At 64.9% G+C, this 40,971-nt stretch carries 39 protein-coding genes and 1 riboswitch (1 of these 40 only partly in view); of the genes, 17 read left to right on the forward strand and 22 right to left on the reverse strand.

Annotation, left to right across the window (positions count from 1 at the left end; all coding sequences use genetic code 11):
- Positions 1–1,469, forward strand: the 3' portion of a protein-coding gene (gene pknB, locus BH95_RS01770; RefSeq protein ID WP_019665947.1) for a Stk1 family PASTA domain-containing Ser/Thr kinase. 556 nt of this gene lie to the left of the window's left edge; only the last 1,469 of its 2,025 coding nucleotides appear in the window; its start codon lies beyond the left edge, outside the window; its stop codon occupies positions 1,467–1,469.
- Between the two features lie 12 nt (positions 1,470–1,481).
- Here pknB and BH95_RS01775 read toward each other — a convergent pair whose 3' ends face one another.
- On the reverse strand, positions 1,482–2,870 hold the full coding sequence (locus BH95_RS01775) for a class II 3-deoxy-7-phosphoheptulonate synthase (protein WP_019665948.1): 1,389 nt from the start codon (positions 2,868–2,870) through the stop codon (positions 1,482–1,484).
- Between the two features lie 61 nt (positions 2,871–2,931).
- Positions 2,932–3,417 (reverse strand): polyadenylate-specific 3'-exoribonuclease AS, encoded by a 486-nt coding sequence (locus tag BH95_RS01780; protein ID WP_019665949.1) that lies wholly within the window; start codon positions 3,415–3,417, stop codon positions 2,932–2,934.
- Positions 3,418–3,671: 254 nt separating this feature from the next.
- On the opposite strand from BH95_RS01780, the gene BH95_RS01785 reads away from it, so the two are divergent.
- A complete protein-coding gene (locus BH95_RS01785) occupies positions 3,672–4,991 on the forward strand; it encodes a glycosyltransferase 87 family protein (protein WP_037180782.1) in 1,320 nt (439 codons plus the stop codon).
- A gap of 16 nt (positions 4,992–5,007) precedes the next feature.
- Here BH95_RS01785 and BH95_RS01790 read toward each other — a convergent pair whose 3' ends face one another.
- From BH95_RS01790 to BH95_RS01815, 6 genes are all read right to left on the reverse strand, one after another.
- Complete coding sequence (locus BH95_RS01790; RefSeq protein WP_019665951.1) at positions 5,008–5,733, reverse strand: lysophospholipid acyltransferase family protein; 726 nt, start codon at positions 5,731–5,733, stop codon at positions 5,008–5,010.
- Positions 5,734–5,895: 162 nt separating this feature from the next.
- On the reverse strand, positions 5,896–6,870 hold the full coding sequence (locus tag BH95_RS01795) for an ROK family protein (protein WP_019665952.1): 975 nt from the start codon (positions 6,868–6,870) through the stop codon (positions 5,896–5,898).
- Positions 6,871–6,946: 76 nt separating this feature from the next.
- Positions 6,947–7,402, reverse strand: a complete 456-nt coding sequence (locus BH95_RS01800) for a hypothetical protein (protein ID WP_019665953.1) — start codon at positions 7,400–7,402, stop codon at positions 6,947–6,949.
- A gap of 40 nt (positions 7,403–7,442) precedes the next feature.
- On the reverse strand, positions 7,443–8,696 hold the full coding sequence (locus BH95_RS01805) for an ArsA family ATPase (protein WP_179275392.1): 1,254 nt from the start codon (positions 8,694–8,696) through the stop codon (positions 7,443–7,445).
- Complete coding sequence (locus BH95_RS01810) at positions 8,693–9,130, reverse strand: SRPBCC family protein (protein WP_019665955.1); 438 nt, start codon at positions 9,128–9,130, stop codon at positions 8,693–8,695. Before BH95_RS01810 ends, BH95_RS01805 begins: the two co-directional genes overlap by 4 nt.
- Before the next feature lie 99 nt (positions 9,131–9,229).
- The gene (locus tag BH95_RS01815) at positions 9,230–9,628 is read right to left on the reverse strand and encodes a hypothetical protein (protein WP_026347917.1); all 399 of its coding nucleotides are present in this window, start codon (positions 9,626–9,628) and stop codon (positions 9,230–9,232) included.
- Positions 9,629–9,754: 126 nt separating this feature from the next.
- Between BH95_RS01815 and BH95_RS01820 the strand changes: the two genes are divergently transcribed.
- Complete coding sequence (locus BH95_RS01820) at positions 9,755–11,560, forward strand: AMP-dependent synthetase/ligase (RefSeq protein WP_026347918.1); 1,806 nt, start codon at positions 9,755–9,757, stop codon at positions 11,558–11,560.
- Positions 11,561–11,600: 40 nt separating this feature from the next.
- Here the strand turns inward: BH95_RS01820 and BH95_RS01825 are convergent, their stop codons facing one another.
- The 5 genes from BH95_RS01825 to BH95_RS01845 form a co-directional block, all read right to left on the reverse strand.
- The gene (locus BH95_RS01825) at positions 11,601–12,725 is read right to left on the reverse strand and encodes a glycosyltransferase family 4 protein (protein WP_037160388.1); all 1,125 of its coding nucleotides are present in this window, start codon (positions 12,723–12,725) and stop codon (positions 11,601–11,603) included.
- A 14-nt stretch (positions 12,726–12,739) separates the two neighbouring features.
- Positions 12,740–14,056 (reverse strand): hypothetical protein, encoded by a 1,317-nt coding sequence (locus BH95_RS01830; RefSeq protein ID WP_019665959.1) that lies wholly within the window; start codon positions 14,054–14,056, stop codon positions 12,740–12,742.
- Positions 14,057–14,064: 8 nt separating this feature from the next.
- Positions 14,065–15,126: a C40 family peptidase gene (locus tag BH95_RS01835; RefSeq protein WP_019665960.1), complete on the reverse strand. Its 1,062-nt coding sequence runs from the start codon at positions 15,124–15,126 to the stop codon at positions 14,065–14,067.
- 309 nt (positions 15,127–15,435) lie between these two features.
- A complete protein-coding gene (locus BH95_RS01840) occupies positions 15,436–15,996 on the reverse strand; it encodes a C40 family peptidase (protein ID WP_027498846.1) in 561 nt (186 codons plus the stop codon).
- Between the two features lie 17 nt (positions 15,997–16,013).
- A riboswitch (cyclic di-AMP (ydaO/yuaA leader) is annotated at positions 16,014–16,179 on the reverse strand.
- A gap of 115 nt (positions 16,180–16,294) precedes the next feature.
- The gene (locus BH95_RS01845; protein WP_019665962.1) at positions 16,295–16,576 is read right to left on the reverse strand and encodes a hypothetical protein; all 282 of its coding nucleotides are present in this window, start codon (positions 16,574–16,576) and stop codon (positions 16,295–16,297) included.
- A gap of 126 nt (positions 16,577–16,702) precedes the next feature.
- Between BH95_RS01845 and BH95_RS01850 the strand changes: the two genes are divergently transcribed.
- A complete protein-coding gene (locus BH95_RS01850; protein ID WP_019665963.1) occupies positions 16,703–18,454 on the forward strand; it encodes a DEDD exonuclease domain-containing protein in 1,752 nt (583 codons plus the stop codon).
- Between the two features lie 10 nt (positions 18,455–18,464).
- The gene (locus tag BH95_RS01855; protein ID WP_019665964.1) at positions 18,465–18,740 is read left to right on the forward strand and encodes an Lrp/AsnC family transcriptional regulator; all 276 of its coding nucleotides are present in this window, start codon (positions 18,465–18,467) and stop codon (positions 18,738–18,740) included.
- Between the two features lie 22 nt (positions 18,741–18,762).
- Here BH95_RS01855 and trpD read toward each other — a convergent pair whose 3' ends face one another.
- On the reverse strand, positions 18,763–19,836 hold the full coding sequence (gene trpD, locus BH95_RS01860) for an anthranilate phosphoribosyltransferase (RefSeq protein WP_026347921.1): 1,074 nt from the start codon (positions 19,834–19,836) through the stop codon (positions 18,763–18,765).
- Between the two features lie 79 nt (positions 19,837–19,915).
- Positions 19,916–20,398 (reverse strand): hypothetical protein, encoded by a 483-nt coding sequence (locus BH95_RS01865; protein WP_176458821.1) that lies wholly within the window; start codon positions 20,396–20,398, stop codon positions 19,916–19,918.
- A 151-nt stretch (positions 20,399–20,549) separates the two neighbouring features.
- Between BH95_RS01865 and ctaE the strand changes: the two genes are divergently transcribed.
- The 5 genes from ctaE to BH95_RS28140 all read left to right on the forward strand — a co-directional run bounded on the left by ctaE (position 20,550) and on the right by BH95_RS28140 (position 25,725).
- On the forward strand, positions 20,550–21,161 hold the full coding sequence (ctaE, locus tag BH95_RS01870; protein WP_026347923.1) for an aa3-type cytochrome oxidase subunit III: 612 nt from the start codon (positions 20,550–20,552) through the stop codon (positions 21,159–21,161).
- Positions 21,162–21,264: 103 nt separating this feature from the next.
- Positions 21,265–22,107, forward strand: coding sequence for a cytochrome bc1 complex diheme cytochrome c subunit (gene qcrC / locus BH95_RS01875; RefSeq protein ID WP_019665968.1), 843 nt, complete (start codon positions 21,265–21,267; stop codon positions 22,105–22,107).
- Positions 22,104–23,306, forward strand: a complete 1,203-nt coding sequence (gene qcrA / locus BH95_RS01880) for a cytochrome bc1 complex Rieske iron-sulfur subunit (RefSeq protein WP_371828056.1) — start codon at positions 22,104–22,106, stop codon at positions 23,304–23,306. The genes qcrC and qcrA overlap by 4 nt, the downstream gene beginning before the upstream one ends.
- Positions 23,303–25,063, forward strand: coding sequence for a cytochrome bc1 complex cytochrome b subunit (qcrB, locus tag BH95_RS01885; protein WP_037180787.1), 1,761 nt, complete (start codon positions 23,303–23,305; stop codon positions 25,061–25,063). The genes qcrA and qcrB overlap by 4 nt, the downstream gene beginning before the upstream one ends.
- Positions 25,064–25,458: 395 nt before the next feature.
- Complete coding sequence (locus BH95_RS28140; protein ID WP_080733917.1) at positions 25,459–25,725, forward strand: helix-turn-helix domain-containing protein; 267 nt, start codon at positions 25,459–25,461, stop codon at positions 25,723–25,725.
- A gap of 133 nt (positions 25,726–25,858) precedes the next feature.
- On the opposite strand, the gene BH95_RS01890 is transcribed toward BH95_RS28140, so the two are convergent.
- Complete coding sequence (locus BH95_RS01890) at positions 25,859–26,275, reverse strand: cytochrome c oxidase subunit 4 (RefSeq protein WP_019665972.1); 417 nt, start codon at positions 26,273–26,275, stop codon at positions 25,859–25,861.
- An 18-nt stretch (positions 26,276–26,293) separates the two neighbouring features.
- Positions 26,294–27,370, reverse strand: a complete 1,077-nt coding sequence (gene ctaC, locus BH95_RS01895; RefSeq protein WP_026347926.1) for an aa3-type cytochrome oxidase subunit II — start codon at positions 27,368–27,370, stop codon at positions 26,294–26,296.
- A gap of 223 nt (positions 27,371–27,593) precedes the next feature.
- Here ctaC and asnB point away from each other — a divergent pair, with 223 nt between their 5' ends.
- Positions 27,594–29,519, forward strand: a complete 1,926-nt coding sequence (asnB, locus tag BH95_RS01900) for an asparagine synthase (glutamine-hydrolyzing) (protein ID WP_037181052.1) — start codon at positions 27,594–27,596, stop codon at positions 29,517–29,519.
- A 108-nt stretch (positions 29,520–29,627) separates the two neighbouring features.
- Here the strand turns inward: asnB and BH95_RS01905 are convergent, their stop codons facing one another.
- Entirely contained in the window at positions 29,628–30,602 is a 975-nt protein-coding gene (locus BH95_RS01905; protein WP_019665975.1) for a carbohydrate kinase family protein, read from the reverse strand.
- 147 nt (positions 30,603–30,749) lie between these two features.
- Entirely contained in the window at positions 30,750–31,100 is a 351-nt protein-coding gene (locus BH95_RS01910; protein WP_019665976.1) for a HesB/IscA family protein, read from the reverse strand.
- Between the two features lie 177 nt (positions 31,101–31,277).
- Here BH95_RS01910 and BH95_RS01915 point away from each other — a divergent pair, with 177 nt between their 5' ends.
- The 4 genes from BH95_RS01915 to BH95_RS01930 are packed head-to-tail and all read left to right on the forward strand — an operon-like array spanning position 31,278 to position 34,375.
- A complete protein-coding gene (locus BH95_RS01915; RefSeq protein ID WP_019665977.1) occupies positions 31,278–31,928 on the forward strand; it encodes a DUF3043 domain-containing protein in 651 nt (216 codons plus the stop codon).
- 14 nt (positions 31,929–31,942) lie between these two features.
- A complete protein-coding gene (gene cobU, locus BH95_RS01920) occupies positions 31,943–32,521 on the forward strand; it encodes a bifunctional adenosylcobinamide kinase/adenosylcobinamide-phosphate guanylyltransferase (protein ID WP_037180790.1) in 579 nt (192 codons plus the stop codon).
- A complete protein-coding gene (gene cobT, locus BH95_RS01925) occupies positions 32,496–33,611 on the forward strand; it encodes a nicotinate-nucleotide--dimethylbenzimidazole phosphoribosyltransferase (RefSeq protein WP_371828300.1) in 1,116 nt (371 codons plus the stop codon). Before cobU ends, cobT begins: the two co-directional genes overlap by 26 nt.
- The gene (locus BH95_RS01930) at positions 33,611–34,375 is read left to right on the forward strand and encodes an adenosylcobinamide-GDP ribazoletransferase (protein ID WP_037180793.1); all 765 of its coding nucleotides are present in this window, start codon (positions 33,611–33,613) and stop codon (positions 34,373–34,375) included. Before cobT ends, BH95_RS01930 begins: the two co-directional genes overlap by 1 nt.
- Positions 34,376–34,402: 27 nt before the next feature.
- On the opposite strand, the gene BH95_RS01935 is transcribed toward BH95_RS01930, so the two are convergent.
- Together BH95_RS01935 and gcvT are read right to left on the reverse strand one after the other, a co-directional pair.
- Complete coding sequence (locus BH95_RS01935) at positions 34,403–35,506, reverse strand: branched-chain amino acid aminotransferase (protein WP_037180795.1); 1,104 nt, start codon at positions 35,504–35,506, stop codon at positions 34,403–34,405.
- A gap of 34 nt (positions 35,507–35,540) precedes the next feature.
- Entirely contained in the window at positions 35,541–36,641 is a 1,101-nt protein-coding gene (gene gcvT, locus BH95_RS01940) for a glycine cleavage system aminomethyltransferase GcvT (RefSeq protein ID WP_037181054.1), read from the reverse strand.
- Between the two features lie 108 nt (positions 36,642–36,749).
- On the opposite strand from gcvT, the gene BH95_RS01945 reads away from it, so the two are divergent.
- The gene (locus BH95_RS01945; protein ID WP_019665983.1) at positions 36,750–38,267 is read left to right on the forward strand and encodes a leucyl aminopeptidase; all 1,518 of its coding nucleotides are present in this window, start codon (positions 36,750–36,752) and stop codon (positions 38,265–38,267) included.
- A gap of 47 nt (positions 38,268–38,314) precedes the next feature.
- On the opposite strand, the gene BH95_RS01950 is transcribed toward BH95_RS01945, so the two are convergent.
- Positions 38,315–38,647 carry a hypothetical protein gene (locus BH95_RS01950; RefSeq protein WP_019665984.1) on the reverse strand — a complete coding sequence of 111 codons (333 nt, stop codon included), beginning with the start codon at positions 38,645–38,647 and terminating at the stop codon, positions 38,315–38,317.
- A 421-nt stretch (positions 38,648–39,068) separates the two neighbouring features.
- Here BH95_RS01950 and sucB point away from each other — a divergent pair, with 421 nt between their 5' ends.
- Positions 39,069–40,844, forward strand: a complete 1,776-nt coding sequence (sucB, locus tag BH95_RS01955) for a 2-oxoglutarate dehydrogenase, E2 component, dihydrolipoamide succinyltransferase (protein WP_037180798.1) — start codon at positions 39,069–39,071, stop codon at positions 40,842–40,844.
- Positions 40,845–40,971 lie beyond the last annotated feature (127 nt).

The following is a 40,971-nucleotide window of genomic DNA, read 5'->3' on the forward strand; positions in this document are numbered from 1 at the left end:
CGCCCGAACAGGTGACGACCGGGTCCGCCAATGCGGGCAGCGACGTGTACGGCGTGGGTGTCGTCCTGTTCGAGTTGCTGACCGGGCGTACCCCCTTCAACGGTGACACGTCCCTCTCGATCGCGTACCAGCGGATCGACAACGATGTTCCCCATCCCAGCGCGTACATCGCTGGTGTACCGCCGGAATTCGACGAGCTGGTGGCCCGCGCCACCGATCGAGACCCGGCCTCCAGGTTCCAGAACGCCGACGAGATGGCACGTGCGCTCCGCGTGGTGTGTGGACGGTTGGAACTGCCCCCGTACCGCGTGCCTGCGCCGCGGCGTTCGGCCGAACATCGCAGTGCTGCAGCGTTGGGTGCGCCCACCACGTTCGCCGGCGAGCGCCCCGCCGCCGAACCACCCACCCAGGTGGTGTCGTCCACGCCCCCACCGGATGCTGTGGTGCATCACACCCGCGTTCAGACTGCACCGACGTATCGCGGCGACGCTTCGGGACCGACCGTCGACGACGACTCGGCCGATGCCGCACCGTCGCGCGCACCGGGTCGCCGCGAGTACCAGTTCCCCGACTTCGATGCCGACCGGCAGCGTTCGCGCCGAGCCATCGTCATCTGGCTGACCATCGTCGCGCTACTGGCGGTCGCCGTGGGAATCGGAGGTTGGTGGATGGGATCGGGCAGATACACCTCCGTCCCCGAAATCGGCGGATTGGATCTGCAGAGCGCACAGAGCACGCTCGCGGCCGCGGACCTGGAGAACACCGTCCAGGGCACCTACTCGGACACCATGCCGGTCGATGCTCTGATCGGCACCGACCCGGCCTCCGGTTCACGGGTGGCGAAGGGCGACACCGTCGACGTGCTCGTGTCGCTGGGCAAGCCGACCGTTCCGGACATCACGTCGAACATCTCGATCGGTGACATGCAGGATCTGTTGCGTGAGCGAACTTTCGAACCGGTCGACGGCGGTGAGGCTTTCAGCACCACCGCACCCGTCGGCGGGGTCGCGGCGTTGGATCCGGCGCCGGGAACCACACTCGCCGTCGGCGACACCGTCAAGATCCTGCGTTCCAAAGGCGCACCGCCGGTGGATGTTCCGGACGTGAACGGCTTGACGGCCGAGGAGGCGACGGCAGCGCTCGCCGCCGTCGACATCTCGGTGTCAGGCACCCAGGAGCAGTTCGACAAGGACGTCGACGGCGGCCGCGTCGCGGGTACGTCACCGGAGATCGGCACGTCCGTCACCGCGGGAAGCAGTGTGGAACTGCAGATCTCGAACGCGGTGTCGGTGCCGTCACTGCTCGGCCGGTCCGTCGGCTCGGCACGAGAGACGGTTCAGCGGTTGGGCTTGGACGTACAGGTCCGTCAGGTCTTCGACACCGACGGCTCACTCGTGGTGTCGCAGACCCCGGGACCTGGATCCAGAGTGGCCCCGGGGTCGACGGTCACCGTCGTGTCGTTGCCCTGATGCGGCAGTACTTCAGCCGCGCAGCATCTCCGCGACCAGGAAGGCGAGTTCGAGCGACTGCTGAGTGTTGAGCCTGGGGTCGCACGCTGTCTCGTAGCGCCCGGCCAGATCCAGATCCGAGATCTCCTGAGCGCCACCGAGGCACTCGGTGACGTTGTCCCCGGTCAACTCGACGTGCAGTCCACCCGGATGCGTTCCGAGCGCGCGGTGGATCTCGAAGAAGCCCTGAACCTCGTCGACGATTCGGTCGAAGTGTCGCGTCTTGTATCCCGTCGACGCCTCGTGCGTGTTCCCGTGCATGGGGTCGCACTGCCAGATGACCTGGTGTCCGGTGGCCTGCACCTTCTCGATGATGGGCGGCAGTAGCTCACGGACCTTGCCGTTGCCCATCCGCGAGATGAGGGTGAGCCGGCCGGGCTTGTTCGTCGGGTCGAGGCGTTCGACGTATTCCACGGCCATGTCCGGCGTGGTGGACGGCCCGATCTTCAGCCCGATGGGATTGTTGATCAACTCTGCGAGCGCGATGTGCGCCCCGTCGAGCTGACGGGTCCGGTCGCCGATCCACAGGAAGTGCGCGGACAGGTCGTACAGCTTGGGATGCTCGGCGTCAGCGTTGTCCAGCCGCAGCATCGCGCGCTCGTAATCCAGTACCAGTGCCTCGTGACTGGCGAAGATCTGCGCGGTTTCAAGGTTGGGATCCTTGACACCACAGGCGTCCATGAACCGCAGACCACGATCGATCTCCCCCGCCAACGCCTCGTACCGGGCACCGGCAGGCGAGTTCTGGACGAACTCACGGTTCCAATCGTGCACCTTGTGCAGATCTGCCATACCTGCGCCGGTCAGGGCGCGCACGAGGTTCATCGCAGCGCTCGCGTTGGCGTACGCGCGCACCAGGCGAGACGGATCGTGCTGGCGGACAGCCTCGTCCGCGACGAGGGAGTTGACCATGTCACCGCGGTAGGACTTGAGGCCCAGCGCGTCGACATCGGCCGACCTGGGCTTGGCGTACTGGCCGGCGATCCTGCCTACCTTGACCACCGGCAGGCTCGCGCCGTACGTCAGAACGACCGCCATCTGCAGCAAGGTGCGGATGTTGCCCTTGATGTGCGGCTCCGTGTTGTCGACGAACGTCTCCGCACAATCACCACCCTGGAGCAGGAAGGCCTCACCCCGCGCGACCGCGGCCAGCTGGTCCGACAAGGACTCGACCTCGCCTGCGACGGTGATCGGGGGAACGCTCTCGAGCACTTTCCGCATGTCGGCTGCCTGGGCCGAATCCCACGACGGCTGCTGCGCCGCCGGCCGTGCGAGCGCGTCGTCGAGTTGCTGGCGCAATGTCGACGGCAAGGGCGGCAGGTCGGGCAAGCGGTCGATGGGTACGTCGACAGTCCAGTTCACCGCTACAGGATATTCGCACCGATACCGGTGCCGGCGTCGGGCTCCCCTGTCTGTCGCCGTGTCAGCTCGAGGCGTCCTCGACGGCCCTGTATTTGGCGAGATTGTGCCGGGCGTCGGCCAATGCGTCGTGTGCATCGTCGGGAGCGGGAGGCAGATATGGACTACCTCGGTCCTCCCAGTGTTGACGAAGCTCGCGAGTGAACCGCGGCAGCGATCGAGGCAGCTCGGTCATCGACCCCCAGAGCTGGCAGAGCGCGACATGGTCGTATGCGGCGACCCAGGCCCACAGCTCCACTTCGGCACCCGGGTACGGCACCAGGAACTCCAGCAGCTCGTCGCGGATTCTCGCGCGGCTCTTCCACAGCGGCGACGAGTACGGTGGCAGCTTGGGAAGGACGTTCCGGCGGACCCACTTGCCCGCCCGCTCGGGATCGAACTCGGAGGACACGGCGTAGAACTCACGTCCGTCCTCGGAGACCACAGCGATCGAGACCAGCTCGATTGTGCGACCATCCTCGATGAACTCGGTGTCGTAGAAGTAGCGCACGCTTCGAAGACTATCGGGCAGCCACAGGGTCGGCGTGAGTGGAGCCTGCGGAATGAATCAGGCTCAGCAGTGAGTGGAGCCTGCGGAATGAATCAGGCTCAGCAGTGAGTGGAGCCTGCGGAACGAATCAGGCTCAGCAGTGAGTGGAGCCTGCGGAACGAATCAGGCTCAGCAGTGAGTGGAGCCTGCGGAAGAATCGGGGTGGGTGGTGCCACACCGTCGTCAATCGCTATCGAGCACGCAGAAGGAACACGATGCTGGAAACACCCGAGATCGCCGCGGATCCGTCGGCGGGATCGACGCGACGTCGCACGTCGCCGTCGCTCGTCGCCGTGTGCGTGATCATCGCGGCCGCAGCGTTGGCGGGCATCGCGTACAACATTCTCGGCTTGCCCGGTTTACGTGGGCTGACACCTCTCGGGAACTACTACCGGATCGACCTGGACGTCTACCGAATCGGCGGTGGCGTGTTCGCGTCCGGTTCGCCGTTGTACGGGCAGATGCCTCCGACTGCGCTGGGCAACACTCTTCCCTTCACGTACCCGCCCATTGCCGCTGTTCTGTTCAGTCCGTTGTCCGCGGTGAGCCTGTACTGGGCGAACATCATCGTGACGAGTGTGTCGCTGGTGTTGCTGTTCGCCACCATCGTGCTGACGTTGAGGTCGCTCGGCGTGGCGTCTTCCCTCGGCGCCTCGGTGTCCGCATGGAGGGAACAGCACCTACCCGGTCCTGTTCTGTTGTGGTCCGCGGCCGGGATCTTCGCCGCTGCGCTTCTGCTCGAGCCCGTGTTCTCGACTCTCGACTACGGGCAGATCAACATCGTGCTGATGGCGTTCGTCGCCGCCGACTGCCTGCTTCGTAAGACTCCGTGGCCGCGCGGACTCCTCATCGGTTTCGTTGCCGCGGTGAAGCTGACACCTGCCGTTTTCGTCCTGTACTTCCTGCTTCGCAAGGACTTTCGTGCTGCCGTCGTAGCCGGTATCAGCTTTGCTGCGTTCACCGCACTCGGATTCCTGATCACGTTCTCGGACTCGGTGACCTACTGGACCGACACATTGATCGATTCCGACCGAATCGGTAGGCCCGCGTACCCCGCGAATCAGAGCATCACCGGTGTGCTCGCGCGATTCGGACTCGAAGATTCGCTTCGCTCGGTTCTCTGGATCGCCCTGTCGTGCTGCGTCCTCGCGGTGGCGGCGCTTGCGATGCGCCGAGCTCTCTCGGCCGGGCAAGGCGCCCTGGCCCTGGGAGTGAACGCGATCTTCGGTTTGCTGGTGTCTCCGGTGTCCTGGTCTCACCACTGGGTATGGGTGGTTCCGTTCATGGTGGCACTTACTGCACTCGCCTACCGCAGGCGTAGCTACCTGACGCTGGCGTTCGTCGGCGTCGGCGTCGTCCTGATGCACTTCGCGCCGCACTGGCGGCTGGCACCCGGCCGCTACTCGGGACTCGGGTGGCCGCTGTGGGACCAGGTAGCGGCGTCGTCGTACGTTCTCTGGGGCGCCGCTGCTCTCGTCGTCGTCATCGCGCTGCTTCGCTCGCCCGGAGTCGGTCGAACCCCGTCTTCGTCCTGACGACCCCGCAGAACACTCAGCTCGCGCGGGTGTCCGGGATTCGCTCGGAACCTGCGACGGCGGAGTCCTCGGGCTTCTTCTTCATCGACGCCGCGTACACGTCCACGTACTCCTGACCGGACAGCAACATCAGGTCGTACATGACTTCGTCGGTGACTGCGCGCTCGACGAAGCGGTTGCCCGCCATGCCGTCGAAGCGCGAGAAGTCGATGGGCTTACCGATCTTGATGGTGATCTTCGCCGGACGCCACATCTTGGAACCGATGGGGTTCATCTTGTCGGTGCCGATCATCGCGACGGGAACCACCTGAACACCGGTCTGCAGAGCAAGCCGCGCCATGCCCGTCTTGCCCTTGTACAACCGACCGTCGGGCGAACGGGTGCCCTCGGGATAGATACCGAGGAGCTTGCCCTTGCCGATGACTCGCGCGCCTGCATTCAACGCGTCCTGCGCCGCATCCGCTCCGGTCCGGTCGATGGGGACCTGACCGACCGCGGTGAAGAACCACTTCTGGAATGCGCCCTTGAGCCCGGGGCCGGTGAAGTACTCGCTCTTCGCGAGGAACGTGATGCGCCGCTGCACTTTCAGCGGCAGGTAGAACGAGTCGAGAACCGCCTGATGGTTGCTGGCGAGGATCATCGGTCCTCGCGCAGGAATGTTCTCGAGGCCCTCTATCGTCGGCCTACCCAGTGCAACCAGGAGCGGACCGATGAGGACGTACTTGAACAGCCAGTACCACATGGCGTCCTTTCTGGTGAGACCAACGATGTCGAGTATCGGGTGCAGAGGAAACTGTACCTACCGTTTATGACGCCAGCCACAGATAGTGCGCACACGGGAGAAGCATCACAGAACCGGACCGTGAGGTCGCGTCCGGACCGTCGGCGCGAGGCCTCGCCTGCGTCAGTGCGACGCCGTCGAGAACGCGCTTCGTGCAAGGTCGGCCGCACCGATCATTCCGGCGGCCTCGCCTAGCTGGGTGGCGCGGATGGTCGCGAGTGGGCGGTGCCCCGCACCCGTCACCAGGCGTGCACAGTGCTCGGTCGCTTCGTTGAGAAATTGACTGGACGACGTCGCCACTCCGCCGGCGATCACGATCAGATCGGGATCGTAGACATCGCTCACCATGGACAGCCCGACACCGAGCCACCGAGAGAACTCGTGCATGGTGCGGATACCGATCTCGTCGCCGTCCTGAGCCGCCGAGGCGATCCTCCGTCCCGTCAGCGAACCGGGATCGAGAAAGACCTCACGGGCCAGAATCGTCGACGAACCCTGATCTGCGGCAAGAAATTCGACCGCAGTGTCCACCAATGCCGTTCCGCTGCAGTACCGTTCCCAGCAACCTCGCTTGCCACAGGGGCAGGCACGACCGTCGGGGACAACTTGGATATGCCCGAGTTCCGGTGCAACACCGTAACTTCCGCGGTAGATCTTGCCGTCGATCAGAAGCGCGGCACCGATACCCGTTCCGATGGCGACCATCACGACGTTGCGCCCGTCGGCTGCAGCACCGAATCGGTACTCGGCCCACGCCGCCGAGTTCGCGTCGTGCTCCAGCACGACGGGCAACCCGATACGATCGCTCATCCGTTTGGCTACCGGGCTACCCACCCATGGGAGATGCGGGGCGAATCGGACCGACGTTCGATCGGAATCGAGGAAACCTGCGACCGCCAGACCGACTGCCTCCACGGGGTGCCGAGTCGCGAGTTCGCGGACGACACGCTCCAACCCGCGCTCGAGGGCCGCAGCGGTGTGCGGCGTCGGCGACTGGGTGGAATCGATGACCTGACCGGACGCGTCGACAACGGACGCACGCAAACTGGTGCCTCCGACATCGATACCGATCGTGAGTGATTGACGCTGCCGTTTCATTGTCCGACCTTTCTCGGCCGCCCCCAACGGCTATCTCGAGCTTTCGTGCTTCGGCCACCCCAGGAACGGCTGTCCGTCAGTTCCCGGGCTTCTCGGTGGCCGCATCTTTCACGGTAACCGTAATCGGAACGAACTTCGCTCGTCGAACTATCGGGTCTTCCGTGTCGTGCCCGACAGTGCTGTCCCCGCCGTGAGGCATGTCACCGGAGGTGTCTTCCACCGACGACGACGCTGCGGTGTCGCGTGCACCGGCGTAGCCCTCACCAGGAGCAGGGCGGCCCGCGTGCTCGGCCATGATCTGCCTCAGCAACGCCAGAACCGTCGCACCCTCGGAGGCGAGCAGTGTCAACAGGTCGTGCTGCTCCCCGCGCAGCAAGGCAGCCAGCGCGCAGACCGGGCACCAACTGCACCCCTGCTTCGGTCGTTCGCTCTGCTCCTCGACAGCTTGACGGAGAACAGGTTCCAACCTCGTCAGCACCGTCTCCGCGAGCGACCACAATTCAGCCGCGACATCCGAATGGCGCTCGTTCACGTCGAACTCACGCCCCGACAAGCGTCCCGCGCACTGACCTTCATGCCGGCCACACCGCCGGGTCGGGACGGAAACGGATGACGAGGCGCCCGGCGTCGAACTCCGCACCGAGCACGATGCATCGCCTCAGGACGGAAGCGAGCCGAACGCGCCTGCGAACGCCGTCGGCCCCGATGATCACGTCGTCGTCCACGCGTCCGAGAGTGAGGGTCGACGGATCGACGAGCGGCAGAACCATCGTCATCGCGTAGATCGACTCCAACCCTGTTCCTGACTCGTGCGCGACGGTCGGCGTGTCCGTTCCCGGTCGCTCGTCCGTCGTGTCGGTGGTCCGTTGCGTGTTCAGTGCAGCAAGAGAGACCAACCCTACCGGCTCCTGGGACGCCTGTTCCACGACGACGACGGCCGTACCTGCCGCCAGGTCGGACACCTCTCCGAGCACCTCCTGTTGAGCGGACCGCCACCCTTCGAACCAGAAGACGGCGGGGTGCGCTCCGACCAAGCCGATCGACGACGAATTGAGCAGCGGCAGAACTTTGTTGACGACGATCGTGTCCACGGCCAGACCCGTCAGCGCAGCCGCGGACAACGTCCGCCTGGCTTCGGCGACGCCGACTCGGTCCGGGGTGAGCACCACCGTCATCGATGTTCGAGAGTGGTCGAGGAACAGTTCCCTGATACGTTCCGCCGCGGTGACGATGTTCTCCAGCATCGCGACGACGAGGGTCAGTCTCGGGTCCGTGCCGGTTCCGGCGACGATCCGGTCGTGGCGCGGCCAGAGCCGTTCGAGATACCCGGCAACGAGGTCCGGCAGTTGAAGAATGCGCAGTGCGTCCGCGGTGGCCGGAAGGTCGACGAACACAGTGTCCCAACGGGATTGGTCTATGAGATCGACCAACCGATCGAGACCGACGAGTTCCTGCACCCCTGGAGCGCCGATGATCTCCTCGGGATCGACCGCACCGAACCGGACTCCGTGTTCGTGGCCGGCGCCGGCCATGGACAGGATGGAGGTCAACGCGGCGTATTTCGTCGCCACCAGGGCCAGAGTGTCCAGTTCGAGAACGTCCAATCCGGGCTCGACCGCCGCGGGCTCGGCGCCGCCCGCTCGGCCGTTGTTCACGCCGAGCACGTCGGTCACCGAGTGCGCTTGATCGAACGAGACGACGAGAGCTCGCGATCCCGCCCGGACGTCGTCGACAGCCGACTTCAGCGCAAACGTCGTTTTGCCCGCACCGCCTTTGCCGACGAACAGCCGGACTGCAGTGCGGGCATCGGAACGGGCCTCGGTCAGCCTTCGACTCGCTTCTTCAGTTCTTTGAGTGCAGTGTCGGTGATGACCTTCTCTGCCTTCCGCTTGAACAGACCGATCATCGGAATGTTCAGGTCCACGGCGAGTTCGTACGTGACCTCGGTACCGCCGGCTGCGTTGTCCTTCAACGTGTACGAGCCGTTCTGCGATTTCTGCATCTCACCCGACACCAGTTCCCAGGACACGGACTTTCCATCCGCCGCCCACTGGTAACTCAGCTCGTAGGTGTCCTTGACCATGCCCGCGTCCAGTACGAACTTCACCCGCTCCGCGCGACCGTCGGATCCGGCCGCGACGACCTCGACGGACTTCGCCGCCGACACCCAGGACGGGTAGGCATCGAAGTCCGCGATCACGTCCATCACCTGCGCGGACGGAGCATCGACTGTGATCGACCTCTGAGTTCTCTCGGCCATCGTGGTTACTCGGTGTCCCTTCTGTTCTCACGCCGCACTTGTTCATGTCATCGGCAGGTACGTACGTCACCCGTGCCGGGAGCACTGCCGTCCTTCATCTCACACGATGGCAGGCGGGTCGCACAACGGCCGCTCACCTGCCGCGCGTCCCGCCTCGAGCTCCCGTTTCACTTCGAACGCCATTGCCTTGCCTGCTACCCTTCGTCGTCGATTCTCCGCGGCGAGGTCGATGGACGTCCGGACGGCCGGCTCCGCGTGCAGAAAGTAATGGAGTACGACGCCGTCGAGCTTCGGAACGGGCTCGAGCCAGACCTCCATCGTTCCCGTGAGGGCGCCTTCGACAGACCACCTGAAGCCTTTGTCGGCGCGATCGTCGGTGACGTCGACGCGGAGGTCCGGCCACCATCGGCGCCAACGCCTCGGATGCCCCAGCGACTCCGCCACGGCGGAACCCGGCGCAGCGACGAACGTCTGATCGGCTACTTGGACACTGCTCATGAGATGAGCTTCACACATCGGGACTTCAGCGCGCGCACGAGGCGGTCGAACCGGCCTCGCAACCGGGTCTACAGTGAGACGAATCCGACTACTCGTGAGTAGAGCTAACGTTCATTGGAGGTCACCGTGCGCGAGTTCACATCTCCCGCCGCTTTTGTCGTCGAAGAATCTGCGTCGGTCGTGGACACCGTGTTCGCTCGGGCAGCCTCCGAACCTCGGTCGGTCGCATTTCGCCGGTCCGTCGACGGTTCCTGGTCCGATGTCACCGCCGAGCAGTTCGCCACGGAAGTGAACGCCGTCGCGAAGGGCTTGATCGCCGCGGGAGTCGAACAGGGCGATCGCGTCGGGCTCATGTCGTCGACTCGGTACGAATGGACGGTCGTGGACTACGCGATCTGGGCCTCGGGCGGCGTCACGGTCCCGATCTACGAAACCTCGTCGGCGGGTCAGGTGGAATGGATCCTGTCCGACGCCCGACCTGTTCTGCTGATCCTCGAGACCGAGAAGCACGTCACCGACACAGCGGACGTGGTCGCCGCCGCAGAATCGGTTCGGACGACGTTCCGGATCGACGCAGGCAACGACGAGGACGGAGCCGTTGCTCGGTTGACCGAGCTCGGAGCAACCGTCGAGGACAACGCCGTACGCACGCGTGTCGACGCTCTGCGCTCCTCTGATCCAGCGACGCTCATCTACACCTCCGGCACCACCGGGCGACCCAAAGGTGTGCAGTTGACGCACGCGAACCTCGTCGCCGAGTCGCGTGGAATTCGCGAGACGTCGCTGAAGGAGTTGCTGCGTCCCGGCAGCCGGACGTTGATGTTCCTGCCGTTGGCGCACGTTCTCGCTCGCGCGGTCACGATCGCCGCGTTCGACGCCGGCACAGCCGTCGGACACACGAGCGACATCCCCAATCTCGTCGCGACGTTCGGTTCCTTCCGCCCGGACTTCATACTCTCGGTGCCCCGCGTGTTCGAGAAGGTCTACAACACTGCCAAGCAGAAAGCACACGCGGACGGCAAGGGCAAGGTCTTCGATGCAGCCGCGGACACTGCCGTGGCGTGGAGCGAAGCACAGGACACAGGCGCCGGTCTGGTTCTGAGGGTCAAGCACGCTGTGTTCGACAAACTCGTCTACTCGAAGTTGCGGGCCGCGCTGGGCGGACAGTGCCAACTCGCGATCTCCGGTGGCGCGCCGCTCGGTGCACGCCTCGGCCACTTCTACCGAGGTATCGGCATACCGATCTTCGAAGGCTACGGACTCACCGAGACCAGCGCAGCATTCGCGGTCAACACGATCGGCCACCAACGCGTCGGCAGCGTCGGACGACCGCTCCCCGGCAACACGGTCCGTATCGCCGAGGACGGTGAGATCCAACTCCGCGGCCCGGTGGTGTTCGACGGCTATTGGCGCAACGACGAGGCATCGGCCGAGTCCTTGGACGAAGGGTGGTTCCGCACAGGAGATCTGGGTTCGGTGGACGGCGACGGATACATCACGATCACCGGCCGCAAGAAGGAACTCATCGTCACAGCAGGCGGAAAGAACGTGTCGCCGGCAGGGCTCGAGGACCGGTTGCGCGCGCACCCACTCGTCAGTCAGGCCATCGTCGTCGGCGATCAGAAGCCGTTCATCGGCGCCCTCATCACGCTCGACGAGGACGCACTGTCGGGATGGAAGGACGCACACGGCAAGTCCGCCGACGCGAAGGCTGCGGATCTCGCGACCGACCCCGATCTCATCGCCGACCTCGATTCGGCTGTGGCGGACGCGAACACCACCGTCTCGCACGCCGAAGCGATCAAGAAGTACCGAGTACTCCCAGGCGATTTCACCGAGGACGCCGGTGAGATGACACCGACCATGAAGCTCAAGCGCAACGTCATCACGGCGTCGTACGCCAAGGACATCGAGGCCATCTACTCCAAGTGAACGTCGCCTGTGATGGAAGCCTGGACTTTCCCGGCTTCCATCACAGCAAGCGTCGAAGCTTCGCTGCCAATGCGTCCCACTGCCACTCGGCTCGGACCCAGGAGCGACCTGCGTTTCCCATCGACGTCGCGAGCGCTCGATCGGAGAGTATCCGTACGACGGCGTCGGTGATCGCATCGACCGACGTGCCGTCGACCACCAAGCCGGTCTTGCCTTCGAGGACGGTTTCCGGTGCGCCACCGGACATTCCGGCGACGACGGGGACTCCGGTCGCGGACGCTTCGAGGTAGACGATGCCGAGACCTTCGACGTCGAGACCGGCGCCTCGCGTCCGGCTGGGCATCGCGAACACGTCGGCGATCGTGTGATGAGCCGCCAGCTCGGCGGAAGGGACGGTCCCGGTGAAGATCACGTGCTGCTCGACACCGGCCTTGCGTGCCAACGTGCGCAGGGCTCCTTCGTAGGGACCGCCTCCGACGATCACCAGGACCGCGCCGTCCACCTTCGCCCGAATGCCCTCGATCGATCGGATCAGATAGTCCTGCCCCTTCCTCGGTACCAGCCGGGACAGGCACAGAACAGTCGGACGGTCTCCGAGTCCGTATCGAGCCCGCAGCTCGGCTCGCGCACCGGCGTCCGGTGCGAAACGGTCGGTGTCCACTCCGGACGGAACGTGTTCGAGGGCTGCACGTGGACCGAATGCCGCGGCGAATCTGCCTCGGGTGTATTTGCTTACGTAGGTCACCGTATCGACGGTGTTGCCGATGATGCGCAGGGTTCCCCGCCCACCGGGGACCATCGACCACCCCACCTCGTGACCGTGTGTACTAGCGACGACTGTCTCCGCGCCCGCGCGTCGCACCACCGGAGCCATCACCGCGAGCGGTGCCGCCGCGCCGAACCACACCGAATCACATCCGTGCGCCCGCACCAGCTGCGCCGCCCGCCGTGCCACCAACGGAGTGGGAAGCATCAGCGTTGTCGGGTGCCGAACCACCTCGAACGGCTGACGCTCGTCGAACTTCACATGGCTGTCTCCGCGCCACCGCGGCGCGTAGACCACCAGCTCGTCCGCAGGAAACCGTGTGGCAAAGCTGTGCAGGTAGGACTGGATGCCGCCCGGGCGTGGTGGAAAGTCGTTCGTCACCAGCAGAGTCCGAGGCATGTGTTCACCGTAGGTCAGCGGGACTGCTGGAGAACCCACGACCCCCATCGGCTCACGAACTCGTCCAAGCCTGTTCCCAGAGCGGAGGCGACGCCCGCCGCTGTCTCGACTGCAGTCTTGGGGCCGTCGGCGAGTTGCATGTACAACCGGCGCTGTGCCGGCTCGCCGAATTCCGCTGCCACGAAGGCGAAGACCGACCACGCGGACTCGTACGCGAGCGTGGTGCGCACTCCCCCCGCCGCGAAGTCGGAATCCTCCGGAAGCACCGTCGGTGGACCTCCCTGCATCACTACAGCACTCAAAGTCGGTGCGATACGGTCGAACTCGATATTCGATTCGCGGTAGCCCGAATAGTCGGCGAACCCCTCGAGGACCCACATGGGTGAGCCGTCGACGGTGTCGGATCTGGCCGCGACATGGGTGAGCTCGTGGCGCAGAACGGTTCGGGTCGTGACATCGGTGAGCCGAGCAGGCGCTGCGGGCCCGAACACGACTCGTTGCCCGGTCACCGGCCGGTCCTGGCGCACCGCATCCGAGACAGTCACGGCGGCGACGTCGGACTCCGCGGTGGCGTCTCCGGCCGATGCCGCGAATTCCGCTGCCGATCCGGAGGTGAAGATCAACGCCGACTGCGGCCAGTCGTCGCCGTAGAAACTCGTGACGGCATCGACGGCCGAGGGCAGCTCGGCAACGACCGCGTCGACGAGCGCGCTCTGGTCCGGATGGCCGAGCACGACGGAGGTACCACCCGCGGTGGCAACCGATCGGGCAATAACGGGCCCGAAGTCCCACGGCCCGCGCCACGTCGTCCGATCCGTTCCCGGCACCGGTGTGTCCGACACGATGCGCCACTCGTCACCACGCCGCGCCACCACCAGGGAAACCGGTCGCCGTGTCGATTCGGCGTCGGGTCCGGACACTGCGTAGCGCAGCACCACGGACGGCGCCCAAACGTCGGCGGCGTTCAGCGGCGACGCGATCGCCGAGGGAACCGGAACCTCCGGCTCGTCGACCAGTTCGTATCCCCAGTCCGAGAAGGGGACTGCGGACATGTCGTTCGCTCGACGGACCTGGGCCTGCAGAAACTCGGGATCCGCCGCGGGATCGACGACCTGCTCCAACGCGTCGACGTCGTTGGTGCGGAGTGCGTCCGCCCATTTCTGCAGCAGCGCCTCGACGCCGTTCCGCCGACCGTCCTCGTAAGGGTTCGAAACAGTCGTCGACTGCGGTGAGTTCGGCGGTGGCGTCGTGGTTGCTCCGGACGCGCAGGAACCGAGCACGACCACTGCACACAACGACGCGAACGCCGAACGAAGCGCCCGCGTTCGCACGACGAAGATCAGTAGCGACGTGCGCCGTAGTACGGGAACGACGCCATGGACTGCACCTTCACCGGGACGCCGAACGTCGATGCGTGCAGAACGTTGCCGTTACCCGCGTACAGGCCGACGTGAGACGCATCGGGGTAGAAGAGCACGACGTCTCCGGGCTGCAGGTCCTTCTGATCGACGGGAGCGCCGCCCGCGGCCTGAGCCTGACTGGACCGCGGCAGGGTCTTTCCCACCTGCTTGTAGGCCCACACGACCAAGCCCGAGCAGTCGAAGCCGTCCGGTCCGGTCGCGCCCCACACGTAGGGCTTACCGATCTGGGTGAGCCCAGCCTGCAGGGCACCGGAACCCGACCCGGGGATGAGGTTGGACAGAATCTTGGACAGATCGAACCCGGGCGGCAGAGGCGAACCCGCAAGCTCGGCCTGCTCCGCTCCGGACAGTGCGTTGAAGCTGGCGATGACCTCCGCCATCTGACTTTGGAGCTCGCTCTGCTTGGCCTGAAGATCGTCGCTGACGACCTTGGCCTGCTCCGCTGCTGCACGCGCGGCGTCGGCCGCGGCACGTGCTGCCTGATCCGCCGCCGCGGCATCGGCACTGGCCTGCTTGAACTGCTCCACCTGACGCGCCGTCTCGGCGGAGATCACGTCGAGTGCGGACATCTGATCGAGGAGCTGCTGTGGAGAGTCACTGACCATCACGGCGAACAGGCGGTTGGTGCGGCCACCCTGGTAGTTGGCGTTGGCCACCTTGTCCACGGCCGGTTTCACCTGCGCCAGGGCCTCCTGGGCCCGATCCAGCTCGGCCTGGTGCGCACCTACAGCGGCTTCGGCGTCCTGCTGCACAGCCGTCTTCGCATCCAGGTCGATCTGGGCGTTGTGCAGAGCTTCCGTCGTCTGCTCGGACTCCCGGGACAGATCTGCGAGCCGCGTCTGGGCGTCGGACGCACTGTCGACACCCGGTTGCGCGCCGGCCACGGCTGTTGGGGAGACGACGAGGCAGGCCGCGAGAATGGCCGCCGCGAGAATGCCCTTCTTCGAGCGGGTGACGCGCTTGACAGTCGGTGTCGCCACGAAAGGTGACTCTCCGTTCTTGCAGTTCGTAGTCCAAAGGGGTGCGCCGAGATGAAACTTTCGGCGAAGAAACAAACCCTACCCATGAGTAGGTGCCCGCGAGCGTGGAACGAGACCGAATTTTCGGACTTTTTCCGGAACTCGATCCTGCTCCATCGAGGTCGACGGTCTCGAACAGGTTACGGTTCGGCAGCCGACGAGTCCATTCGGCGACCTGCCAGGCTCCACGCACCGGTGTCTGACGAAAAACAGCACCAGGCGAGCCCGTGAGGCTCACTCCTGGTGCTGTCCTTACACACGATCATCGAATCAGTAGCGACGTGCTCCGTCGAACGGCATCGACGAGACGGGCGCGACCTTGACGGGGACACCCGACGTCGACGCATGGATGACGTTGCCGTTGCCCGCGTAGATTCCGGAGTGCGATCCGCCGTAGAAGGAGACGACATCGCCCGGCTGCAGGTCGGACTGCGACACGGGGGTGCCTGCCGCGGCCTGGTCGTAGCTGGTGCGCGGCAGACTGATGCCGGCCTGCTTGTACGCCCACTGAACGAGTCCGGAGCAGTCGAACGAGTCGGGGCCCGAAGCGCCGTAGACGTACGGCGATCCGATCTTCGACTCGGCGGCCTGAACTGCCTTGGCAGCCGGGGTGACCTGTGGTGCGAGCGGTGCGGGAGCCGCAGGCAGACCGGGGATCTCGGTCGGCAGCGGCGGAAGACCTGGGATTTCCGGAATCTCGAAGGTACCGACTCCGGGGATGGTGATGGGGGCCGCCATTGCGGGGGCTGCGGGCAGAACGACCGCACCGGCAGTGATCGCGCCGGCTACGAGGATTCGACGCAATTGGCGGGTTGAAGTATGTGACGCCACGAGAAAGGGTTGCTCCGTTTCTTCCACTCATCCGCCGACCGAGTTAGCTGACGGGTTCGGGCTGGGAAGATCAGCCCTACCCACCCGGACGCTGGTAGCGGCCGAAGCAGGATTCACCCCAATGGAAATCGGGTTCCCGGTACGGGCGCTCTCGCGAGCATCCCGATTAGGCGGTGACTTGCGACGCCGCTCCGGTTTGGATTGGCGAGACTCCGCAAGGTCTCAGGAAGATTACGAAACGGCATACCCCTGTGTCGACCCCAACTCGCCGAAGCGACCCGAAGAAGTCGATTCGACCCTAGATCGCGCGTCGATCCCCGCTTGTGTCACGAGCCGGTAACGAACCCCCGGAAGGGTCCTGTTCCGGGCCGACGACGAGACGTAGTTTCGGCACGAGACCACTCTCGGCAAGAACATCCATGGCCCCCAGTTCTTCCTGGTCGAGCGCTATCCGAGGGCGCGGAATCCCGACGTCCACCGGACGCCCCTCGGCCGTACCGGGCGGTCCGAGCAACACCGTGACGACACAGTCTGCGCACGCGATGTCACGGACCTTGCAATCACTGCAATCGATGATCATGTGATCTCCATCTCTTTCCCGTTTGGTCGACCCTTCACGGCGAAACCTAGCGATCCACTCCGACACGTTCAGCGTCCCGAGCAAGATCGGCATTGCTGTCGGTGCCTGTCGCTACCGTCTGCACTCGTGAGCGTCCCGATTCAGCTGAGCTTCGACGAGCTCGACACTCCGTTGCACGACACGACGTTCGTCGTAGTCGACCTGGAGACCACAGGTGGCAGCCCGGACACCGAAGCGATCACCGAGATCGGGGCGGTGAAGATTCGGGGCGGCGAGGTCATCGCCGAGTTCGCGACGCTGGTGGACCCGGGCCGATCCATTCCGCCGTACATCGTCGAGCTCACCGGGATCACCACTGCCATGCTGATCGGCGCCCCTCGGATCGACCGAGTGCTGCCCAGCTTTCTCGAGTTCGCCCGCGGCTCGGTCCTCGTCGCACACAACGCCCGCTTCGACACTGCTTTCCTCAGGGCGGCCGCGTCACGGCTGGACATCGCCTGGCCCAAGTTCCAGGTGCTCTGCACGGTCAAACTCGCCCGACGAGTACTCACCCGCGACGAGGCACCCTCGGTGAAACTGTCGGCACTGTCCTCGCTCTTCCAGGTCAGCACCGTACCCACCCACCGCGCCCTCGACGATGCACGAGCAACGGTCGACGTACTGCACGCTTTGATCGAGCGAGTGGGCAATCAGGGTGTCCACAGCTACGCGGAACTCGTCGACTACCTGCCTGCTGTGTCGGCCGGGCAGAGAGCCAAACGCTCACTCGCCTCTCACCTACCCCGTACCCCGGGCGTCTATCTCTTCAAGGGACCGGGCAACGAGGTGCTGTACGTCGGCACGTCGAACAATCTGCAGCGGCGCGTGCGCAATTACTTCACCGGGTCCGAGACGCGTGGCCGCATGAAGGAAATGGTGGGCCTCGCCGTCGGCGTCGACCACGTCGAATGCGCCCATGCCCTCGAAGCCGGAGTGCGCGAGCTTCGACTTCTGTGCGCCCACATCCCCCCGTACAACCGCCGCTCCAAGTTCCCCAAGAAGGGTTGGTGGATCACGACCACCACGGAGGCGTTTCCACGCCTCTCCGTCGTCCGCTCACCGACGGAGAACTCGATCGGCCCCTTCGGCGCCCGCGGTGATGCCGCCGACGCCGCTGCGCTCGTCTCCGAGGTACTCGGTATCCGTACCTGCACTCGCCGCATCCCCCGCACCTCCCTGCACGCGTGTCCGGGCGAAGCTGTCGGCGGGTGCGCCGCGGGTGGCCCCACGCCACTCACGCCCGACGAGTACGCAATCCTGCCGGGCCGGTTCGTCGAGCTCGCACACGGACGCGACGACTGTGCGCTTCAGGCCGCCCGGGATCGAATCTCCGCGCTGTCCGATGCCGAGCTGTTCGAGTCCGCAGCCAGGCTTCGAGACAGGCTCGCTTCGCTTGCAGACGTTCTACGCCGGATGCACCGGCTCGCAGCCATCGCGGCGATCGCCGAGCTGATCGTCGCCCGACGTGCGCCGGACGGTGGGTGGGAACTGGCCGTGGTCCGCCACGGCCGCCTCGCTGCATCGGCCGTCACCGCGCGCCGAGTGCACCCGATGCCCGTCGTGGAAGCGATCGTGGCAGCCGCGGAAACCGTCGTGCCGGACTCCACGCCCTTTCGAGGCGCATCACCGGAGGAAGTAGCCCTCGTCGGCCGCTGGCTCGAATCCGACGGCGTCAGGATCGTCCGGACCACCGACGGATACGCAGAGCCCGTTCACGGAGCCGGAGGGTGGCGGCAGTGGTGCACCACCGCTCGCACCGTGTCCAGGCACGAACGCGCGATGGCCGTCACACCGGTGGAGGACACCGGCGTCGGCGCCCACCTTCGTGCGGCGCTCTAAACTCGGCAGCATGATCAACGCAATCGTCATGATCGATGCCGAGTCGCACGCCATCCCGGAGACCGCACAGGCGGTCGCGGACGTCGACGGCGTCACCGAGGTCTACTCGTGTGCAGGGGACGTGGACCTCATCGCGATCGTCAAGGTCAGGGACCACGCACAGATCGCCGACGTGATCACGCAGCACATCAACAAGGTGCCCGGTGTCGTGAACACCGCCACCCACATCGCGTTCCAGTCCTACTCCAGCGCGGACATAGAAGCGGGCTTCTCCATAGGCGAGTAGTCGGCCGGGCGCAGCGACCCCGTCAATCGAGTTCGTTGGACCGTGCGATCCATCGATCGAGCAGGCTTGCGGTTCCTCCGGAATCGACGGCGGCAGCAGCACGTTCGACACCACGCTTCAGCAGACCGGTCAAGTCGTCGGCGACGATCCCGGACGTGATCCCGTCGTGCGCCGTCAGTGCCGCAGCGGCGTTCAGCAGGACTGCGTCGCGCACCGCACCATGCTTGCCGGCGAACACCTCCCGAGCCACCTGCGCGTTGAAGGCAGCGTCGCCTCCGCGGAGCGCGTCGATGTCGACGAGATCGAACCCGAAGTCCCTCGGGTCGATCCTGGCCACCGTCACGTCGCCACCCGACACGATGTGCACTGTCGTCGTCGTGGACAGCGTTATCTCGTCGAGGCCGTCGTCACCACGGACGACCAATGCGCTGGTGCCACGACCGGCGAACACCCGGGCCACGACGGGAAGCAACGAGTCGAACGCACAGCCGATCAGACCCGCCCGCGGCCGCCCCGGGTTGGTCAGGGGACCGAGCACGTTGAAGACCGTCGGGATGCCGATCTCCTTCCGCGGAGGGCCCGCGAAACGCAGCGCCGGATGGTAGACAGGCGCGAAACAGAACCCGATTCCCACGTCTCGGACCGTGGTCGCGACACCGTCCGCTCCGAGCCCGAACTTCACTCCGAGGGCCTCGAGCACATCCGTCGTCCCACTTCGCGAAGACGCAGCACGGTTGCCGTGTTTGACCACCGGAGCTCCGGCCGACGCCACGACGAGGGCGGCCATCGTCGAGATGTTGACCGTGTCGGCGCCGTCGCCACCCGTACCGACGACGTCGACGGCATTCGGTTCGCTGTCGACCAAGGTCGCATGGCCCAGCATCGAGTTCGCCAGTCCGCTCACTTCCTCCGGAGTCGGACCCTTCATCTTCAGAGCGACACCGAAGGCCGCGATCTGAGCGGCAGTGGCGTTGTCGGACATGATCTCGTCCATCGCCCAAGCCGTGTCGTCGGCGGAGAGATCGACGTTCGACGTCAGCGCACCGAGTACGGCCTTCCAGGTCCTGCTCGGCACACCGTTGCTCGCATCTGTCATCGACTACTCCCCATACCTTCCTCGGCCGTTCCAGAGCTCGACGCCCTGGATCGGCAGTCCGCGACGTGCGACCGAAAGCCTAGTCAGCACCGGCCGGAGACGCCCCTCCAGGTTGCAGCGCGTCCCACCCCTCGACCACACCACCTCGCCGCTGCGCGAGACCGGCCATTCGCGAGCGTTCCTGTGAGCAGTGCAACGCGTCGATCACCTGCACCCGCTGCAGCGTCAGGCCGACACCGCCCTCGACACTCGGGCGGTAACCGATGGTCGGAATCTCCGGGCGCGGGCGCGGATCCATCACCGGCTCGTACCCGTCCTGCGCGGCGACGGCCGTCGCGTCCTCGATCTGGTCCGGCGGCAACACCAGGTGATGACGGAACACCGCCTCCGCTGTGTCGACCCATCCCGCAGCCGCTCCGCGACCGAGCGCCGTCGAACACGATTCGGCGTCGTCGAAGGAAAATGCCACTACCACCAAATCGTCCCTGGCGGGGTCGAGAGGAACAGTCTTCGCCCCTCCGAACAACCGCCGGAACCATGATGCGCCACCGTTCGTTGCCATGAGGCGAGCCTTGCACGACAACCCATGCGCAGCGTGGTCGATGCCCTTGACCTGGCCATACGCGGGAGCCGGCAATCGCCCCTGCGTCGGCGACGCGCCAAGACCGGACCCGAGTATGCCTCCGGTACTACGAGCAGTCATACTTCTTTCTGTGACGAGCGCTGTAGGGACTCAAGGATCGGCAATCACCCAACGCGTGCACTCGCTGAACCGTCCCAATATGGTCAGCGTCGGCACCATCGTGTGGCTGTCGAGCGAACTCATGTTCTTCGCTGGACTTTTTGCGATGTACTTCGTCGCGAGGGCGCAGGCAAACGGAAACTGGCCACCGGAACCGACCGAGCTCAACCTCGCGCTCGCCGTTCCGGTCACCGCCGTGCTGATCGCGTCGTCGTTCACCTGCCAGCTCGGGGTCTTCGCCGCCGAGCGCGGTGACGTCTTCGGACTGCGACGCTGGTACGTCATCACCCTGGCGATGGGCATCTTCTTCGTGGCCGGACAGGGCTACGAGTACTACCACATGGTTCACGAAGGCACGACGCTCTCCTCGAGCGTCTACGGATCGGTCTTCTACATCACGACCGGATTCCACGGACTGCACGTCATCGGCGGTCTGATCGCATTCGTCTTCCTCATCACTCGAACGCTTGTCAGTAAGTTCACGCCGGCACAGGCCACCGCCGCGATCGTCGTGTCCTACTACTGGCACTTCGTCGACATCGTGTGGATCGCGTTGTTCGCCACCATTTACTTCATCCGCTAGTAGACATAAAGCAGATCAAGTGTTTTCACTTCGCCAACCGCAGCGAACGACCTGTATCAGCCCCAGGCCGTTCGGTCCGTCCCGACACGACAAGGGATAGAAGATGAGTTCATCTCCCCCAGCAGCATCCGATGCCGCAGCCAAGAACAGGCGCAAGCGCAAGACTCGTCGCCGTGTGACCGGTGCGCTCGTGCTGATGATGGGACTCCTGAGTGCAGGATTTCTCGCATCGGCTCTGACCCCCACACCGCAGGTCGCGACGGCCGATCAGGATTCGGCCGCTCTGATCCGCGAAGGCAAGCAGTTGTACGACACCTCGTGCGTCACGTGCCACGGCGTCAACCTGCAGGGTGTGCAGGACCGCGGCCCGAGCCTCATCGGCGTCGGCGAAGCTGCCGTCTACTTCCAGGTCTCCTCGGGACGTATGCCTGCCGTACGTAACGAAGCTCAGGCGATCCGTAAGCCACCGAAGTTCGACGACAAGCAGATCGACGCTCTCGGCGCGTACATCCAGGAGAACGGTGGAGGCCCCACGGTCATCCGCGACAGCAACGGCGAAATCGCGCAGTCCTCGCTCGCCAGCGGCGACGTCGCTCGCGGTAGCGAACTGTTCCGCTTGAACTGTGCGTCGTGCCACAACTTCACCGGTGAGGGCGGCGCACTGTCCTCCGGTAAGTTCGCTCCCCCGCTCGGACCTGCATCGGAGCAGGAGATCTACGCGGCCATGATCAGCGGCCCACAGAACATGCCGAAATTCTCCGACCGTCAGCTGACGCAGGAAGAGAAGATCGACATCATCTCCTACGTGAAGTCCGCTCAGGAGACCAAGGCTCCCGGTGGATGGGGACTCGGCGGCTTCGGACCCGGTACGGAAATGATTGCTATCTGGGTTGTCGGAATCGCTGCCGTCGTCGGCGCGACGATGTGGATCGGATCACGGTCATGAGCGAAGCCGATCCCGAACGCACAAGCCATGGCCACGATGACAGCGCGAAGGTCGACAAGGTGGATCTGAACAAGAAGTACACCGACGAGGAACTCGCCGGTATGACACGTGAGCAGTTGGTCGAACTCGGCACCAACCTCGACCACGTGGACGTCGCGTACCGTCGCGACCGTTGGGCTGTGAAGGGCACCCGCGCAGAGAAGCGGGCCGAGCGCAGCGTTGCTGCCTGGTTCACTCTCGCCGGCGTGTCCGCGGTCGCGTTCATCGCGATCTACCTGTTCTGGCCCTGGCAGTACGCCGGCATGGGCGAAGAGAACTACGGCGCCTACTCGCTGTACACCCCGTTGATCGGCCTCACCATGGGTCTGGCGATCCTCGGTGTCGGCGTCGGCGCAGTCCAGTTCACCAAGAAGTTCATCCCCGAAGAGGTGTCCATTCAGGACCGCCACGACGGTGGTTCGTCCGAGGTCGACCGAAGGACGGTAGTCGCCGAGCTCGGTGACTCGCTCGCGACGTCGACGATCGGTCGTCGCAAGGTCATCAAGCGTTCACTGTTCTTCGGCGGTGGCGCACTCGGAATCATGGCGCTGTTGCCCCTCGGTGGCCTCGTCAAGAATCCATGGGCCGAAGGCGATGAATCTCCACTCTGGGTGTCCGGCTGGACGCCGCGCTACCCTGGAGAGACGATCTATCTCAGGCGCGATACCGGACGGCCACACGACGTCGTTCTGGTCCGCCCCGAGGATATGGATGCCGGAGCCATGGAAACTGTGTTCCCGTTCCGCGAGGCCGATCGCGACGACGACCACGCGCTTCTCGCGTCGCTGCGCGGAATTCGTAACTCCGTGATGCTCATTCGTCTTCGTACCGAGGACGCGGAGACGGCCATCAAGCGCAAGGGCCAGGAGAGCTTCAACTACGGCGATTACTTCGCCTACTCCAAGATCTGCACGCATTTGGGTTGCCCGACTTCGTTGTTCGAGCAGCAGACGAACCGCATTCTGTGCCCGTGCCACCAGTCGCAGTTCAACGCGCTGGAATACGGCAAGCCGATCTTCGGCCCTGCCGCTCGCGCATTGCCACAGCTGCCGATCACCGTGAACGAAGAAGGCTTCCTCGTTGCCAACGGGGACTTCATAGAAGCCCTCGGACCTGCCTTCTGGGAGCGTCCGAACCGCGAAGCGGAGAGTGAATCATGAGTCCTTCACTGCAGACACTCGCAGCGAAGCAGGCAGACGACGTAGACAGTCGGTACCACCTCGCACCGGGTCTGCGCCGTCAGATCAACAAGGTGTTCCCGACGCACTGGTCGTTCCTTCTCGGCGAGATCGCGCTGTACAGCTTCATCATCCTGTTGCTGTCCGGTGTCTTCCTGACACTGTTCTTCGACCCCTCGCTCAGCGAGGTCGAGTACAACGGCATCTACGAACCGCTGCGCGGTGTCACCATGTCCCGTGCGTACGCGACGACGCTCGACATCTCGTTCGAGGTCCGCGGCGGATTGTTCATGCGACAGATCCATCACTGGGCTGCGTTGATGTTCGCGTGCTCGATCATCGTGCACATGCTGCGCATCTTCTTCACCGGTGCGTTCCGTCGCCCGCGTGAGGCCAACTGGGTCATCGGCTGCCTGCTGCTGATCCTGGCCATGTTCGAAGGCTTCTTCGGATACTCCCTCCCCGACGACCTGCTCTCCGGCACCGGCCTCCGCGCCGCGTTCTCCGGCATCACGATGAGCGTCCCGATCGTCGGAACGTGGCTGCACTGGCTGATCTTCGACGGCGACTTCCCCGGCACGATCATCATCCCGCGCCTGTACGTCGCTCACGTTCTACTGCTACCCGCCATCATCCTCGCGCTGATCGCGGCTCACCTGGCACTCGTCTGGTACCAGAAGCACACGCAGTTCCCCGGACCCGGCCGCACCGAGAAGAACGTCGTCGGCGTTCGCATCCTCCCGGTCTTCGCCGTCAAGTCCGGTGCGTTCTTCGCAGTCACGTTCGGTGTACTCGCGCTCATGGGTGGTCTGCTGCAGATCAACCCGGTCTGGAACCTCGGCCCGTACAACCCGGCTCAGGTGTCCGCGGGCTCGCAGCCCGACTTCTACATGATGTGGACGGACGGACTGGCCCGACTGTGGCCGGCATGGGACATCTACATCGCCGACCGCTACACGATCCCAGCAGTGTTCGCAGTGGCCCTGATCATGGGACTCGTCTTCACCGTGATGATCGCGTACCCCTGGATCGAGAAGCGCCTCACCGGGGACAATGCTCACCACAACCTGCTGCAGCGTCCCCGCGACGTACCGGTCCGTACCGCGATCGGTGCCATGGCACTGGCGTTCTACGTAGTCGCAACGCTCTCCTGCATCAACGACATCATTGCGTACAAGCTGGACATCTCCCTGAACGCAATGACGTGGATCGGCCGCATCGGCATCCTGGTGTTGCCGCCCATCGCCTACTTCGTGGCCTACCGCTTCTGCATCGGCTTGCAGCGCAGTGACCGCGCAGTACTCGACCACGGAATCGAGACCGGCATCATCAAGCGTCTCCCCCACGGTCAGTACGTGGAGGTGCACCAGCCACTCGGACCTGTCGACGACCACGGACACCCCATCGCTCTGCCTTACCAGGGCGCAGCTGTCCCGAAGAAGATGAGCAAGCTCGGCTCGGCCGGCAAGCCCGGATCCGGATCGCTCTTCCGTCCCGACCCTGTCTCCGAAAGCAAGGCACTCGAGGAAGCACTGCACCACGGCGAACTCGAGCAGCTGAAAATGCTGAAGGACTACCAGACGTCGCTGTACGGCAACGGTTCCAACGGCAATGGCAACGGCCACAACGGCAACGGCAACGGGGCCAACGGTCACAACGGCAACGGCTCGAACGGCCACGCTTCGAACGGCAACGGTGATCACTCACCCGCACGCCAGGAAAGCGACAGCGAGCACTAGCTACACGCAGAACCACGACGAGGGCGGCACCGATCCGGTGCCGCCCTCGTCGTATGTCGTACCCCCTCCCCTCCCCCACCCTCCTGCATCCGGCACCCTTCACCCGTCTGCCTCACGTCTCCCTCGCGGACCGAACGTGGCGTTCGGTCACTCCAAGTGACTGAAGGTGACGTTCGGTCACCTCGGAAAGTCCACCTGTAGGACCGAATGTGGCGTTCGGTCACTCCAAGTGACTGAACGTGACGTTCGGTCACCTTGGAAAGTCCACCTGTTGGACCGAATGTGGCGTTCGGTCACTCAAAGTGACTGAACGTGACGTTCGGTGCGGCTGCGGGTGCCGTTCCCCAGCGAGGCGGAGGTCTTGGACGGCGTGGGCCGGTATTACTATTGGTGACATGGTTCGTATTCCGTTGTCCCCCGAGGAGCTGTCGAGAGGTCTTCGCTTGGGTGAGTTGCTTCGCGCTACTCGCGGGCCGAGAACGATGACGGATGTTGCGGCGCAGGCGGGGATTTCGGTGGAGACGTTGCGCAAGATCGAGACGGGCCGGATTCCGACGCCTGCGTTCTTCACTGTTGCGGCTCTGTGCCGGACGCTGGGCTTGTCGCTCGATCAGGTTGCGGCCACCCTTGCCGACGCCGATCGTCAGGCCGACGCGTCCTGAGGGACTCACTGGACCCACCGTGCGGAGTCCGTCGGGCAAAGACTGTTACGTGGCCGCTGTACGACACGCAGAAACGACTGACGCCGACCCCCAATCGGGAGTCGGCGTCAGTCGTCGTGTGAGCTGTGTGAATTCAGTGCTTCTCTGGTCCGAGGTGGTACTCGAACACCAGTCCGGCGGCTGCCGACAGGACGAGCACGACACCGAAGGCGATGAGCCACCAGAGGAAGAACGCGAATCCGATGGCGGTGACCGATGCGGCGCCGGCGAGCAGGATCGGCCAGAAGCTTCCGGGGCTGAAGAAGCCCAGATCGCCTGCGCCGTCGCTGATCTCTGCATCGTCGAAGTCTTCGGGACGAGTGTCGAGACGACGGGCGACGAATCGGAAGTACGTTCCGATGATGAGTGTCAGACCGACCGACAGTGCGATGGCCGTGACACCTGCCCATTCGACGCCGGTCCGTGAGAATCCGGTGAAGAGGGCGTACACGATCCCGACGAGAAGAAAGAAGACAGTCAGGATCTCGAAGATCTTGGCTTCGATTTTCATTTCAGCATTCTTCCTGGGTCAGTTGCCTTCGGCGACGGATTCGGACTTCTGCGAGCGGTCCGTGGTGAACGGGATGGTGCTGGTGGCGATCGGGGACTGGCCGATTGCTTCCAGCGCCTGAGCGTTGGTGAGGCCTTCTCCGCCGTCGGATTCGGGCTTGCGAAGCTCGATGTATTCCTGGAAGTCGTCCGGGGATACTGCGCGCACCTCGAAGTTCATCATGGCGTGGAATGTGCCGCACATTTCGGTGCAGCGGCCGACGAAGGCGCCTTCGCGTTCGATCTCGGAGATCTGGAAGACGTTATCCGAGTGGTTTTCCTTCGGGTTCGGGAGGACGTCTCGCTTGAAGAGGAACTCGGGAACCCAGAAACCGTGGATGACGTCCGAGGAGGCAAGAACGAACTCGATGCGCTTGCCGGTCGGGAGGACCAGAACCGGAATCTCGTTGCTGGTGCCGACGGTCTCGATCTTGTTGTAGTGCAGGTAGGACAGATCCTGCGGGCTTGCACCGTGGATTGCGCCGGGAACGAATTCGCCGTCCTCGCTACCTTCGGCACCCTCACCTGGATCGGCGGCGGCTTCGGCTGCAGCCTGCGCTTCGAGGTCGGTGCCGTCGTACTTGACGACGCCGTCCTTCAGGTCCACCGTCTGGTAGCCGAACTTCCAGTTCCACTGGTACGCCGTCACGTCGACGGTCACATCCGGATTCGGTTCCTTCTCGTCGACGTAGTTCTGCACGACGACGGTGAAGTAGAACAGCACCGCGATGATGACGAAGGGAACTGCGGTGTAGAACAGCTCCAGGGGCACGTTGTATGCCGTCTGACGCGGGAACTCGGGCGAGTCCTTCTTCTTGCGGTGGAAGATGACCACCCAGAAGATCAGGGCCCACACGATGATGCCCATGATCAGGGCTGCCACCACGGACCAGGTCCACAATTCTCGAATCGACTTGCCCTGGGGAGTAATGCCCGACGGAAAGCCGAAGCGCAGAACATCGTTGTCGATGGAACAACCCGACAACAGCAACGCGGCCAAGCCGAGAAATACTGTTAGCCCAGCTCGCCGAAGGATCCGACTCTGCGCCACGTTCACGCCTTCCTGATCGCTCACCACTGAAGAATGAGGGCTTCCACATGCGGATGCCCTAGTACTACGCAGCGTAGACCAAAGCCGTCGCATCACCACTCTTGGGTCGCCCGCGTTGCGCGTACCGTGTCTGCGGCATACTCGAGGTTTCCGTGCCGCCTGGGGCGTCAGGATGCTGACGCCGTGGCAGCGGACCAATCCCCAACTGCGAAACGAGGTAGCAGACGCTGTGTGTGGACTACTCGGTGTACTGACGTCGACCGGCACCGATGCTGCGGGAGTCGACCTCGTGTCCTCCGCCATGCACTGCATGCGCCACCGCGGACCGGACGAACCGGGCACCTGGCACGACGACGACATCATCTATGGATTCAATCGTCTGTCGATCATCGACATCGCTCATTCACATCAGCCGCTTCGGTGGGGGCCGCCCGAGAACCCGACGCGTTACGCACTGACGTTCAACGGCGAAATCTACAACTACCTCGAACTGCGGGAGGAACTCTCTCGCGATCACGGCGCCGAGTTCTTCACCGAGGGCGACGGCGAGTCCATCGTGGCGGCTTTCCACTACTGGGGTCCGACGGCTGTGCGACGGCTGCGTGGCATGTTCGGGTTCGCCATCTGGGACACGGAAACGCGCGAGCTGTTTCTGGCGCGTGACCCGTTCGGTATCAAGCCGCTGTTCATGGCGACCGGTCCGGGCGGCACCGCGTTCGGCAGCGAGAAGAAGAGCTTGCTGGAGCTGACGGACCTGGTGGGTATCGGCACTGACCTCGACGCGAGAGCAACCGAGCACTACACGGTGTTGCAGTACGTACCCGAGCCGGAGACGCTGCATCGTGAGATCCGACGCCTCGAGTCCGGTTGCTACGCGACCCTCTCCCCCGGTGGGACTCCGGTGGTCACTCGGTACTTCACGCCGAAGTTCCCGGTGAAGCCGTTCGCGGCGGGTTCCGAGGCGGCTCGCTACAAGGAGATCGCCGAGGCGCTGGAGGATTCGGTCGCCAAGCACATGCGGGCCGATGTCACCGTCGGATCGTTCCTGTCGGGCGGCATCGACTCGACGGCCATCGCGGCTCTGGCGATGCGCCACAATCCGAACCTGATCACGTTCACCACCGGCTTCGAGCGTGAGGGCTACTCGGAGGTCGATGTGGCCGCGGAGTCGGCCGCCGCGATCGGGGCTCGGCATGTCGTCAAGGTCGTCGGCCCCGAGGAGTTCGCAGCGTCGATTCCGGAGATCGTCTGGTACCTCGACGATCCGGTCGCGGATCCGGCTCTGGTGCCGCTCTACTTCGTGGCGAAGGAAGCACGCAAACACGTCAAAGTCGTGTTGTCGGGTGAAGGCGCCGACGAGCTTTTCGGTGGCTACACCATCTATCGGGAGCCGCTGTCGCTCAAACCGTTCGAGTACCTGCCGAGGGGTCTGCGTCGCGCGGCGGGCGCTCTGAGCGAGAGGATTCCCGACGGTACGCGGGGTAAGAGTTTGCTGCACCGCGGATCCATGTCGCTCGAGGAGCGCTACTACGGCAATGCGCGCAGTTTCGGTGACGCTCAGCTGAGGGCGGTACTGCGTCATTTCCGTCCGGAGTGGACGCACACGGACGTCACGGCGCCGATCTACGCACAGTCGCAGGGCTGGGATCCGGTGGCGAGAATGCAGCACCTCGATCTGTTCACGTGGTTGCGCGGCGACATTCTGGTCAAGGCAGACAAGATCACCATGGCGAATTCCCTCGAACTGCGTGTCCCGTTCCTCGACAACGAGGTGTTCGCGGTCGCCGAGAAGCTGCCGTTGGAGCAGAAGATCACGAAGGACACCACCAAGTACGCCCTGCGGCAGGCGCTCGAAGGAATCGTGCCCGGCCATGTTCTGCATCGCGCGAAACTGGGCTTCCCGGTCCCTCTTCGGCACTGGCTACGCGGAACAGAATTGTTCGATTGGGCGCACGAGCAGATCGCTGCGTCGGAGACCGATCACATCTTGAACAAGGCGGCCATCACCGCGATGCTGAACGAGCACCGCGACGGCAAGTCCGATCACAGCCGACGGCTGTGGACCGTGTTGATCTTCATGGTGTGGCACGGGATCTTCGTGGAGAAGCGGATCGTCCCGGAGATCGCGGAGCCGACATACCCGGTGGACCTCTGACGGCGCACAGGCTGGTCTGAATCTCTACCTGAACTTCGATGGCCCGCACGCAACGATCTCGACTGTTGCGTGCGGGCCATCGACGTGAGGACTGCGATACCGAGCGACCTACGACGGCAGGAGTGCGCCGATCTCCTCGGCCGCGACGGAGCCGTAGGCCGCGCCGAGACGTTTCAGTGCGTCGTCGCGCACGAAGGTCCATTCCTGAGTACCGGTGGTCTCGAGCACGAGAACCGCGACGAGCGAGCCGAGCTGGGCGGCGCGCTCGACCGTCGCACCGGCGCGGTGCGCCAGCAGGAATCCAGCGCGGAATCCGTCACCGACGCCGGTCGGGTCGACCTTGCTTGTTTCCGGTACGACCTCGACATGCGTCCTCGTACCGTCGGCGGCGACGATCTCCACACCGGATTTGCCGAGCGTGGTGACTCGCAGTCCGACCTTCGCGGCGATTTCCGCCTCGGACAGTCCGGTCTTCTGACGCAGCAGTCCCCACTCGTATTCGTTCGTGAACAAGTAGGTCGCGCCGTCGACGAGGGCAATTGCCTGCTCGCCGGTCAGTCGCGCCAGCTGCTGCGACGGATCGGCTGCGAACGGAATTCCGCTCGCGCGGCATTGGTCGGTGTGCGCGATCATCGCGTCGGGATCGTTGGCACCGATGAGAACGAGTTCGATGGGACTCGAGGACACCAATCCGTCGATCGTGATGTCACGAGCTTCGCTCATCGCACCGGGGTAGAACGAGGCGATCTGAGCCATGTCCTCGTCGGTCGTGCACACGAATCGAGCGGTGTGCGCGGACTCCGAGACTCGCACGCCCCCGCAGTCGACGCCGTTGGCTTCCAACCACGCGCGGTACTCGCCGAAGTCCGGTCCGACGGCTCCCACGAGAAGCGGTGATCCGCCGAGGACACCGAGTGCGTATGCGATGTTCCCGCCGACTCCGCCTTTGCGGATCACCAGATCGTCGACGAGGAAGCTGAGCGAGATGTTCGACAGCTGATCGGCAACGATCTGCTCGGCGAACTTGCCCGGAAATCGCATGAGGTGATCGGTGGCTATCGATCCCGATACCGCGAGTGTCACGTGGGTGGGCCTTTCGGTTGGCGAGACGGGCTATGTGAGTGGAAATGTGCCCCCTGGGCTACATTTCCACTCACGTGGCGATTGGGTGTGAACAGACCTCTGACCGGTACCCGCGAGCGAGTACCGGTCAGAGGTTGTGCTGAAAACTCAGTTGAACGAATCACCGCAGGCGCACGAGCCTGTGGCATTCGGGTTGTCGATCGTGAAGCCCTGCTTCTCGATGGTGTCCACGAAATCGATGGACGCACCCTCGACGTACGGAGCACTCATCCGGTCCACGGCGAGCGTGACGCCGTTGAAGTCGACCGCGAGGTCGCCGTCGAGGCTTCGATCGTCGAAGAAGAGCTGATAGCGCAGACCTGCGCAACCACCGGGCTGCACAGCAATGCGCAGTGCGAGGTCGTCGCGGCCTTCTTGATCCAGCAACGCCTTGGCCTTCGACGACGCGGCTTCTGTCATCGTGACCTTGTGCGTGATGGTCTCGTTCGAGACGGTCATGGGCTCTCCCTGTCAGTCGTACCAAACCCGTGAACGCCTCAACCGTACTCCGCTCCCGCTTATTCCTCACGAGCCACGGGCGTCGAAGACCGATTCGATCGTGTGAAACCCCGGACTTCGGACGTGTGCGACGCGGCCGGTGTTCAGGACTTCGTCGTCATCCCATAACCTGGGAGGGTGAAGTTGCTACGCCGCGGAAACTCTGACAATTCGGACGGGGACGATTCGAAGTCCGTCGAGTCCCCCGCCACGGACCAGACGGCTCCTGCCGTCGGCAAGGGTCGCCCGACGCCGAAGCGTCGGGAAGCCGAGGCGCGGCGCCGCGGTCCGGTCGCCCCACCGCCGATGACGAGCAAGGAAGCCCGCGAGCGCAGGAAGGCGAACCGCGGCTCCAAGGACGACCGGAAGAAAGCCGCAGCCGAGCGGCGTGCTGCCTCTGCCGAGCGTCGTGAACGGATGCTGGCCGGTGAGGACAAGTACCTGCTCCCCCGCGACAAGGGTCCGGTTCGGGCCTTTGCGCGCGATCTGGTGGATGCACGACGCAACCTCGTCGGCTTGTTCATGCCGTTGGCGTTGCTCCTGATCTTCGCGTTGTTTCTCAGCCCGGCCGTTCAGGCGTTCGTGACTCTCGCGATGTTCGTCATGATGCTGTTCATGGTGATCGAGGGCATCTTCATCGGCCGTCAGATCAACAATCGGGTGCGTGAGCGTTTCCCGGACACCACCGACGGTGGTTTCCGCCTCGGTTGGTACGCGTTCGTCCGCGCGTCGCAGTTGCGCAAGATGCGCGCGCCGAAGCCACGCGTCGAGCGCGGCGCAGCAGTCTGACCGCTGCGGCCCACGTGAGTACCGTGCGGCGCACGCTCGTCCTCGGGGGTACGCGGTCGGGTAAGTCTGCGTACGCGGAATCTCTTGCCGCCGAGGCGCCTGTTGTTCGATATGTCGCGACGGGACGCCGCATCGCCGGCGACGCGGATTGGGATGCTCGTCTGGACGCGCACCGCGCGCGTCGTCCATCGGAGTGGTCCACCGTGGAGTCGTCGGACGGGTTGGTGGAGACGCTGCGCGAAGCACATCCGGGTACGACGATCGTCGACGATCTCGGCACCTGGTTGACCGGCGCCCTCGACGACGCCGGTGCCTGGGATCTAGCGCGAGGAACCGTCGCGCCAGCCACCGACGCGCTGTGTGCGGCCGTGCAGCGGTACCGGGGCGATCTGGTTCTCGTCAGTCCCGAGGTGGGGTGGGGCGTGGTTCCCGCGACTCGCTCGGGCAGGCTGTTCCAGGACGAGATGGGTACCCTCAATTCCCGACTGGCCGCCACGTGCGAGACGGTCGTTCTGGTCGTCGCCGGCCTCCCGCTGCCGCTGAAGTCCGACGACCCGACGACCGACGATGACAGCGGTTCCGATTTTCAATGAAAGGTCGCCTGTGACAGCCCCTTCGGAGTCCGAGGACTTCTCGACGCCCCTGCGCCCCGTGGCACCTCCGTCGGCGGAGTCGCGAGTGCAGGCTTCGGAGCTGCAGCGATCGCTGACCAAGCCCGTGGGCAGCCTCGGGCGGCTCGAGGAGCTCGGCGAGTGGGTGTCCGCCTGCCAGGACCGATGCCCTCCGTCGCCGATCGTCAGGCCACGAGTGGTGGTGTTCGCCGGTGATCACGGTGTGGCTGCGCACGGGGTGTCGGCGTACCCGCCAGAGGTCACCGCGCAGATGGTCGCCAACTTCACTGCCGGCGGCGCTGCGGTCAATGCGCTTGCCGGGGTTGCCGGGGCGTCGGTTCGGGTCGTGGACATCTCGGTCGCGACCGACACCGATCCGACGGTGAGCGCGTACAAGGTTCGCCGGTCCAGCGGTTCCATCGACCGGGAGGATGCGCTGACGTCCGACGAGGTTCTCGCCGCGATCGACGCGGGCCGCGCAGTGGCGGACGAGGAGGTCGACGGCGGTGCCGATCTGCTGATCGCGGGCGACATGGGAATCGGAAACACCACTCCCGCAACAACGTTGATCGCCGCGCTCACCGACACCGAACCCGTCGCCGCGGTCGGGCGGGGAACCGGCGTCGACGACGCAGGTTGGATCAGGAAGACCGCAGCGATCCGTGACGCGATGCGCCGGGCACGGCCCGTCGTGAAGGATCCGGTGGCGTTGCTTCGAGTCGCCGGGGGCGCCGACATCGCGGCCATGGCGGGCTTTCTCGCGCAGGCAGCACACCGTCGTACCCCGGTGATTCTCGACGGCCTCGTCGTCACTGCTGCGGCGTTGGTCGCGGAGGAATCGGCTCGCGGTGGGCGTGAATGGTGGGTTGCCGGTCATCGCTCGACCGAGCCGGCTCATTCGATTGCACTGCGCCACTTGCGTATCGAGCCGGTCCTCGAACTCGACATGCGGCTCGGGGAAGGCTCGGGTGCACTTGTTGCACTCAACGTGGTGCATGCGGCAGTGGCGACCCTCGGTGAGATGTCCACGTTCTCTGCCGCGGGGGTCAGCACCGAGACCACCACCACGTAATGCTCATCGGACCGCGCCTGGCACTGTCGTGGTTGACGGTTGTGCCGGTGCGCGGCCCGGAGACGGTCGGTCGCGACGACGCCCGTGCGGCGATCGGGTGGACACCGCTGGTGGGAGTCGGGCTCGGTGTGTCGGCGGCGGCCGTTCTGTGGATCGGCGTGGTTGCCGCGTCTCTGCCTGCCGTGCTGGCCGGGGCGTTGGGCGTCGCTGCGCTCGCATTGCTGACCCGAGGCATGCACATCGACGGGCTGGCGGACACCGCTGACGGACTGGGGTGCTATGGGCCACCCGAGCGCGCCCGTGAAGTGATGCGGTCCGGAAGCGCAGGCCCGTTCGGCGTCGCGGCCATCGGGTTGGTGATGCTCGTTCAGGCCGCCGGGTTCGGCGCTCTCGCCTCGGCCGAGCAGTGGTGGTCTGTCGTCGTCGCTGTCGCTGCCGGGCGCGTCGCCGTCGTTCTCGCGTGTCGACGCGGCGTCCGGCCCGCGTCGGACACCGGTTTCGGTGCGCTGGTTGCGGATTCGCAGTCCCGCGTCGTGGTGTCCACGTGGGCGGTACTGGCTGTTGCAGCATCGACTCTCGCCGTCGACGGTCGGTGGTGGCAGGGCCCGCTGGTACTCGTCATCGCGTTGGGCGCGGCCGCACTGGGCGTCCGGCATTGTGTCCGACGGTTCGGCGGTGTCAGCGGAGACGTTCTGGGCGCAGCTGTGGAGACGACGACGACGATCGTCGTGGTGGGGTTGCTGGCGGGGCTGCCTTCCGCCTGACCGGACGATCCGCGGAAGGCAGACTGGTCAGCCGAGCTTGGTCATCCAGCCGTGCGTGTCGGCGAAGGTGCCGCGCTGAATTCCGGTCAGCGTGTCCCGGAGCGCGAGGGTCACTTCGCCGGGCTCGCCGTCGGCGATGGCGAATTCACCGTCGGCGGACTTCACGGTTCCGACCGGGGTGATGACGGCGGCGGTTCCGCATGCGAAGACCTCGGTGATCTCGCCCGATTCAGCGCCCTTGCGCCATTCCTCGGTGGAGATCCGGCGTTCCTCGACGGGGATGCCGGAGTCCGTTGCCAGCGTCAGCAACGAGTCGCGCGTGATGCCCGGCAGAAGCGAGCCCGACAAGGACGGGGTGACGAGCCGGGCGTCGGATCCGGAGCCGAAGACGAAGAACAGGTTCATTCCACCCATTTCTTCGACGTAGCGCCGCTCGATGGCGTCGAGCCAGACCACCTGATCGCAGCCTTCGTCGCTGGCCTGGGCCTGTGCGAGGAGCGACGCGGCGTAGTTGCCCGCGAACTTGGCTGCACCGGTGCCTCCTGGCGCGGCCCGAACGTACTCGGTCGAGAGCCACACCTTGACGGGCTTGACGCCACGTGGGAAGTAGGCGCCTGCGGGTGACGCGATGAGCATGTAGCGGTAATCGTCCGCCGGCCGGACTCCGAGGCCTGCCTCGGTGGAGAACATGTACGGACGCAGGTACAGGGCGTCTTCGCCGCCGGCCTCGGGAACCCACTCGTGATCGACAGCGAGCAGTTGCTCGATCGATCCGAGGAAAAGTTCGTCGGGTAGTTCCGGCATCGCGAGCCGCTTCGCCGACGTTCGGAAGCGCTCCGCGTTGGACAGCACTCGGAACGACGCGAATTCTCCACTCGGCTGGCGGTACACCTTCAGGCCTTCGAAGATGGCTTGGCCGTAGTGAAGAACCATCGCGGCAGGGTCGAGCTCGATGGGACCGTACGGCGCGATCGTCGGCTGGTACCAGCCCTTCTCGGCGGTGTAGTCGATGATGGCCATGTGGTCGGTGAAGAACCTCCCGAACCCGGGCGCGGCCAGTACTGCTTCTCTGGCTTCCGACGGCGCCGGAGAGGGGTGCTGCACGCGGGTGAATTCGGGAGTGCCTGTCATGTGTGGAATCTTAATCCTCAGCGCACACGGCTATTCACTTGGTGTTGGCGGAGACGAAGGGTGGAGCGACTACCTCGCACGCCAGGGCGCGCCCACGCACGTCGACCTCCACAGTGTCTCCCGGTGTCACCGCGGCGCTCGAATCGAGCAATGCAAGAGCGATTCCGACTCCGAGCGAGGGCGAGAAAGTGCCGGACGTGGTGATTCCGATCGGCTCTCCGCCGTGTGTGACGGTGAGGCCGGGGCGAAGGACACCTCGGTCGAGTGCCTTGACTCCACGAAGCACGCGCACGGGGCCTGCTGCCTTCTCCGCGGCGAGAGCGTTCTTGCCCCAGAACTGTTCCTTCTTCCAGCCGATCGCCCACCCGCAGCGGGCCTGGAGCGGGGATATGTCCAGCGACAGTTCGTGGCCGTGCAGTGGGTAACCCATCTCGGTGCGCAAGGTGTCTCGGGCACCGAGTCCGGCGACCTGCCCGCCGGCGCCTCGAACCTCGTCGGCCAGCGCGCGCAGCAGGGCTTCCGTGTCGGACCACGCGGGGATCAGTTCGTACCCGTGTTCTCCGGTGTAGCCGGTACGGCACACCCTCACCGACTTCCCCTGCCACGTCGCGTCCGCGAAGGCCATGTATTCCATGTTCGCCGGGAGGCCCAGGCTCTCCACGACTGCGCGTGATCCCGGACCCTGGACGGCGAGCACGCCGAAGTCTCGGTGCAGATCGGCGACGGTGACATCGTCGGGTGCCTGCGCCGCCAGCGCCGCGACTACCGCTGCGGTGTTGGCGGCATTCGGAACGAGGAACACCTCTTCGTCGCTCACGTAGTAGGCGATGAGGTCGTCGACGACCCCGCCGGACTCGGTGCAGCACAACGTGTACTGGGCTTTGCCCGGCCGGATGCGGCCGAGATCGTTGGTCAACGTCGCGTCGACGTATGCTGCTGCACCCGGTCCACTGACGATCGCCTTGCCGAGGTGGCTGACGTCGAAGACGCCGACGGATTCTCGAACGGCCTTGTGTTCGGCGACGACCCCGGCGTAGGACACCGGCATCTCCCAACCACCGAACGGTGCGAACGTGGCACCGAGTTCGACGTGAACGGTGCGCGCGGGACCTCGAACGAGCTCGGCTTCACTCATGGTCGCCAACGCTAGCGGACAACAGCCCTCGCGGCGGTGATCATCACCGAGGGGGTCACTACCATCGAAGCCGACCGACACAATCGATCCCTCTGTAGGAGCTGCCACGTGCCCTCGACTTCATCCCGCACTCTCGGACCCGAGCTGGCGCTGGCCGGCCGAATCGGCAAGAACGTCGACGTGCTCGTCGTCGCACTCAGCACGAGTGACGAAGGGCTGGAACTGCACACCGACGAGGACGTCTTCGACGACGCCGTCGCGACGACGTTGTTCGACGCGTTCGACAGCGTCGGCGCAACGGGCAAGGCAGACGAACTCACGCGCATTCCCGCGCCCTCCGCACTGGGTGTCTCCAGTGTTCTCGGTGTGGGCCTCGGCGCGTCGGCGGACATCGACGACGAGCGCATCCGGCGGTCGGCCGGCACCGCGGCTCGCGCACTGAGCGGTACGGGAACCGTTGCCACCACTCTGTCCTCGCTGGATCTCGGTGCGACCGCCGAGGGTTTCTACCTCGGCGCGTACACGTTCACTGAGTTCAAGTCCGCGCTGTCCGCACCGGGTCCGGACGCAGGCCCGGTCGCTCGGGTCGAACTTCTCGTGGCGAATCCTCGTGCGCGTGAGCCGAAGTCGGAGCTGGCGCGGTCACTGGCCATTGCCGAGTCCGTCGCGCTCGCGCGTGACTTCGTCAACACTCCCCCGAGCCACCTCTACCCCGAGGAGTTCGCGGCGCGCGCCAAGGAACTGGGCACCGCGGCGGGTCTGAGTGTCCAGATTCTCGACGACAAAGCGCTGGAAAAGGGTGGGTACGGCGGCATCCACGGCGTCGGCAAGGGCTCGTCGAGGCTGCCGCGGCTTGTTCGGCTGAGCCATTCGGGAGGCAAGCGAAAGTCGAAGAAGGTCGCGCTCGTCGGCAAGGGCATCACGTTCGACACCGGCGGCATCTCCATCAAGCCTGCCGCGGGCATGGAGAACATGACGTCCGACATGGCCGGCGCCGCCGCCGTCATCGCGACGGTCATCCTCGCCGCCAAAGTCGGTCTCGCGCTCGACGTCGTCGCTACCGTTCCGATGGCGGAGAACATGCCGTCCGGGACCGCGCAGCGTCCCGGTGACGTGTTGACCCAGTACGGCGGCATCACCGTCGAGGTCATCAACACCGACGCCGAAGGACGTCTTGTTCTCGCCGACGCCATCGTGCGTGCCTGTGAGGACGACCCGGATTACCTGATCGACACGGCGACGCTGACCGGCGCGCAGGTCGTCGCGCTCGGCAACCGCACGCCTGGCGTCATGGGCACGGACGCGTTCCGTGACCGCGTCGCGGCGCTGTCGCAGGCCGTCGGCGAGGACGGTTGGGCTATGCCGTTGCCGAAGGAGATTCGCCGCGAACTGGATTCCAAGGTCGCGGATCTGGCGAACGTCACCAACGGTCGTGCGGGCGGAATGTTGGCGGCGGCACTGTTCCTGAAGGAGTTCGTCGCCGAGGGTGTCGAGTGGGCGCACATCGACGTCGCCGGTCCTGCCTACAACACGGGTGGGCCGTTCGGTTACATCGGCAAGGGCGGCACGGGTGTGCCGGTGCGGACGATGTTCGCAGTACTCGAAGACATCGTCGAGAACGGCTAGCCCCCGGCTATGTGAGTGGAAATGTAGGCCAGGGCCTACATTTCCACTCACATACCTTCGGCTCGCTTGCGCAGGATCTTCTGCCGCGCGTCGTAGTCACGCATGCGCTGGGGGTAGCGGGTCTTGCGGACGTCGTAGACGGGAATCTTCAGGTCCGGGCCGATCTTTCGGATATCGCGCTCGTCGACGGCACGGCGCGTCCACTCGCCGTCGTTGGCTACCAGAACCACAGTGACAGGAGTCACTGTCGTCTTCGGTTCCACGTACGCCTCGACGCCGATCCTGGCCGCGGTCCAGTCCGCGAGGTACTGCGCGGTCGAGCCCTCCTTGGCTCGTCTACCTCCAGTGCCGCGTCGAGAGAAACGATCGAACAAGCCCACTGCTTGACTCCTGTCATCGGTGCGTCAATCTGTCGTCGCGGATCACGCACTTCGTGTTACTCACCAGTTTGCCAGTCCGAGATCAGCCCTCGGGGAACATGCGACGCCGAGGGATGGAAGGATGAAGGTAGAGGGTTCAACTCTCTCGTTGTCGAGAAAGATTGCCGATCGCGGATGGAAGGGCGTAGAGGTGCCAGCTGGAGTCAGCCGATCGTCTTCGGCCAACCGTCTCGCCACATCCGGTTCGGGCGCCCTGGCGCGGACGTCCGTCGACCACCTCGTCGCAATTAACGCAAGTATCGTCCGCGAACCTTGCAGCGCCAGCACAATAGTTTCAGCACTGGTTTCCACACACTGTTCTGCGACCACAAGTCGTAGGAACTGAATTTACCCGCATACAACTGTCGAGGAGTCAACAGACATGGCCTTCTCCGTCCAGATGCCAGCTCTTGGTGAGAGCGTCACCGAGGGAACTGTCACGAGGTGGCTCAAGCAGGAGGGCGACACCGTCGAGGTCGACGAACCGTTGCTCGAAGTATCGACGGACAAAGTCGATACCGAAATCCCGTCCCCCGCTGCTGGCGTTCTGACGAAGATCGTGGCTCAGGAAGACGACACCGTCGAGATCGGTGGCGAGCTCGCGCAGATCGGCGACGCAGGCGAAGAGTCCGCGCCCGCTGCAGAGCCCGAGGCAGCCGAGGAAGAGCCCACACCGGCCGCCGAGCCCGAGCCTCAGGCCGAGGAAGAGGCACCGGCAGAGGACGCGGCTCCCGCTGCGAAGTCCGACTCGAGCGGCTCCGGCACCCCGGTGAAGATGCCCGAGCTGGGCGAGTCCGTGACCGAAGGAACCGTCACGCGGTGGCTGAAGGCGGTCGGCGACGAGGTTGCGGTCGACGAGCCACTGCTCGAGGTCTCCACCGACAAGGTCGACACCGAGATTCCGTCCCCCGTCGCAGGCACGCTGCTCGAGATCAACGCCGAGGAAGACGACACCGTCGAGATCGGTGGTCAGCTCGCGGTGATCGGGTCCGGTGCACCGGTGGAGAAGGCCCCCGAGCCCGACAAGGCTCCCGAGCCGGAGAAGAAGCCCGAGCCGGTCGCGGAAGCACCCAAGCAGGAAGCACCCAAGGAAGCCCCAAAGCAGGAAGCTCCCAAGCAGGAAGCCCCGAAGGCAGAAGCTCCCAAGCAGGAAGCTCCCAAGCAGGAAGCTCCGAAGAAGCAGGAGTCCGCACCGTCCGGTGACGCGACTCCGTACGTGACTCCTCTCGTGCGCAAGCTCGCCGCGGACAACGATGTCGACCTCTCCGAGGTCAAGGGCACCGGTGTCGGCGGGCGTATCCGCAAGCAGGACGTGCTCGCCGCAGCGGAAGCGAAGAAGGCTCCCGCTCAGGCCGAGGCGCCGGCCGCGGCTCCCGCTGCCGCGTCCGCTCCGGCGGCTCCGGCTACCGCAGGCGTTCGCCCCGAGCTCGCTCACCTTCGCGGTACGACTCAGAAGATCAACCGCATCCGTCAGATCACGGCGAAGAAGACGCGTGAGTCGCTGCAGACCACGGCTCAGCTCACGCAGACGTTCGAGGTCGATGTCACGACGATCGCTGCGCTGCGCACGAAGGCGAAGTCGACGTTCTCCAAGAACGAGGGTGTCAACCTGACGTACCTGCCGTTCTTCGCGAAGGCGGTCGTCGAGGCACTCAAGGCGCACCCGAACGTCAATGCCAGCATCGACGAGGACAAGAAGGAGATCACGTACCACGCCGATGTCCACCTCGGTATCGCCGTGGACACCGATCAGGGTCTGCTCTCGCCCGTCATTCACAACGCGGGCGATCTGTCGCTGGCCGGCTTGGCTCGCGCCATCGCCGACATCGCGTCGCGTGCACGCTCCGGTGGCCTCAAGCCCGACGAGCTGTCCGGTGGCACGTTCACCATCACCAACATCGGTAGCCAGGGCGCGTTGTTCGACACGCCGATTCTGGTTCCGCCGCAGGCTGCGATGCTCGGTACCGGCGCGATCGTCAAGCGTCCGGTCGTCGTGAAGGATGCGGCGGGCAACGAGTCCATCGGTGTTCGTTCGATGGTCTACCTGCCGCTGACCTACGATCACCGCCTGGTCGACGGTGCGGATGCCGGTCGTTTCCTGACGACGATCAAGCAGCGTCTGGAAGATGCTTCGTTCGAGGCGGACCTGGGTATCTGATCCGACACGAGCGCGGCTGTGTCTGTATCGTGAGGTACCAGACATTCCGGACGTGATCGTCCTCGAACAATCGGGGTAGACCACACAATCGGGGCGCCACTCGCACTGCGGGTGGCGGCCCGAAACC

The sequence above is a fragment of the Rhodococcoides fascians A44A genome (assembly GCF_000760735.1).
In the GTDB taxonomy this organism is placed as follows: domain Bacteria; phylum Actinomycetota; class Actinomycetes; order Mycobacteriales; family Mycobacteriaceae; genus Rhodococcoides; species Rhodococcoides fascians_E.

Excerpts from the sequence above, each read along its gene's own strand:
- BH95_RS28140 (WP_080733917.1), top strand. The coding sequence starts at position 25,459 with ATGGTTCGTATTCCGTTGTCCCCCGAGGAGCTGTCGAGAGGTCTTCGC.
- BH95_RS01785 (WP_037180782.1), top strand. The coding sequence starts at position 3,672 with ATGCTGGAAACACCCGAGATCGCCGCGGATCCGTCGGCGGGATCGACG.
- qcrC (WP_019665968.1), top strand. The coding sequence starts at position 21,265 with ATGAGTTCATCTCCCCCAGCAGCATCCGATGCCGCAGCCAAGAACAGG.
- gcvT (WP_037181054.1), bottom strand. The coding sequence starts at position 36,641 with ATGAGTGAAGCCGAGCTCGTTCGAGGTCCCGCGCGCACCGTTCACGTC.
- BH95_RS01890 (WP_019665972.1), bottom strand. The coding sequence starts at position 26,275 with ATGAAAATCGAAGCCAAGATCTTCGAGATCCTGACTGTCTTCTTTCTT.
- BH95_RS01795 (WP_019665952.1), bottom strand. The coding sequence starts at position 6,870 with ATGAAACGGCAGCGTCAATCACTCACGATCGGTATCGATGTCGGAGGC.
- qcrB (WP_037180787.1), top strand. The coding sequence starts at position 23,303 with ATGAGTCCTTCACTGCAGACACTCGCAGCGAAGCAGGCAGACGACGTA.
- BH95_RS01845 (WP_019665962.1), bottom strand. The coding sequence starts at position 16,576 with ATGATCATCGATTGCAGTGATTGCAAGGTCCGTGACATCGCGTGCGCA.
- BH95_RS01815 (WP_026347917.1), bottom strand. The coding sequence starts at position 9,628 with ATGAGCAGTGTCCAAGTAGCCGATCAGACGTTCGTCGCTGCGCCGGGT.
- qcrA (WP_371828056.1), top strand. The coding sequence starts at position 22,104 with ATGAGCGAAGCCGATCCCGAACGCACAAGCCATGGCCACGATGACAGC.
- trpD (WP_026347921.1), bottom strand. The coding sequence starts at position 19,836 with ATGACAGATGCGAGCAACGGTGTGCCGAGCAGGACCTGGAAGGCCGTA.
- BH95_RS01810 (WP_019665955.1), bottom strand. The coding sequence starts at position 9,130 with ATGGCCGAGAGAACTCAGAGGTCGATCACAGTCGATGCTCCGTCCGCG.
- BH95_RS01790 (WP_019665951.1), bottom strand. The coding sequence starts at position 5,733 with ATGTGGTACTGGCTGTTCAAGTACGTCCTCATCGGTCCGCTCCTGGTT.
- cobT (WP_371828300.1), top strand. The coding sequence starts at position 32,496 with ATGACAGCGGTTCCGATTTTCAATGAAAGGTCGCCTGTGACAGCCCCT.
- sucB (WP_037180798.1), top strand. The coding sequence starts at position 39,069 with ATGGCCTTCTCCGTCCAGATGCCAGCTCTTGGTGAGAGCGTCACCGAG.
- BH95_RS01910 (WP_019665976.1), bottom strand. The coding sequence starts at position 31,100 with ATGACCGTCTCGAACGAGACCATCACGCACAAGGTCACGATGACAGAA.
- BH95_RS01855 (WP_019665964.1), top strand. The coding sequence starts at position 18,465 with ATGATCAACGCAATCGTCATGATCGATGCCGAGTCGCACGCCATCCCG.
- BH95_RS01865 (WP_176458821.1), bottom strand. The coding sequence starts at position 20,398 with ATGGCAACGAACGGTGGCGCATCATGGTTCCGGCGGTTGTTCGGAGGG.
- BH95_RS01825 (WP_037160388.1), bottom strand. The coding sequence starts at position 12,725 with ATGCCTCGGACTCTGCTGGTGACGAACGACTTTCCACCACGCCCGGGC.
- BH95_RS01935 (WP_037180795.1), bottom strand. The coding sequence starts at position 35,506 with ATGACAGGCACTCCCGAATTCACCCGCGTGCAGCACCCCTCTCCGGCG.
- BH95_RS01930 (WP_037180793.1), top strand. The coding sequence starts at position 33,611 with ATGCTCATCGGACCGCGCCTGGCACTGTCGTGGTTGACGGTTGTGCCG.